The sequence below is a fragment of the Nocardia stercoris genome (genome assembly GCF_003696265.1).
Lineage (GTDB): Bacteria > Actinomycetota > Actinomycetes > Mycobacteriales > Mycobacteriaceae > Nocardia > Nocardia stercoris.
This window is the reverse complement of sequence record NZ_RFFH01000012.1, coordinates 130477-186943: the sequence shown is the minus strand read 5'-3', so window position 1 is coordinate 186943 and position 56467 is coordinate 130477. Positions and strand designations below refer to the sequence as shown.

56 protein-coding genes (2 of these 56 running past the window's edge) are annotated in these 56467 nt (G+C 69.8%); 28 read left to right on the top strand and 28 right to left on the bottom strand.

Annotation, left to right across the window (positions count from 1 at the left end; all coding sequences use genetic code 11):
• A protein-coding gene (locus EBN03_RS24480) for a DUF2339 domain-containing protein (protein ID WP_122190493.1) crosses the window boundary here: on the bottom strand, positions 1-1592 show its 5' portion. It extends 658 nt beyond the left edge of the window; the window shows 1592 of its 2250 coding nt (coding positions 1-1592); it begins with the start codon at positions 1590-1592; the stop codon falls past the left edge of the window.
• Between the two features lie 213 nt (positions 1593-1805).
• Here EBN03_RS24480 and EBN03_RS24475 point away from each other — a divergent pair, with 213 nt between their 5' ends.
• The gene (locus EBN03_RS24475) at positions 1806-2927 is read left to right on the top strand and encodes a glycosyltransferase (protein ID WP_122190461.1); all 1122 of its coding nucleotides are present in this window, start codon (positions 1806-1808) and stop codon (positions 2925-2927) included.
• Positions 2917-4053: a dTDP-4-amino-4,6-dideoxygalactose transaminase gene (gene rffA, locus EBN03_RS24470; protein ID WP_122190460.1), complete on the top strand. Its 1137-nt coding sequence runs from the start codon at positions 2917-2919 to the stop codon at positions 4051-4053. The genes EBN03_RS24475 and rffA overlap by 11 nt, the downstream gene beginning before the upstream one ends.
• A gap of 55 nt (positions 4054-4108) precedes the next feature.
• Here rffA and EBN03_RS24465 read toward each other — a convergent pair whose 3' ends face one another.
• The 3 genes from EBN03_RS24465 to EBN03_RS24455 all read right to left on the bottom strand — a co-directional run bounded on the left by EBN03_RS24465 (position 4109) and on the right by EBN03_RS24455 (position 7126).
• Positions 4109-5683: an MFS transporter gene (locus EBN03_RS24465; RefSeq protein WP_122190459.1), complete on the bottom strand. Its 1575-nt coding sequence runs from the start codon at positions 5681-5683 to the stop codon at positions 4109-4111.
• A 99-nt stretch (positions 5684-5782) separates the two neighbouring features.
• Positions 5783-6484 (bottom strand): TetR/AcrR family transcriptional regulator, encoded by a 702-nt coding sequence (locus EBN03_RS24460; protein WP_122190458.1) that lies wholly within the window; start codon positions 6482-6484, stop codon positions 5783-5785.
• Positions 6485-6520: 36 nt separating this feature from the next.
• Complete coding sequence (locus EBN03_RS24455) at positions 6521-7126, bottom strand: TetR/AcrR family transcriptional regulator (protein WP_122190457.1); 606 nt, start codon at positions 7124-7126, stop codon at positions 6521-6523.
• Positions 7127-7209: 83 nt separating this feature from the next.
• On the opposite strand from EBN03_RS24455, the gene EBN03_RS24450 reads away from it, so the two are divergent.
• A complete protein-coding gene (locus EBN03_RS24450; RefSeq protein WP_233608598.1) occupies positions 7210-8310 on the top strand; it encodes a Gfo/Idh/MocA family protein in 1101 nt (366 codons plus the stop codon).
• 233 nt (positions 8311-8543) lie between these two features.
• Here EBN03_RS24450 and EBN03_RS24445 read toward each other — a convergent pair whose 3' ends face one another.
• Both EBN03_RS24445 and EBN03_RS24440 read right to left on the bottom strand, forming a co-directional pair.
• Positions 8544-11489, bottom strand: a complete 2946-nt coding sequence (locus EBN03_RS24445) for an AMP-binding protein (RefSeq protein ID WP_233608597.1) — start codon at positions 11487-11489, stop codon at positions 8544-8546.
• Between the two features lie 169 nt (positions 11490-11658).
• Entirely contained in the window at positions 11659-12450 is a 792-nt protein-coding gene (locus tag EBN03_RS24440) for a bestrophin-like domain (protein ID WP_122190455.1), read from the bottom strand.
• Between the two features lie 374 nt (positions 12451-12824).
• On the opposite strand from EBN03_RS24440, the gene EBN03_RS24435 reads away from it, so the two are divergent.
• From EBN03_RS24435 to EBN03_RS24410, 6 genes are all read left to right on the top strand, one after another.
• Positions 12825-14231 (top strand): family 2B encapsulin nanocompartment shell protein, encoded by a 1407-nt coding sequence (locus EBN03_RS24435; protein WP_122190491.1) that lies wholly within the window; start codon positions 12825-12827, stop codon positions 14229-14231.
• 14 nt (positions 14232-14245) lie between these two features.
• Entirely contained in the window at positions 14246-15589 is a 1344-nt protein-coding gene (locus EBN03_RS24430) for a family 2 encapsulin nanocompartment cargo protein terpene cyclase (RefSeq protein WP_122190454.1), read from the top strand.
• Between the two features lie 52 nt (positions 15590-15641).
• On the top strand, positions 15642-16505 hold the full coding sequence (locus tag EBN03_RS24425) for a geranyl diphosphate 2-C-methyltransferase (RefSeq protein WP_122190453.1): 864 nt from the start codon (positions 15642-15644) through the stop codon (positions 16503-16505).
• Positions 16502-17062 carry an isopentenyl-diphosphate Delta-isomerase gene (gene idi / locus EBN03_RS24420; protein WP_233608596.1) on the top strand — a complete coding sequence of 187 codons (561 nt, stop codon included), beginning with the start codon at positions 16502-16504 and terminating at the stop codon, positions 17060-17062. Before EBN03_RS24425 ends, idi begins: the two co-directional genes overlap by 4 nt.
• A 73-nt stretch (positions 17063-17135) precedes the next feature.
• The gene (ilvA, locus tag EBN03_RS24415; RefSeq protein ID WP_122190489.1) at positions 17136-18356 is read left to right on the top strand and encodes a threonine ammonia-lyase; all 1221 of its coding nucleotides are present in this window, start codon (positions 17136-17138) and stop codon (positions 18354-18356) included.
• A 240-nt stretch (positions 18357-18596) separates the two neighbouring features.
• Entirely contained in the window at positions 18597-19172 is a 576-nt protein-coding gene (locus tag EBN03_RS24410) for a TetR family transcriptional regulator (RefSeq protein ID WP_122190452.1), read from the top strand.
• Positions 19173-19225: 53 nt separating this feature from the next.
• On the opposite strand, the gene EBN03_RS24405 is transcribed toward EBN03_RS24410, so the two are convergent.
• Positions 19226-19654, bottom strand: a complete 429-nt coding sequence (locus EBN03_RS24405) for a type II toxin-antitoxin system VapC family toxin (RefSeq protein ID WP_122190451.1) — start codon at positions 19652-19654, stop codon at positions 19226-19228.
• Positions 19651-19893: a FitA-like ribbon-helix-helix domain-containing protein gene (locus tag EBN03_RS24400; RefSeq protein WP_122190450.1), complete on the bottom strand. Its 243-nt coding sequence runs from the start codon at positions 19891-19893 to the stop codon at positions 19651-19653. Before EBN03_RS24400 ends, EBN03_RS24405 begins: the two co-directional genes overlap by 4 nt.
• Before the next feature lie 346 nt (positions 19894-20239).
• Between EBN03_RS24400 and EBN03_RS24395 the strand changes: the two genes are divergently transcribed.
• Genes EBN03_RS24395 through EBN03_RS24385 form a run of 3 tightly spaced genes read left to right on the top strand, consistent with a single transcriptional unit; the run spans position 20240 to position 22408 of the window.
• Positions 20240-20833: a dihydrofolate reductase family protein gene (locus EBN03_RS24395; protein WP_122190449.1), complete on the top strand. Its 594-nt coding sequence runs from the start codon at positions 20240-20242 to the stop codon at positions 20831-20833.
• Between the two features lie 2 nt (positions 20834-20835).
• Positions 20836-21174 (top strand): YciI family protein, encoded by a 339-nt coding sequence (locus EBN03_RS24390; RefSeq protein WP_122190448.1) that lies wholly within the window; start codon positions 20836-20838, stop codon positions 21172-21174.
• A gap of 13 nt (positions 21175-21187) precedes the next feature.
• The gene (locus EBN03_RS24385; protein WP_122190447.1) at positions 21188-22408 is read left to right on the top strand and encodes an RNA polymerase sigma factor; all 1221 of its coding nucleotides are present in this window, start codon (positions 21188-21190) and stop codon (positions 22406-22408) included.
• On the opposite strand, the gene EBN03_RS24380 is transcribed toward EBN03_RS24385, so the two are convergent.
• The 4 genes from EBN03_RS24380 to EBN03_RS24365 all read right to left on the bottom strand — a co-directional run bounded on the left by EBN03_RS24380 (position 22405) and on the right by EBN03_RS24365 (position 26586).
• Positions 22405-22728: a DMT family transporter gene (locus EBN03_RS24380; RefSeq protein WP_122190446.1), complete on the bottom strand. Its 324-nt coding sequence runs from the start codon at positions 22726-22728 to the stop codon at positions 22405-22407. The two genes, EBN03_RS24385 and EBN03_RS24380, sit on opposite strands and share 4 nt — an antisense overlap.
• 104 nt (positions 22729-22832) lie before the next feature.
• Positions 22833-24254 (bottom strand): argininosuccinate lyase, encoded by a 1422-nt coding sequence (argH, locus tag EBN03_RS24375; RefSeq protein ID WP_122190445.1) that lies wholly within the window; start codon positions 24252-24254, stop codon positions 22833-22835.
• 37 nt (positions 24255-24291) lie between these two features.
• Positions 24292-25182, bottom strand: coding sequence for a class I SAM-dependent methyltransferase (locus tag EBN03_RS24370; protein ID WP_122190444.1), 891 nt, complete (start codon positions 25180-25182; stop codon positions 24292-24294).
• 201 nt (positions 25183-25383) lie between these two features.
• Complete coding sequence (locus EBN03_RS24365; protein WP_122190443.1) at positions 25384-26586, bottom strand: argininosuccinate synthase; 1203 nt, start codon at positions 26584-26586, stop codon at positions 25384-25386.
• Between the two features lie 490 nt (positions 26587-27076).
• Between EBN03_RS24365 and EBN03_RS34295 the strand changes: the two genes are divergently transcribed.
• Positions 27077-27226, top strand: coding sequence for a hypothetical protein (locus tag EBN03_RS34295; RefSeq protein ID WP_158675730.1), 150 nt, complete (start codon positions 27077-27079; stop codon positions 27224-27226).
• Between the two features lie 69 nt (positions 27227-27295).
• A complete protein-coding gene (locus EBN03_RS24360; RefSeq protein ID WP_122190442.1) occupies positions 27296-28111 on the top strand; it encodes a HEAT repeat domain-containing protein in 816 nt (271 codons plus the stop codon).
• Positions 28112-28172: 61 nt separating this feature from the next.
• On the opposite strand, the gene EBN03_RS24355 is transcribed toward EBN03_RS24360, so the two are convergent.
• On the bottom strand, positions 28173-28967 hold the full coding sequence (locus EBN03_RS24355; protein WP_122190441.1) for a TetR/AcrR family transcriptional regulator: 795 nt from the start codon (positions 28965-28967) through the stop codon (positions 28173-28175).
• Between the two features lie 99 nt (positions 28968-29066).
• On the opposite strand from EBN03_RS24355, the gene EBN03_RS24350 reads away from it, so the two are divergent.
• The 6 genes from EBN03_RS24350 to EBN03_RS24325 all read left to right on the top strand — a co-directional run bounded on the left by EBN03_RS24350 (position 29067) and on the right by EBN03_RS24325 (position 35056).
• Positions 29067-30008, top strand: coding sequence for an alpha/beta fold hydrolase (locus EBN03_RS24350; protein WP_122190440.1), 942 nt, complete (start codon positions 29067-29069; stop codon positions 30006-30008).
• 7 nt (positions 30009-30015) lie between these two features.
• Positions 30016-31779 (top strand): N-acyl-D-amino-acid deacylase family protein, encoded by a 1764-nt coding sequence (locus EBN03_RS24345; protein WP_122190439.1) that lies wholly within the window; start codon positions 30016-30018, stop codon positions 31777-31779.
• Positions 31780-31787: 8 nt separating this feature from the next.
• Positions 31788-32675 carry a metal-dependent hydrolase gene (locus EBN03_RS24340; protein WP_122190438.1) on the top strand — a complete coding sequence of 296 codons (888 nt, stop codon included), beginning with the start codon at positions 31788-31790 and terminating at the stop codon, positions 32673-32675.
• Positions 32672-33772: a PDR/VanB family oxidoreductase gene (locus tag EBN03_RS24335; protein WP_122190488.1), complete on the top strand. Its 1101-nt coding sequence runs from the start codon at positions 32672-32674 to the stop codon at positions 33770-33772. The genes EBN03_RS24340 and EBN03_RS24335 overlap by 4 nt, the downstream gene beginning before the upstream one ends.
• Positions 33773-33947: 175 nt before the next feature.
• Positions 33948-34475 (top strand): helix-turn-helix domain-containing protein, encoded by a 528-nt coding sequence (locus tag EBN03_RS24330; RefSeq protein ID WP_122190437.1) that lies wholly within the window; start codon positions 33948-33950, stop codon positions 34473-34475.
• A gap of 8 nt (positions 34476-34483) precedes the next feature.
• Positions 34484-35056: a PIN domain-containing protein gene (locus EBN03_RS24325; RefSeq protein WP_122190436.1), complete on the top strand. Its 573-nt coding sequence runs from the start codon at positions 34484-34486 to the stop codon at positions 35054-35056.
• Between the two features lie 36 nt (positions 35057-35092).
• On the opposite strand, the gene EBN03_RS24320 is transcribed toward EBN03_RS24325, so the two are convergent.
• The 3 genes from EBN03_RS24320 to EBN03_RS24310 all read right to left on the bottom strand — a co-directional run bounded on the left by EBN03_RS24320 (position 35093) and on the right by EBN03_RS24310 (position 38079).
• Complete coding sequence (locus EBN03_RS24320) at positions 35093-36322, bottom strand: alpha-hydroxy acid oxidase (protein WP_122190435.1); 1230 nt, start codon at positions 36320-36322, stop codon at positions 35093-35095.
• A 122-nt stretch (positions 36323-36444) separates the two neighbouring features.
• Positions 36445-37038 carry a DUF4291 domain-containing protein gene (locus tag EBN03_RS24315; protein ID WP_122190434.1) on the bottom strand — a complete coding sequence of 198 codons (594 nt, stop codon included), beginning with the start codon at positions 37036-37038 and terminating at the stop codon, positions 36445-36447.
• Between the two features lie 114 nt (positions 37039-37152).
• The gene (locus EBN03_RS24310) at positions 37153-38079 is read right to left on the bottom strand and encodes a LysR family transcriptional regulator (protein ID WP_122190433.1); all 927 of its coding nucleotides are present in this window, start codon (positions 38077-38079) and stop codon (positions 37153-37155) included.
• Positions 38080-38148: 69 nt separating this feature from the next.
• Between EBN03_RS24310 and EBN03_RS24305 the strand changes: the two genes are divergently transcribed.
• The 4 genes from EBN03_RS24305 to EBN03_RS24290 are packed head-to-tail and all read left to right on the top strand — an operon-like array spanning position 38149 to position 41409.
• Positions 38149-38715 (top strand): UbiX family flavin prenyltransferase, encoded by a 567-nt coding sequence (locus EBN03_RS24305; RefSeq protein ID WP_122190432.1) that lies wholly within the window; start codon positions 38149-38151, stop codon positions 38713-38715.
• 19 nt (positions 38716-38734) lie between these two features.
• On the top strand, positions 38735-40228 hold the full coding sequence (locus EBN03_RS24300) for a UbiD family decarboxylase (protein ID WP_122190431.1): 1494 nt from the start codon (positions 38735-38737) through the stop codon (positions 40226-40228).
• Positions 40229-40264: 36 nt separating this feature from the next.
• Positions 40265-40675 (top strand): DUF3224 domain-containing protein, encoded by a 411-nt coding sequence (locus tag EBN03_RS24295; RefSeq protein WP_122190430.1) that lies wholly within the window; start codon positions 40265-40267, stop codon positions 40673-40675.
• On the top strand, positions 40672-41409 hold the full coding sequence (locus EBN03_RS24290; protein WP_199742945.1) for an SDR family oxidoreductase: 738 nt from the start codon (positions 40672-40674) through the stop codon (positions 41407-41409). Before EBN03_RS24295 ends, EBN03_RS24290 begins: the two co-directional genes overlap by 4 nt.
• A gap of 100 nt (positions 41410-41509) precedes the next feature.
• Here the strand turns inward: EBN03_RS24290 and EBN03_RS24285 are convergent, their stop codons facing one another.
• The 5 genes from EBN03_RS24285 to EBN03_RS24265 form a co-directional block, all read right to left on the bottom strand.
• Positions 41510-42634, bottom strand: coding sequence for an ABC transporter substrate-binding protein (locus tag EBN03_RS24285; RefSeq protein ID WP_122190428.1), 1125 nt, complete (start codon positions 42632-42634; stop codon positions 41510-41512).
• 33 nt (positions 42635-42667) lie between these two features.
• Positions 42668-43471 (bottom strand): ABC transporter permease, encoded by an 804-nt coding sequence (locus EBN03_RS24280; RefSeq protein WP_199742944.1) that lies wholly within the window; start codon positions 43469-43471, stop codon positions 42668-42670.
• Between the two features lie 50 nt (positions 43472-43521).
• Positions 43522-44370, bottom strand: coding sequence for an ABC transporter ATP-binding protein (locus tag EBN03_RS24275; RefSeq protein ID WP_122190426.1), 849 nt, complete (start codon positions 44368-44370; stop codon positions 43522-43524).
• A 79-nt stretch (positions 44371-44449) separates the two neighbouring features.
• Positions 44450-45655 (bottom strand): amidohydrolase, encoded by a 1206-nt coding sequence (locus EBN03_RS24270; protein ID WP_122190425.1) that lies wholly within the window; start codon positions 45653-45655, stop codon positions 44450-44452.
• A 23-nt stretch (positions 45656-45678) separates the two neighbouring features.
• On the bottom strand, positions 45679-46422 hold the full coding sequence (locus tag EBN03_RS24265) for a sulfite exporter TauE/SafE family protein (RefSeq protein ID WP_158675729.1): 744 nt from the start codon (positions 46420-46422) through the stop codon (positions 45679-45681).
• A gap of 223 nt (positions 46423-46645) precedes the next feature.
• Between EBN03_RS24265 and EBN03_RS24260 the strand changes: the two genes are divergently transcribed.
• From EBN03_RS24260 to EBN03_RS24250, 3 genes are all read left to right on the top strand, one after another.
• The gene (locus EBN03_RS24260; protein ID WP_199742943.1) at positions 46646-47293 is read left to right on the top strand and encodes a GntR family transcriptional regulator; all 648 of its coding nucleotides are present in this window, start codon (positions 46646-46648) and stop codon (positions 47291-47293) included.
• A 97-nt stretch (positions 47294-47390) separates the two neighbouring features.
• The gene (locus EBN03_RS24255; protein ID WP_122190423.1) at positions 47391-48701 is read left to right on the top strand and encodes an amidohydrolase family protein; all 1311 of its coding nucleotides are present in this window, start codon (positions 47391-47393) and stop codon (positions 48699-48701) included.
• 192 nt (positions 48702-48893) lie between these two features.
• On the top strand, positions 48894-49313 hold the full coding sequence (locus EBN03_RS24250) for a hypothetical protein (protein ID WP_147471686.1): 420 nt from the start codon (positions 48894-48896) through the stop codon (positions 49311-49313).
• 46 nt (positions 49314-49359) lie between these two features.
• Here EBN03_RS24250 and EBN03_RS24245 read toward each other — a convergent pair whose 3' ends face one another.
• Positions 49360-50700, bottom strand: coding sequence for an amidase family protein (locus EBN03_RS24245; protein ID WP_122190421.1), 1341 nt, complete (start codon positions 50698-50700; stop codon positions 49360-49362).
• The gene (locus EBN03_RS24240; protein ID WP_233608595.1) at positions 50697-51926 is read right to left on the bottom strand and encodes an acetamidase/formamidase family protein; all 1230 of its coding nucleotides are present in this window, start codon (positions 51924-51926) and stop codon (positions 50697-50699) included. The genes EBN03_RS24245 and EBN03_RS24240 overlap by 4 nt, the downstream gene beginning before the upstream one ends.
• 156 nt (positions 51927-52082) lie before the next feature.
• On the opposite strand from EBN03_RS24240, the gene EBN03_RS24235 reads away from it, so the two are divergent.
• Complete coding sequence (locus tag EBN03_RS24235) at positions 52083-52781, top strand: FadR/GntR family transcriptional regulator (RefSeq protein ID WP_233608594.1); 699 nt, start codon at positions 52083-52085, stop codon at positions 52779-52781.
• A 31-nt stretch (positions 52782-52812) separates the two neighbouring features.
• On the opposite strand, the gene EBN03_RS24230 is transcribed toward EBN03_RS24235, so the two are convergent.
• The 5 genes in view from EBN03_RS24230 to argJ are tightly spaced (at most 2 nt apart) and all read right to left on the bottom strand, a layout consistent with a single transcriptional unit that may run on beyond the window.
• Entirely contained in the window at positions 52813-53316 is a 504-nt protein-coding gene (locus tag EBN03_RS24230; protein WP_122190419.1) for an arginine repressor, read from the bottom strand.
• Complete coding sequence (gene argF / locus EBN03_RS24225) at positions 53313-54233, bottom strand: ornithine carbamoyltransferase (RefSeq protein WP_122190418.1); 921 nt, start codon at positions 54231-54233, stop codon at positions 53313-53315. The genes EBN03_RS24230 and argF overlap by 4 nt, the downstream gene beginning before the upstream one ends.
• Positions 54234-54235: 2 nt before the next feature.
• A complete protein-coding gene (locus EBN03_RS24220) occupies positions 54236-55426 on the bottom strand; it encodes an acetylornithine transaminase (RefSeq protein WP_122190417.1) in 1191 nt (396 codons plus the stop codon).
• Positions 55423-56334: an acetylglutamate kinase gene (gene argB / locus EBN03_RS24215; protein ID WP_122190416.1), complete on the bottom strand. Its 912-nt coding sequence runs from the start codon at positions 56332-56334 to the stop codon at positions 55423-55425. The genes EBN03_RS24220 and argB overlap by 4 nt, the downstream gene beginning before the upstream one ends.
• Positions 56331-56467, bottom strand: partial view of a bifunctional glutamate N-acetyltransferase/amino-acid acetyltransferase ArgJ gene (gene argJ, locus EBN03_RS24210; RefSeq protein WP_233608593.1) — the 3' end only. The gene runs 1054 nt beyond the window's last position; only the last 137 of its 1191 coding nucleotides appear in the window; the start codon falls outside the window, past its right edge; the stop codon is at positions 56331-56333. Before argJ ends, argB begins: the two co-directional genes overlap by 4 nt.

Here is a 56467-nt window from a genome sequence, read left to right as displayed (position 1 = left end):
AAGTGCCCGTTCGGGGTGTAGCCGTTGACGTAGTTGCGGTGCACATCCTTGGCGTAGTTGCCGAACACCAGCGAGCTGTACGCGCCCTCGAGGGTCCGGTCGCCCGGCTGCAGCAGGCCGCGGTTGCCCAGCTGCAGGGTCAGCCCGTCGAAGCCGGGGAACGCCCGCTGAGCCGCGGCCATATCGGCCGGCAGGTTCCACGACATCGGGGTCGGCTGCGCCCGCGCCACCTGCCCGTAGGCGATCGGGAACATGGCCACCACCACCAGGACACAGGCCAGGGCGACCCCACGGGTGCGCCACAACCACACCGCGGCCGCGCCCAACCCGGCGACCAGCAGCGCCGACAGCAGATGCCAATGCCAGTTGTGCGGGTCCGCGGAGAAGCTGCGCACCCACAGCAATCCGATCAGCACCCCCGCCGCGATCGACCGCTGCCGCCAGTCGCGGACCGTGCCGAACCGGCCCATCAGCACACACACCAGGATCAGCAGGCCGACCGCCAGCATCGGCAGCACCCGGGCCGGCCAGCGCAGCGGGCCGATCGTGCCGGGACCCGCGGTCCACATCAGGAACATGATCGCGAACAAGGCGATCGAGGTCAGTTCCTTCCACGCCGCGCGGGCGCGACCCCAATCGACGAACGCCAGCACCGGAATCAGGAACCAGGCGATGTAGGTGACCGGCAGCGGCTGGATGTACCCCCACCACGAGGTGAACGAGGGCAGCGTCGAGGGCAGGCTCGCGTTCAGCGACTCCGACCACGGCACGGTCAGGAACTGGTCGTTGTTGATCTGCGAGGTGCCGCGCCAGCTCACCTTCGCACTCAGCATGCTCGGCAGATAGGTGGCCAGGCCGACCAGACCCGCGCACCCCGCGACCAGGGCCAGCCGCACGACTTCCCGCCACGCCTTCCGGAAGACCAGCTCCCCCACCGCGACCGCGAACAGCATCAGCACGCCCTCGACCGCCGGGAACACGTACTCGACCGAAATCGCCAGGTACAGGTACACGAACACCGGCAGCGGCCCGGACCGGCCACGCAGGTAGCGGATCGAGGCGGCCCACGCGTGCAGCATCCACGCGGTACCGGTCAGCGAGGTCACCCAGCTGGCTTCGTCGAAGAACAGGAACCATCCGGTCAGCGGGAACGCGACACCGGCGACCGCCGCCCACTCCGGCCGGCTGCCGTACTCGCGGCAGATGCGGAACACACCGAGCGCGGCGATGATCGAGAAGATCAGCTTCACCACCGTGACCAGCACCGCCAGGTTCGACACCGACGGCGCGATCAGATCCACCAGCAGCTGCGGCGGATTGAACAGACCCGCCTCTTCCTGCGTGTAGTTACCCGTCATCCACTGGTCGGGGGCCAGGAACGGCAGCTCGAAGTGCCGCAGATGCCGGCCCAGCATCACCCACATCGGGGCGTACTGGGATTCGGTGTCGTCGGTGTAGAAGTGCCGGCTGTTGGCCAGCAGGACCGCGGCGTAGCCGAGCACGACGCCGATCGCCGTCAGGGCGCCCCAGCGCCATACGGTTCGACGGTCCTCTGCTGACGGAAGTTCGGCACCGGCCGACGCACTCTCCACCACGGCACTCTCCACCACGAGTTCCAGACCCTACATGCAGTGCGCAATCTTGGCAGCGACCAGCGGGTCCCCGGGCAGTATCGCCCGCCGGCGCGAACCTCGATATCGTGACCACTCTGTTAGAGTCCTGGGGGTCCCGGGCACTGCGTGGAGCGTCGCCGCAGCGTAAGACGAGGCCCCGCGCGCTCCGTCGTCGAAAGTCGAAATCAGCTGATGTCGATCACTTCCGCACCCCCGGTCCCAGCCACCGACACCCCGGCGGACGACACCCCCGCCACCCAGCGATCCGGCGTTCCCGCGGGCCGGGTACACGCGGTCTCGGTCGTGGTCCCCGTCTACCGGGGTGAACAGACGATCTCCGCGCTGGTCGGCGAACTGGCCGCGCTCGGTGAGCCCACCACGACGCCCGACGGCAACCGGTTCGCGGTCACCGAGATCGTGCTCGTCCACGACAACGGGCCCGACCGCTCCGATGTGGTGCTGCAGGAACTCGAACGCGAGATCGAGCTGGTGCGGGTGGTGTGGCTGAGCCGCAACTACGGCCAGGACGCCGCCACCATCGCCGGCATGGCCGCGGCGGACGGCGAATGGATCGTCACCATGGACGAGGACGGGCAGCACGACCCCGGCTTCCTCGGCACCTTCATCGACACGGCGCTCTCGCAGCGCGCCGACCTGGTGTACTCCAAGCCGACCAACACCCGCCCGCACGGCTTCCTGCGCAACGTCACCTCGCGCGGCGCGAAGGTGGTGCTGGCGACGGTGTTCGCGTTCCCCGACTCGACCCGGTTCGAGAGCTACCGGCTGATCCGCGGCGATATCGGCCGCCAGCTCGCCGAGGTCGCCTCGACCGGTGTGTATCTCGATGTCGCCCTGACCTGGGTGGTCGGCAATACCGCGCAGGCGCCGGTGGTGCTGCGCGCGGAGGGCCGCGACGAATCCGGGTACAACTACCGGCGGCTGTTCTCGCTGTTCTGGAAGATGGTGCTGTGCAGCGGTACTCGCGGCCTGCGCCTGGTCAGCATGCTGGGGCTCACGCTGGCGGTCGGCGGGCTCGGCTATGCGGGTGTGGTCGTCGCGCAGTCGCTGTTCGGGGAGGGCGGCGACCCGCCCGGCTGGGCGTCGACCATCGTGGTGCTGCTGCTGGTGTCGGGCGCGATCCTGTTCTCGCTGGGCCTGATCGCCGAATACCTGGGTGTGGCCTTGCACGTGCTGGTGGGCAAACCCCTGTACCTGACGGTAGATTCGCCGACACCACGACCGGACGCCGAAGCCCGGTCTGTGCGCGCACTGTCCACGAACGGAATCGGGGGGAACTCCGCGGGTGAGCACTGACCGCATCATCTTCAGCCGGCCCTTCCGGGCGCCCGGCGAGCTGGCGAACCTGGAGGCGGTCCTGGCCTCCGACCACAGCCACGGCGACGGGCAGTTCACCGAGGCGGCGTCGGCGAAGCTCCGCGAGATCACCGGTGCGCGACACGCGCTCTTGACGACCTCGTGCACGCACGCGCTGGAGCTGGCCGGACTGCTGCTGCAGCTCGGCCCCGGTGACGAAGTGATCGTGCCCAGTTTCGGTTTCACCTCCACCGCGACCTCGATGGCGGTGCGGGGGGCCACAGTGGTGTTCGCCGACATCGACGAGCTCGGCAACCTGGACCCGGAATCGGTGGCGGCGGCGGTCACGCCGCGCACCAAGGCGATCGTGGTCATCCATTACGGCGGTGTCGGCGCCGACATGGACCGGCTGCTCGAGATCGCCCGGTCCAACGGGCTGGAAATCATCGAGGACACCGCGCACGGTCTCGGCGGCAGCTGGCGCGGGCAGCGGCTGGGCACCATCGGAACCGCCGGCACGCTCAGCTTCCACGACACCAAGAACGTGCACTGCGGTGAGGGCGGCGCACTGCTGCTGTCCGACGACATCTTGCACGCGCGCGCCGAGATCATCCGGGAGAAGGGCACCAACCGCGCGCACTTCCTGCGGGGCATGGTCGACAAGTACTCCTGGCAGGACATCGGCTCCAGCTACCTGCCCAGCGAATTGAACGCCGCGGTCCTCGACGCGCAGCTGGCGGCGTTCGGCGAGATCCAGGCCGCCCGCTTCCGGGTGTGGGACGCCTACGCCGCCGCCCTGCCGGGCTGGGCCGCGGCCAACGACGTGCGGTTGATGCACGTGCCCGGCGACCGCGAGCACACCGCGCACCTGTACTACCTGCGCACCCCGACCGAGCGGCGCCGCGACGATCTCATCGATCACCTACGCGCCCAAGGCATCTCGGCCCCGTTCCACTACGTCCCGCTGGACAGCAGCCCGGCCGGCCAGAAACTGGGCCACACCCCGAACCCGTGCACGCGGACCGCGGAGTTCTCCTCGACCCTCCTCCGCCTTCCGCTGTGGCCGGCGCTCACCGATGCCCAGATCCAGCGCGTGATCGACGCAGTCACCAGCTTCACGGTGTAGGCCCGTCCCGCCGGTGGTCCGGCATCAGCCGAATCGCTGATGCCGGACCGACCGTTCAGTCGTCTCCGGGGCTGTCCTGCGGCGCCGCGGCGATGTCCGTGCCGGGCAGCAGCACCGCGGTCAGGATCGCGCCCACCACCAACACGCCGATCGCGGTCAGGATGGCCGTTGTCATCCCGTGCACGTAGGCGTGATCGGCGGCGTCGGTGACGGCCGCGCCGAGCAGGTGCGGCAGACCGCCGGCGACGGCGTGCGCTCCGGCGATATTGCTCCGGGCCGCTGTGGCTGCGGCGCCGGGCAATCCGGTGCCGCTGCCGTCCAGCCGGGTCCGGTAGGCGGCGGACAGCACGCTGCCCAGGACAGCCGTCCCCAGGACCACGCCGATGCTCTGCAGAGTGCGCGACAGTGCCGTCCCCATACCGGCACGAGTGCCGGGCAGGGTTTTCAGCACGGTGTCCGCGGCGAGTGGCAGGCCCAGGCCCAGTCCGACACCGAATACCGTGAGTCCGAGGGCGACCGGACCGCAGCCGCTGTCGGCCCGCACCCGGGTGAGTATCGACAGCCCACCCGCACCGATCAGCATGCTGAGCGGAATCACGTACCGCACACCGATTCTCGTTCCGAACGTCTCCCCCAGCCCGGCACCGGCCAGCATGGCCAGGATCTGGGGCAGCAGCCGCAGGCCGGTGCCCTGGGCGTCGTTGCCCTGGACCAGCTGCAGATACGGGGTCAGCAGGAAGGCCACGCCGCTCATCGCGAAGCTGATCAGCGCGAAAGCCACTGTGCCCCAAGTGAACAGGCGGTTCCCGAAGAGCCGCAGGTCGATCAGTGGCGATTCGGCGCGCCGCTGCCGGTCGACGAACACCGCGACCAGCACCGAGCCCGCGCCCAGGAGCGCGAGCAGGCGGACATCCCAGCCCTGGTCCGGTCCTTCGATGACGGCGTAGGTCACCGCGACGATGCCGGCCCCCGACAGCAGCGCGCCCAGCCAGTCCAGGCGCGGGTTCGCCGGGTCGCGGCTCTCGGGCACGAACAACCACACCCCGATCACGGTCAGCACCACAACCGGCACGTTGATGAGGAAGATCCAGCCCCACGACCAGTGTTCGAGCAGCCAGCCGGCGAGCAGCGGTCCGGTCGGCAGGGCGACCACCGCGCCGACCGTCGTCACAGTGACGGCCCGCCGCCGGTCGGTATCGGCCGGAAACAGCACCGGGAGCAATGCCATCCCCAGCGGCATGATCACCGCCGCACCGGCCCCCATCAGTGCCCGCATCGCGATCAGCCCACCGGCCGTGTCGACCAGGGCCGCGCCGATCGACCCGGCCCCGAAGACCGCGAGCCCGGTCAGCAGCATCCGGCGCCGCCCGACCTTGTCGCCCAGCGTGCCCATCGGCAGCAGCAGCCCAGCCCACATCAGGTTGTAGGACGTCGAAATCCATTGCAGCGCACTGGTCGATGCCTTCAGCTCGGTGGCCAGGGTGGGCAGCGCGGTGATCAGGATATTGCTGTCCAGGCCGACCACCAGAAAGCTCAGCGTCAGCGCCGCCAGGCCCCACCAGCGGGATCGCTGCGGGCCCACATCCGGCGGCGCGAACGTGGTCACGGCACCGGATCTACACTCGGACATGATTGGCTCCTCTCAGCCAGTCAGCTGTCCCTCGGGGTCGGGCTTTGTCTTGGCGGACTCCCGATCCCGAGGGATTTCACCCCAGCGGTTGGGGCAGATTCAGGGTGTACCGGCGACCTCCGGCCGCAGGGTGGCGGCAAGAGCGCGGAACAGGTCGGCGACCGCGGCGTTCAAGGCGCGGACCGCGGTGGCGGGGGCCGGTTCGTCGGGCTCGACGGTTCGGCGCAGCACGTAGGCGAGCAGTTCGGCACTCCGTTCGACGTCCGGGCCGTCGGCGGACGCGAAGAAGCCCCGGATCACGCTCTCGAGCAGATATCCGGCCTGCTCGACGCCGACGTCGGAACGCAGTAGGCCCTGGGCCCGGACCAGCTCGAAGTAGTTCTCGTTGCCGGCCAGCTCGCGCTGGGCCGCGGCGACCGCCTCGTCCGCGGCCAGCGCGCCCAGCACCTCGGGATCGGCGAGCAGCAGTGCCTTGACCAGCGGCCGGTGCGCCACCTCGAGGAAGATCGCGCTCATCAGCCGGTGCGGCAGCGCCAGCTCGGCATCGTCGGACAGCCGGTCGACCAGCACGCCGAGCAGGCGGGTCGTCTCGCGCTGGAGCACTGCCCACAGCAGGGCCTCCCGGGTCCGCCAGTGCAGGTAGATGGTGCCCTTGCCGATGCCGGCGTGCCGGGCTACATCGTCGACGGTCACCTTCCGGTAGCCGTGTGCCAGTAGCAGTTCGGCGGTGACATCCAGAATCCGCTCGGCGCGGGCCTGCCGTGCGTCCGAGCCGGCGCGCAGTCGTGGGGTGGGCGACATGCGATGACTATATGACCAAATTCCAAATCTGGTCAACTAGTCACTGCGGCCCTGGCCTTCGAGTCCCGCGAGCACGATCCGCAGGTTGCGATTCCACTGATCGCCCTCGGCCCGCAGGCCGATGGTGCCGGTGTCGGTCGAGACGCCGGCGAGTAGGAATGCCACGTCCTGCCAGGTGATGTCGCGCCGCATCCGGCCGGCCGACTGGGCGGCCTCGACGAGTTGCCGCAGCCGCGTGCGTATTTCGGCGAGCAGGCGATCCAGCCCGGGGATGCCGGCGCCGCCCAGCGCTTCGTTGGCGCCGCAGCTCTCGGCGCGCAGCCGTACGTACGCGGCGGCGAAGTCGGTGAATCCGTGCCACGGGTCGGGATCGGCGAGTGCCCGATCGGCGGTGGCGAGGATCTCCCCCAGCACTTCCTCCAGCACCACCTGGAGCAGCGTCTCGCGGGAGGGTATCCGCCGGTAGAAGGTGCCCTTGCCGACTCCGGCGCGCTGGGCGATCTCCTGCGTGGTGACCTCGACTCCGACCTCGGCCAGGGCCGATCGGGCCGCTGCGACCAGGCGTTCGACGTTGCGGCGGGCATCGGCCCGGGGTATCTGGCCCGCGTCCCCGGTCAGTAGGCGGTCTACGGCACTGGTCATATCCGTCAGCTTAGCAACTGGACTCTTCGAGTCCGCTTAGGTATAAACGGACTTGAACGGTCCGTTTATATGAGGAGTAACCAGTGGATCCCATTCGGGTAGGAATCGTGGGCGCGAGCCCCGACCGCGGCTGGGCGATGCGCGCCCACGTCCCCGCGTTGCACGCGCTCGACGATTTCCGGATCACCGCGGTCGGGACCAGCCGCGCCGAGAGCGCCCAGCGCGCCCGGCAACTGTTCGGCGCCGCCCACGCCTTCACCGACCCACGCGATCTGGCCGAGCATCCCGAGGTCGATCTGGTGGCGATCACGGTGAAGGTGCCCGCGCACGCGGAACTGATCCGCACCGCGGTGGCGGCCGGCAAACACGTCTACTGCGAATGGCCACTGGCACTGAACGCCACCGAGGCCGAGTCACTGACCGAGCTCGCCGCGGACGCGGGTGTGCGGCACGTGACCGGACTACAGACCCGATACGCACCGGCGGTCGTGCGCGCCCGCCGACTGCTCGCGGAAGGGTTCGTGGGCGAACCGATTTCGGTGACCGTGTACGGCGCGCGCCGACTGGGCGCGGGCACGGCAGTCCCGGACTGGGCCGCCTACACCCTGGACCGGAGCACCGGTGCGGGCGTCGTCGAAGTCGTCGGCGGGCACACCCTCGACGTGGTGGAGCACCTGGTCGGCGAGTTCACCGATCTGTCGGCCCGGCTCGCCGTCAGCCATCCGCGCGCCACCGTCGCGGAGACCGGTGCGACGGTGGAGGTCACCAGCCCGAACCAGCTCCTGCTCGACGCCGTCACGGCCCGCGGCGTCCTGATCTCGGCCCACATCCACGACTCGAAGGTCTCCGACGGCCGCACCAGGATCGAGATCTCGTGCACCGCAGGCGATCTCGCGATCGTCTCCGGCGCCAACGGCCCCGGCGGAATCTCGCTGAGCGAACTGCGCCTGCTGGTTTCGCGCGGCGACGACTCCTGGCAGCAACTGCCCGGCGACGACCCGCTGGCGGACATCCCGCTCGACACCGAAGCCGGAAACGTCGCCCGCCTGTATGCCGCTGTGGCCCAGGATGTCCGGACCGGCACCACGACGGTCCCGACGTTCCGCGACGGGCTGCGCATGCATCGCGTGCTCGACACCGTCCGCACCTCGGCCGAGGCCGGCACCCGGCTGCCGATCACGTGAGCTGCTCCCCAGAAGGGCGTTCGATCGGCTGCCGCGCAACCGGGTCCGACGCCCGCCGCCCGGAGCAGCTGCGGCACGAACACATCCGGAGCCGCCCGAGGTGTTCAGCGCACTCCGCCCGAAGCACCCACCACGCAGACCGCACCCTGCAGGGGGGTGGGCCGGGCCGCCCGCATCGTGGGCGGCCCGGTCGGGATCTCGGACCGACGCACGAACTCTGGCCCGATATCCGTTCAGGAGAACAGGATCAGCGCGGACTCGGGCGTGAGCGGTTCGTAGGCGCCGCTCACCCGGTTGTAGCGCCACACGTTGTCCGCGGGTTCCGGCACGATCTCCGCTTGGACCGCGCGCACCGACGGGCGGTAGGTGGAGCTACGCGGGATCTCCGGGACCACGTAGACCAGGTCCGGGCGCTGTCCGGGTTCCAGGCCGCGCAGGCCTTCGGTCACGTCCTGCGGGGTCAGCTGGTAGCCGTCGCGCACGGAGACGACGCCGACCGCGAGCACCCGGTCGCCGACCTGCATGCCGAACGCCACCTCCATGTCGACCGCGGTCACCTCGTTGAGGGCGTCGACGATCGGCTGGGTGTAGACCGGGCCGCGGGCGGTGTGCACCACGGTGTCGCGGCGGTCCATCAGCCACAGGTCGCCGTCGGCGTCGCGGCGGAACAGGTTCTCCGTCGGCAGCCAGGCGTCACCGGGCGCGAACACGCCGCGCAGGCCGCCGGCCGAGAGGTCGACGTTCTCCGCCGCCCGGCCGATCAGCAGACCGACCTCGTTGTCCGCCGTGCGGCGCGCGAATCCGCGTGCGTCGGTGCGGATCTCGTCGGTCTCCGGGTCGTAGGAGACCAATTCGACCTTGGCGGTGCCGGGGACCGGACGGCCCTTGCAGCCGATCTTCATGCCGGCGACGTTGGCCAGCACCACGTCACCCTCGATCGAGGCGTAGAACTCCAGTACCCGCGCGGGCGCGAACTGCTCGAGCGTGCGCCGCCACAACCCGGCGGGCATGCCCGAGCCGATGAACAACCGGATCGGGTGCGGCCGCCCGGCCGGGAACACGTCGGCGTCGAGGATGTCGCGCATCATCGTCCAGGTGTAGGTGACGACGGTGACGCCGTAGCGGTACACCTCCTCGGCGAACTCGGCCGGATCCAGCGAGCGGGCCAGCGCGATCCGGCTGCCGCCCGCCACCGCGCCACCGAGACTGACCAGCAGGCCCGACGAATGATGCAGCGGCGCAAGGCAATAGACGGTGTCCTGGTGGTCGAGGTCGGCCGCGGTCGCGGTACCGAACGCCGACAGCGCCCAACGGTGATTGGTGATGTATTTGACGTCGAGCTTGTCGCCGGTGCCGGTGACCAGCACGAACGCGAGCTCACGGGCCAATCCCGGGTCGGGCCGGTACCAGCCGGGCAGCCGGACCGCGTCCGGGTCGATCTGCTCGAGGTCGATCACGTCGCCGTCGAGCGGCAGGTCGAGGCCGCGCGAGTCACCACCGCCGAGCACCAGCACCCGGGCGCCGGTCTGCGCGGCGGCGGGCATGTTCTCCGGGTCGGCGACGATGGTCTTGATCCCGGTCAGCCGGGCCGCCTCGCTGAGCTCGCTGCTCGGCGGCAGCAGGACCGCGACCGCGCCGATCCGCGACAGCGCGGCCACGGTCACCAGCGCACTGGGCCGGGTCTCCATCAGGACCCCGATGCGGGCGGCCGGGCGCACCCCGACCGAGATCAGCCCGCGCACCACATTGTCGATGCGGGTGTTCACCGCCGCGTTGGTGTGCACGCGGTCGTCGAACAGGATGCACTCGCCCAGCGGCGAACGGCGACCGTGCTCGGCCATCAAGCGGCTCAACGAGATCCGGGTGTGCGGGGCGATCATGCCGAGCCGGGTCATGCGGGGCAGCACCCGGCCCGCCTCACCGGCGAGTTCGAGCGTGCCGCGCACGGTGCTGCCGGCCATGCCCGCCAGCGATGCCCCGAGCCCGACCCCGGCCTCGGCGACCGCGGCACCGGTGTGCACCGCGCGGATCGCCAGCGGCAGCTGCCGATCGGACGCGACATGTTCCTGCATGGGCACGATCTGTTCGGGCAGCGGCTGCCCGTCCTCGATCCAGCGCACCCAGTCCCGGACCAGCGGCCAGGTCAGGCGGGTAGCGGTGCTGCCGGCGACCAGGCCGAAGTGGCCGGCCATCAGCGACGCCTCGTGTACCTCGGCGTTGGGTGCGGCGCGCACGATGCCGCGCACCGCGGCGGGCTGGCCGATGTCGTCGAGTTCTCCGACGAAGGCCAGGATCGGGCAGCGGATCTCGGCCAGCGAGACCGGCTGGTCGCGGATCACGAAGCCGCCGGACATCATCCGGTTGTGCGCCACGAACTGTTTGAGCAGTTCGGCGACCGCGGGCCCGGAGTAGCCGACCCAGCCGTCGCTCTGCAGGAAGCGGCGCTGCCGTTCCTTGGGCAGCAGCGCCTCGCGGTCGTGTAGCTGGCGGACGAAGTCGAGCCGCGCCTTGGCGGTCTTGACCGGGTCGAGCAGCTGGAACCCGAGCCGGACCATCGAGCTGGAGATCGGCAGCCGCGGCATGACGTGGTCGGCGAGGAAGTCGGCGGCCTGCCCGGTGATGCCGCCGCCCGGCAGGCCCAGCGGCAGGCCGGCGACCAGGTCGACGGGGCTGCCGAAGGTGGTGATGCTCGCGACGCCCTTGCCGTAGCGGTAGGCGGTGGTCTGGTAGGCGAACATGCCGCCCTGCGAGTAGCCCATCAGGTGCACGTTGCGGCCGGTCATCTCCACGACGGTGTCGATGGCCGAGTCGATGGCCAGGACGTGGTCGGACAGGTTGCGCTGCCAGCCACCCTCCTCGGCGTCCGGTGAGCCGAAATCGACTACCCAGCAATCGATTCCGTCCCGATGCAGGATGCCGACGGCACCGCCCTCGGCGTTCACGTCGTAGATGTCGGCGTTCACCATCAGCGGCGGGACCAGCAGCGCCACCGGCCGTCCCGGCGTCTTGTCGTCGGGGAAGTAGTGCCGCAGCCGGTACATCCGCTTCCGCTCGGCGACCTCGTACGGCATGGACTCCACCTCGTGGACCAGGCCACCGAACCTGATCACCTCGAGCCCGTTCTGTGCCGTCGCGACGAGCCGCTGCAGCGACCCGCTCACCCCTCTCGTGCCCTTCACGGTTGCTCCCAACCCTCACACGCTGCCCGCGCCGAATCGAACCCCCCGGCCTCCACCACCCGCCGGCGGTCCCGATGAGCTTGCCATACGTCGAGCGTACTGCGCGTGCGCTGTGATCAGTCCCATCCGCGCACGCCACCGGCACATTGCCGACGGCGAGTGGTCCGAATCAGGTGCCGCCCATGACGTTTACGTACATCGACTGCACCGGGCCCGGGTCGACCCGCAGGTCCCCGCGGAACGGGAAGTCCATCTCGGCGATGAGGAAGATCATGGTGCCGAGGAAGAACGCGAACAGCCCGCCCAGGATCAGGTGCGCGGCCGGTTCGGACACGCTGAACATGCACAGCAGTGCCAGGTTGACCCCGGCGCCCAGCAGGATGACCCACCACAGCACGTCGGGAATGCCGCCGGAGCCGGCGTCGATGCGGTGCCGGCGCAGCTCGTCGAACTTGGCGAACTGGTCGATGGCGGCGGCGTGCACGATCTCCTGGGACTTGGTCTGCGGTTGGAACGCCAGCAGATGCCCCTGGAAGCGGCCGACGATGGCGGTGCCGCCGGGCGGGTCGATGCCGTCCCGCAGGTCGGGGAAGGCGACGGTGAGCAGGTTGCCGGTGTAGTCGGTGAGGTCCTGGCGCAGAACGCCGCGCTCGGGTTCGGGATAGGCCGAGACCTCGCGGTAGAGAGTGCCGATCGCGGCGGCCTCGTCGGAGACCTGGCCCTGGGCGGCGTCGAAGGCCTGGTAGGTGGCGGCGGCGACCAGTCCGAGCAGCAGCCCGTAGAAGACGCCGCCGACCGTGAGCACCATCGTGACCTGCTCGTTGCGGCCCGGTTCGGGCCCGAAGACCCGGTGCACGAGCCCGCGGGTGGCGAGGATGCCGCCGCAGGACAGGCCGACTCCGACGCCGGTGACGAGGACGAAGCCCAGCCAGGTGGGCAGACCGTAGATCCAGTCGAACATGCGCGACAACCCCCAGCGACGTGTGCGGAAGCGACAGATGCGAAACCGCCGGCCGGACCGTGGATCCGGCGGCGCGGTGCCCAGGGTAGCGACTGTTTCGGGCCCGTCCGCGATTCGCACCGAAACCGACCGGATGGGGGCGGGCGCACCATCGTTGCCGATTCGTTGTCGGCTCAACGAATTTCACCTCATATCGGACATCGGGTTCCCGACCGGAAATATTCCAGCTAAGATCGATGGCGCTGGAACACACTGTCGTGCTTGTCAATTCATCGACCAGCTATCGGCCGGCGGAATTCTCCGTCTGCGCCTTCTCCGAAGTACAGACCGCGATCACCGTTTCGCGGTGTTCATTTCGAGGTGAGGACTGCAAAATGACCATCGAAATGCCCGTTCAGTCCGAGAATCACGTTCGCAAATCACTGTCGACGGCAGCGGCGCACCAACTCGCGCACACCACCAAATCCGAACCGCAGATGCAGGGCATCACCTCTCGATGGCTGACCCGGAATCTCCCGTGGGTGCAGGTCGAGGGCGGTATCTATCGGGTCAACCGGCGCCTGACCCACACCGTCGGCAACGGCGAGGTGGAATTCGCCGTCGACGGCGGCCAGGCGCGCGTCATTCCCCTTGAATTGCAAGAACTTCCACAACTTCGCGATTTCGACGACGAAGACGTGCTGCAGGTCCTGGCGCAGCGTTTCGAACAGTACGACCTCGATCCGGGCACCGTCGTGGCCGAATTCGGTAATCCGATGGACCGCGTATTGTTGATCGTGCACGGAAAGCTGAGCAAACTCGGCACCGGCGAATACGGTGAGACCACCAAACTCGGAATGCTTTCCGGCGGAGACTATTTCGGTGACGATATGCTCACCGACCCGGCGGCGATCTGGCCCGTGACGGTGAAGACCGCCACCCGCACCACGGTGCTCGCGCTGTCCCGCAGCCGGCTCGACCAGACCGTCGCCGAGATCCCCGCGCTCGAAGCACAATTGGCCCGAGTCGCAGCCGCACCGAAACGGCCGCAGAACAACCACGGCGAGGCCAACATCCTCATCTCCTCCGGCCACCACGGGGAGCCGATGCTGGAGGGCACCTTCGTCGACTTCGACGCCTCCCCACGGGAATACGAGCTCAGCCTCGCGCAGAGCGTGCTGCGGGTGCACACCCGGGTCGCCGACCTGTTCAACGAACCGATGAACCAGATCGAACAGCAGCTCCGGCTGACCATCGCCGCGCTCTACGAGCGCCGGGAATACGACCTGGTCAACAATCCCGACTTCGGGTTGCTCAACAACTGCGACCTCAAACAGCGCATCTACAGCGAGTCCGGCCCGCCGACCCCGGACGACATGGACGACCTGCTCACCATGCGGCGCGGCACGAAACTGTTCCTGGCGCACCCGATGGCGATCGCCGCGCTGTTCCGTGAATGCACCAAGCGCGGGATCTATCCGGACCCGATCGAGGTCGACGGTCACCGCGTGCCGTCGTGGCGGGGTGTGCCGATCTTCCCGTGCAGCAAGATCCCGATCAGCGAGACCCAGACCACCTCGATCCTGGCCATGCGCACCGGCGAGAAGGACCAGGGTGTGGTCGGCTTGCACCAGACCGGGATTCCCGACGAGTACGAGCCCAGCCTGAACGTGCGGTTCAAGGGCATCGACGACCAGTCGATCATCTCCTACCTGGTCAGCTGTTACTACTCCGCCGCGGTCCTGGTTCCCGACGCGCTCGGCATCCTGGACAACGTGGTCGTCGCCCGGTCCGCCGACTGACGGGAGCCGTTGCCATGTCGGTGATCTCGCGCGCGACGGCGCCACCGGCCACCCACGATGTGGGTGCGCTGGTGACCGCGCTGCTGTCGAATCTCGAAACCGCCGCGCCGGCGGGACTGTTCGCGGCTCCCGGCACCGGCTCGGCCGGTCCGGTCCCCGCGTCGCCGTTGGCACTGATGACGGCGCCCGGGGTTCCGGCGGGCCTGCTCGGCCCGACCGGGCTGGGGTCGGCCGCATTGCGGGTCGGCCTGCCGGTCCCGGCCGCCCGCCCGCCCCGGATACCCAGTGCCGCAGCACCTTCCGGCCTACCCGGTCCCGCCTTCGGTACCCAGCCGCACCGGATCGGCCGACCGGAGGCGGAATCCGCTGACACACGCCGGATTCCGCCGCTGTACTGTCCCCCGCCGGTGCGCGACGATCCGGTCCTGGCGGAGGCGGTGAACGAGGGCATCCTCGCGTGGTCGGAGTCGATCGGCCTCTACGAGGGCCGGCTCGACGAACTGCGCAAGGCGGACTTCGGCCGGTTGATCATGCTCGCCCATCCCGACTGCGACGACGCCGACAAGCTGCTGGCCGCGGCGAAATGCGCGGTGTCGGAATGGTCGGTGGACGACTACTACTGCGAGGAGGACGCCGACCCGCACGCGCCCGACGGCAGTATGTCCACAGCGGAGGCCGAACTCGGCCCCCGCCTCGAATTGGCCATGGCCGCAATGGATCCGGTGTTCCTGCCGGACCGCTATCAGGTGCAGCTGGAGCGGGCGCTGCAGGCCGATCCGATCCTGCGCGCGTTCCGCACCTCGTTCGCGCACCTGGCGCAGTACGCGACGCCCGCGCAACTGGCCCGGCTGCGCACCGAGATCGCGGGCTGGTTCATCGCGCTGGGTGCCGAGGCCGGCTGGCGTGGAGCCGGCCGGATGCCGCCGGTCTGGGAGTACCTGGCCAACCGCCAGCCGCACAGCTTCCTGCCGTGCATGGCGCCGATCGACGCGGTCGGCGGCTACGAGCTGCCGGCCGCGGAATACACCGATCCCATGGTGCGGCGGGTCACCACCACCGCCGCGCTGGCCGCCCAGATGGTCAACGACCTGTATTCGATGGCACGCGAAGACCTTTCCGGCGGAAGGGAATTCAACCTGCCGACGGTGCTGGCCGCCGAGGAGGGGATCCCGCGGCCCGACGCGGTCCGCCGCACCGCCGAGGTCCACGACGAACTGATGCACCGCTTCGAACGCGACGCGACGGCCCTGGCGGCCGGCGCCTCGCCGGAACTCCTGCGCTTCCTGACCGGGTTGTGGGCGTGGCTGGGCGGCAACCGCGCCTGGCATGCCGGTAGCCGCCGCTACCACGACGACTGACCCGCACCCGAACACGTGATGTGTCGCTCACCGATCGAGAGGATGCTCCGCCATGACCACCATCCAGCCGAACCCGCTGCGCACCGACTACCAGCGGTCCGTCGCGGCCTACTGGAACAACAACCCCAACGACGACCGCGTGAACACCAAGCTCGGTGAGGTGGACGGGATTTACCACCACCACTACGGCATCGGCACGCCGGATCTGTCGGTGCTGGAGGGCCCGGAGGACACCCGGCAGGACCGGCTGGTGCGCGAACTGCACCGGCTGGAGACGGCGCAGGCCGACCTGCTGCTCGATCACCTGGGCGACATCGAGCCCGGCGACCGGCTGCTCGACGGTGGTTCGGGGCGCGGCGGCACCAGCATCATGGCGGCCCAGCGGTTCGGCTGCCGGGTCGACGGCGTCTCGATCTCGGAGTATCAGGTCGAGTTCGCCAACAACTCCGCCGCCGAGCAGGGTGTGGCCGACCGCGTGCGGTTCCACTTCAGGAACATGCTGGACACCGGTTTCGAAGCCGGCAGCGTGCGCGGGATCTGGACCAACGAGACCACGATGTACGTGGACCTGATGGAACTGATGGCCGAGTTCTCCCGGCTGCTGCGGCCCGGCGGGCGCTACGTCTGCATCACCGGCTGCGCCAACGACGTCACCGGCGGGAAGTCGGCGGCGGTGAGCTGGATCGATGCCCACTACGGCTGCATGATCCACCGGCGCAGCGAGTACTTCGCGGCCATGGCGGCCAACAACCTGGTGCCGGTCGCGGTGACCGACCTCACGCCCGACACCATCCCCTACTGGGATCTGCGGACCCACTCCGAGCTGGCGACCGGCGTCGAGACACCGTTCCTCACCTCGTACCGCGACGGCAGCTTCCAGTACCTGCTGATCGCCGCCGATAAGGTAGGACGGTGACCGCTGAGATCGTTCCCCCGGTGACCGACCGTGAGGCCCTGCTCGTCGAGCTCGTCGACGAGCGGGGTGCCCGGGTAGGCGCCCTGCCGGTCGCGCAGGCGCATACCGCGCCGGGACGGCTGCACCGCGCGTTCTCGGTGCTGCTGTTCGACGACGACGGGCGGCTGCTGCTGCAGCAGCGGGCCGGGGTGAAGACGCGGTTCCCGCTGCTGTGGTCGAACACCTGCTGCGGTCATCCGCTGCCCGGGCAGGACGTGACCGAGGCGGCCGCGACCCGGTTGGCCGAGGAGCTCGGTGTCACCGCCGAGCTGCGGGAGGTCGGCATCTATCGCTATCAGGCCGCGGACCCCGGTACCGGCCTGGTCGAGGACGAGTGGGACCACGTGCTGGTCGGCCGGTTCCGGGGTGTGCCGCGGCCCGATCCCGACGAGGTCGCCGACTACACCTGGCGGTGGGCGGCCGAACTGGCCGACGCGATCACCGTCGATCGCGCGCAGTACACGCCGTGGCTGGCCGGCGTGCTGGCGGTCGCCGCGGACGCGGTCTCCCGCCCGTAGCCCGTCGCCTGGTATCCGGTCAGCGCCGTCCGCGATACCGGGCGTGAACGCGCCACTCTGGCACGATCGGGCCATGCAGGCGATCAGCGTGGCGGAGATCGAGGCCGCCGAACAGATACTGGCACCGGTGATCCGGCGCACCCCTATCGTGCCGTCGCGGGTGCTGTCCGAGGCGACCGGGCACGATGTACGACTCAAATGCGAGAACTTGCAGCGCACCGGCTCGTTCAAGCCGCGCGGCGCGTATCTTCGGATCGCGAATCTGCCCGCGGCCGACCGGGCGCGTGGGGTGGTCGCGGCCAGCGCCGGAAACCATGCCCAAGGGGTGGCGTGGGCGGCGAGCGAACTGGGCATCGACGCCACCGTGTTCATGCCGACAGGGGCGTCACTACCGAAACTCACCGCCACTCGCGCCTACGGCGCCACCGTGGTGCAGACCGGGGACACCGTCGACGAGGCCCTGGTCGCGGCCACCGAATTCGCGGAACGGACCGGCGCCACGCTCGTCCACCCGTTCGACCATCCGGATGTGGTGGCGGGCCAGGGCACGATCGGACTCGAACTGGTGCAACAGTTTCCGGACGTCGGCACCGTGCTGGTGCCGACCGGGGGCGGTGGCCTGCTGGCCGGGGTGGCGACCGCGCTGGCCGCCCTCGCCCCGCGCGTCCGGGTGGTCGGGGTGCAGGCCGCGCAGGCCGCCGCCTGGCCCGGTTCGCTGGCCGCGGGGGCGCCGGTCGCGCTGTCGCGGATGTCGACGATGGCCGACGGGATCGCGATCGGCAGACCCGGGGTGGTGCCGTTCGCGCAGGTGCGGGCCGTGGGTGCGCGGATCGTCACGGTCGACGAGGAGGCGTTGTCGCGGGCGCTGGTGTTGCTGCTGGAACGCGCGAAGCTGGTGGTCGAACCGGCGGGCGCGGCGGCGGTGGCGGCACTGTTGAGTTGTCCCGCAGCAGAATTGGAGCTCACCGGCCCGGTGTGCGCGATTCTGTCCGGTGGCAATATCGATCCGCTGTTGCTGACCCGGCTGATCGGCCACGGGCTCGCGGCGGCCGGACGGTATCTGACGTTGCGGGTCACGGTCGCCGATCGCCCGGGCAGTCTCGGCCAGCTGCTGGAGCTCATCGGCCGCACCGGCGCCGACGTCGTGGAGATCACCCATTCCCGGATCGGTGACCGGCTCGCGGTCGACGAGGCCGACGTGTCGATCACGCTGGAGACGCGGGGCGCGGCGCATCGCGACGAGCTGCTGGCGGCGCTGGCGAACGCGAGATACGCGGTCCGCGTTCAGGATTGATCGAGCCGGAGTCGGCCCGCATCGTAGGGCCCTCCCCAGCGCTGGGACGGCCCCGCGGCCGACCGGGTGGTCGGCCGAAAGTATCTGTGAATCCCGTTTTCGCACAACACCATCCGGGCAGCGCGAAGCCATCTACCATTCACCCGAATCGGAAGTTGTACAGGTACGGAGACGGCTTCGTGGGAGCGAATCAAGCCCCCACGACAGCCGCATCCCGACCGGAGGTGAAGGAGGCCGAACATGCCGGATCCGGCGCCGGTGACGCAACGCGCCGCGGCCGCGGCACGGACCCGCGATGCGTTGCTCGAGGCAGGACTCACCCTGGCCGAGCGGATTCCCCTCCCCCGGATCAGCGCCAACGTGGTCGTGGCCGCCGCGGGCGTATCGAAAGGCACCTTCTTCCACCACTTCCCGACCCGCGCCGACTATCTGGTCGCCCTGCACGAGACCTTTCACGACCGCCTCGAACGCGAGATCGCCACTTTGGCCCGCGACTGCCCGCCCGGGCCCGAACGCCTGCACAAGGCCACCGAGCTGTACCTCGACCGCTGTCTACGCGACGCCAGCGTCCGCACCCTGCTGATCGACGCCCGCACCGAACCGGGCGTCGCCCAGGCCGCCCAGCACCGCACCGACGCCACCGCCGAGCACCTGATTCCCGACTTCACCGCGCTCGGCTCGGCCACCCCCCGCGCCAGCGCGCAGCTGTGGATCCGCCTGGTGCGCGAGGCCGCGCTCCTGGAGGCCGACGCCGGGCACCGGCTGGAAGCCCTGCGCGCCGCCCTCGCGGACTTCGTGCGGCCCACGCGCCGCTAGACGGTCGTACCCAGGCGGCGTCGGGGCGCGTCACACATCCGGAGCGAACCGTCTCAATCGGCCTGGAAGTCCCAAGGATTGATGATCTCGACCCCGGTGTCGGCGAAGTCCTTCACGTTCCGGGTGGCGAGCTCGGCACGGCGCGCGATGCAGATTGCCGCGATCTCGGCGTCGGCGGCGCTGACCGTCCGGCCCGATCGCATCGCGTCGCACACGATGTCCGCATAGTGGCCGGCGGCAACCGTGTCGAAGGGTTCGATGCGCCCCTGCAGGTCCCGGTACAGCATGTCATCGATTCCCGCGGCCAGTAACACCTTCCGCCGCCCGGACGGAAGCCGTCGCACACCGAACCACAACTCGGCCGCGGTGATCGATGTCGTGCAGATCTCACGGGCGGGCATCGAATCCAGCCACCGGACAACCGATTCCGCTGGCTCCCGCTTCACCAGTTCCGACAGGACGTTCGTGTCCAGGATGATCATTCGAACTCGGCCGCGCGCGGAGCCTCGACCCGCGCCGGCAGGTCGAGGTCTTCGCCGACGGCGGCGAATCGGGCACGGATCCGACTCCCCAACCCGTTGTCCATATCCGCCGGACCGGCCAGCTGGTCGGCGAGGATGGCACGCACTTCCGCCTCCATGGATCGCCCGTGCCGCGCCGCCTGCACCCGCAGCCGCGCATGCAGATCGTCGTCGAGCCCACGAATCGTCAGCGTTGCCACCGCGCACCTCCTGCTGTCATTGACAGCAATGATAGCGCGATCGCCCATCCGCAGCGATCCGCCACTCATGTCTGTCCCCCGCCCGAATCGGTGCCGTTCCTGGCGTTCCCGGGCCCTCATCGCACCTCCAACCAGCTCGATCGCATCGGAGCGCCCAGCATACGACCCACATTCAATATCGGTCAATCAATATATTGAATCATTATTCAATATTCATATAGAGATCCGGTTCATTGTGGGCAACAGCACGGTCCGAATTCGCCGCCGGCTCGATGTCGTATCCGGGTGTCCTCGTTCGTATAGCCGGTGAGCCCGGTACCGGACCGGGCCGGTCGAAGGAGGATTCATGGGCAGGATCGCGGCAGTCGTCAGTGTCAGCCTGGACGGTGTCATGCAGGGGCCGGGGCGGGCGGACGAGGACACCCGGGGCGGGTTCACGCACGGCGGATGGGCGCAGGGCTATGCCGATCCGGAGCAGGGGCGGGTCATCGGGGAACACATGGCGGCGTTCGGGGGCGGGTTGCTGTTCGGGCGGCGCACCTACGAGGACTTCTACGGGGTCTGGCCGCATCGCACGGACAATCCGTTCACCGAGGTGCTCGACCGGACCGACAAGTACGTCTGCACCCGGACGCAGTCCGGGCCGTTGCCGTGGCAGAACTCGATTCTGCTCGCCGGGGACGCCGTCGCGTCGGTCGGCCGGCTGCGGGCCGAACAGCCGGAACTGGAACTGGTCGTACTCGGCAGCGGGCAACTGCTGCGGGCGCTGATGGGTGCGGGCATGATCGACGAGTACCTGTTGCAGATCCATCCGCTGGTGCTGGGGAGCGGGCAGCGGCTGTTCGACGCAGTCGAGACGAGTGCGCTGCGACTGACCGACAGCGTCACCACGACGACCGGCGTCGTCATGGCCACCTATCGGCCCGCGGAACAGGAGTGACGATGAAGCAGTACCTGCTGAGCATCTACCAGCCCGACGGCGATCCGCCCGACGATCTGGACGAGATCATGCGCGAGCTGGCGGTGCTCAACGACGAGATGCGGGCCGCCGAGGTGTGGGTGTTCGCGGCCGGGCTGTGTCCGCCGAGCACCGCCACGGTCGTGCGGGCCGGCGGCACCGAGGTGCTGCTGACCGACGGGCCGTACGTCGAAAGCAAGGAACACATCGGCGGATTCACGGTGATCCGGGCCCCGGACCTGGACGCGGCACTGGAGTGGGGGCGCCGGCTGGCGCAGGTGGTCACCCTGCCGGTCGAAGTGCGGCCCCTCCAGGACCGCTGACCGTGGCGCGCGCATGAACGCCGGCGACGCCGCGATCGCGGCGGTGTTCGCCGAGCAGTACGGGCGCGCGGTCGCGAGCCTGATCCGCGTCTTCGGCGATGTCGATCTCGCCGAGGACGCGGTCCAGGACGCGTTCACCATCGCGCTGCGCCGCTGGCCGGAAGACGGAACGCCACCCAGCCCCGCCGGGTGGATCATCACCACGGCCCGCCGGCGGGCGGTGGACCGGGTACGGCGCGAAGCCGTGCGCCGGGACAAATACGCCCAGTCCGTGCTGCTGCGCGCGCCGGACGAGCCGGACGACCACGACGACCTGCCCGACGACCGGTTGCGCCTGATCTTCACCTGCTGCCATCCGGCGCTGGCCCGGACCGCACAGGTCGCGCTGACCCTGCGGTTGGTGGGCGGGCTCACCACCACGGAGATCGCGCACGCCTTCCTGGTTCCCGAATCGACTCTGGCCCAGCGGATCACGCGCGCCAAGGGCAAGATCCGGGACGCCGCGATCCCGTACCGGGTGCCGTCGGGGCCCGAGCTGCCCGCCCGGCTGGCTGCCGTCTCGACGGTCGTCTACCTCATCTTCACCGAGGGACACACGGCCACCGCCGGCGACCGATTGGCCCGGGCCGACCTGTGCGCGGAGGCGATTCGCCTGGGCCGGGCCCTCACCGAATTGCTGCCCGGCGAACCCGAAGTGCAGGGGCTCCTGGCACTGATGGTGCTGACCGATTCGCGGCGGGCGGCGCGTACCACGCCCGACGGCGCGCTCGTCCCGCTGGCGCGCCAGGATCGGGGACGCTGGGATCGGGACTCGATCGAGGAGGGGCTGGCGCTGGTCCGGGCCTGTCTGCGCGGTAATCGCCCCGGGCCGTTGCAGATTCAGGCCGCGATCAATGCCGTGCACGCGGTGGCCGCCGACGCGGCCGACACCGACTGGGCGCAGATCCTCGCGCTCTACGATCAGCTCACGGTGTTCGATCCCGGTCCGATCGTGGCGCTCAATCGGGCGGTGGCGTTGGCGGAGGTCCGGGGTCCCGGTGAAGCGCTCGCGGTCGTCGAGGGACTCGACCTCGGCGCGCACCACCTGTTCCACGCGGTGCGCGCCGATCTGCTGCGCCGGCTCGGGCGGACCGCGGCGGCGGCACAGGCCTACGATGCCGCCGCCGTACTCGCCCGCAATCGGGCCGAACGCGGTTTCCTGCTCGAGCAGAGCGCCCGGATACGCAAAGGCTAAGCGGCGCTGCCGAGTTCGAGCGCGAGCACCCCGAGGATGATCAGCGCGATGCCGCCGGCCTGGATCAGGGTGAGGCGCTCGCCGAGCCACAGGGCGCCGATGGTGGCCACGGCGGCGACACCGATGGCGGACCAGATGCCGTACGCGACGCCCACCGCCATGCCGCGTTTCAGGGCTTGCGACAGCGCCCCGAACGCGACGAGGTAACCGACGACCACGAGCACCGACGGCACGAGTTTGGTGAAGCCCGCGGAGATCTTCAGCGACACCGTGGCGGTGACCTCGGAGGCGATCGCGATCATCAGGAACAGCAGCGCCATGACGGCGAGCTTAGCGACCGCACCGAGCGGCGCGCGAGCTCACCGGAGCGAGCCCGGACGCCCCGGCCCTGGTGTGGACGCCCCGGCCGGCTGTGTGGCGCAGGCTATTTCACCCAGGTCCGGGCCTGGGCCGCGGCGGCACGCACCTCGTCGAGCTGCTCGGCGACGCGCACGCCGGCGGTGCCGCCGCGCGAGTTCCGGGAGGCGATCGAGCCCTGGACCGTCAGCACCTCGCGCACCGCGGGGGTGAGAGCCGGGTCGACGGCGGCGAATTCGGCGTCGGTGAGTTCGTCCAGGCCCACACCGCGCGCCTCGGCGGCCCGCACGCACGCGCCCGCCGCTTCGTGCGCGACCCGGAACGGAACACCTTGGCGCACCATCCATTCCGCGATGTCGGTGGCGAGGGTGTAACCGGCGGGCGCCAATTCGGCCATGCGGTCGGTGTGGAAGGTGAGGGTGGCGGTCTGGCCGGCGAACGCGGGGAGCAGCATTTCCAGCTGGGCCACCGAGTCGAACAGTGGTTCCTTGTCCTCCTGCAGGTCCCGGTTGTAGGCCAGCGGCTGTGCCTTGAGCGTGGCCAGTAGACCGGTCAGGTTGCCGATCAGGCGGCCGGCCTTACCGCGGGTCAGCTCGGAGACGTCCGGGTTCTTCTTCTGCGGCATGATCGACGACCCGGTGGACCACGAGTCCGACAGCGTGACGTAACCGAATTCCGGTGTGCTCCACAGGATCACCTCTTCGGCGAACCGGGACAGGTCGACCGCGATCATGGCCAGTACGAACGCGGCCTCGGCGGCGAAGTCACGCGCGGAGGTGGCGTCGATCGAGTTGGCGGCCGACGCGTCGAAGGCGAGTTCGGCGGCGATCGCCTCCGGGTCCAGGCCCAGCGACGAACCGGCCAGCGCACCGGAACCGTACGGTGACACCGCGGCCCGCTTGTCGAAGTCCTGCAGCCGCTGCACATCCCGCAGCAGCGGGTGCGCGTGCGCGAGCAGCTGGTGGGCCAGCAGCACCGGCTGCGCGGCCTGCAGGTGGGTCTTGCCCGGCATCACCGCGTCCGGGTGCGCGGCGGCCTGTGCGACCAGCGCGTCGACCACGTCCAGCACGCCCGCCGCGACTCGGCGCACCCCGTCGCGCAACCACATCCGGAACAGCGTCGCCACCTGGTCGTTGCGGGACCGCCCGGCCCGCAGCCGGCCACCCAGTTCGGTACCGGCGCGCTCGATCAGGCCGCGTTCCAGCGCACCGTGCACGTCCTCGTCGGATTCGGCGGGACCGAACGCGCCGGAGGCGACGTCGACGGCCAGCGCGTCCAGCGCGGTCAGCATGCCGTCCAGGTCACCGTCGGTGAGCAGCCCGGCCTTGTGCAGCACGCGGGCATGGGCTTTCGAGGCGCGGATGTCGTACGGCGCCAGCGCCCAGTCGAAGTGGGTCGACTTGCTCAGCGCGGCCATCGCCGCGGCCGGGCCGGACGCGAAACGTCCACCCCAGAGCGCGCCTTCGTTGGTGCCGCCGGCCTGGGTCATGGGTGCTGTCTCCTCGGATGTGTCGTGTCGGTGGGGATTACGGTCGGGTGGCGGTCATCAGGGTGTGGCGCAGCAGTTCCGTGTCCGCGATGTCGGGGACCTCGCGGCCGTGCGCGGCGAGCAGCGTCCGGCTGTCGGTGGTCTCGACCTGCCACCCGTGGGCGGCGAACCACGCCACGGGCGGGGTGCGGTCGTCCTCGTCGTACCAGAGGTTCTCCACGTCGATCGTCAGCCCGGCCTTCGCGAGCATCTCCTCGCGCGCGGCGCGCAATTCCGAGTTCTCCGCGCGCACACCGCTCCACGTGTTGATCGCCACCCGCGAGCCCGGTGCGCTCAGCGCGTCGATGTCGGCGAGCAGGCGGTCCTGCGCATCGGCGGGCAAGTAGCGCAGCAGTCCTTCGGCCAGCCAGGCAGTCGGGTTCACTGGATCGAAACCCTTGTCCCGCAAAGCTTTCGGCCAGTCCTCGCGCAAGTCGACGGCGATCTCCCGCAGATCCGCGGCGGGCTCGTCGTCGGCCAGCGCGGCGGCCTTGAACGCCAGCACCTTCGGCTGATCCAGCTCGTAGACGACTGTGCCGGAAGGCCATTCGAGCCGGTAGGCACGAGCGTCCAGACCGGCGGCCAGGATCACCACCTGCCGGATCCCGGCCGCCGAGGTCGCCGCGAAGTACTCGTCGAAATACACCGTCCGGGCGGTCATGAAGCTGGCCATCCCGTACATCCGGGCCTGGTCGGCGTCGTCGACGGTGACCTCGCCGCTCATGAGCTTCGCCCACCCGGACCCGACGGCGGCCACCAGCTTCTCCGCGTACGGGTCCTGGAACAGGGCGTCGGGCCGGGCGGTCTCGGCAGCGCGCATGGCCGCCACCCCGACCGCCGTCATCCCGACGCTCTCGGTGACATCCCAGCTGTCGCCGTCCTCACGCATGGCGCGCACTCCCCGCCTCTCCGGGCTTTTGCGGGCGGCACAGTGCCGCCCGCAAGGTGTCGACCCGTGCCGACGGTGGATGCCGAACCAAATGTGGGCGTACCCGACGAGTTACCCGGCCCGCACGAGATCAGTCGTCACCAATCTAACCCCGGCCAGGCCGGCACCTCGGGACGGGCAGCGGCCGACGTCCCCGATCTCTTACTTCTGGTTCAGGTCCCGGCGGGCGGCGACCTTCGACGACAGGCCGTGGATCTGGACGAAGCCCTTGGCCAGCGACTGGTCGAAGCTGTCGCCCTCGTCGTAGGTGGCGAGGTTGAAGTCGTAGAGCGACTCGTTGCTGCGGCGGCCGTTGACCACGACGTTGCCGCCGTGCAGCACCAGGCGGATGTCGCCGGAGACGTGCTCCTGGGTGTCCTGCACGAACGCGTCCAGCGCGCGCTTGAGCGGGGAGAACCACAGGCCGTCGTAGGCCAGCTCGCCCCAGCGCTGCTCGACCTGGCGCTTGTAGCGGCCCAGCTCGCGCTCGAGAGTGACGTTCTCCAGGGCCTGGTGGGCGGCGATCAGGGTGAGCGCGCCCGGCGCCTCGTAGATCTCGCGGCTCTTGATGCCGACGAGCCGGTCCTCGACCATGTCGAGGCGGCCGACGCCCTGGCGGCCCGCCCGGCGGTTCAGTTCGACGATGGCCTCGAGCACGCTGACCGGGCGGCCGTCGATGGCGACCGGGACACCCTTGTCGAAGGTGATGATGAGCTCGTCGGGCGCCTCGAAGTTGACGGTCGGGTCGACGGTGTAGTCGTAGACGTCCTTGGTCGGCGCGTTCCACAGGTCCTCGAGAAACCCGGTCTCGACCGCGCGGCCCCACACGTTCTGGTCGATGGAGAACGGGGACTTCTTGGAGACGTTGATCGGGAGCTTGTTCTCCTCGGCGAAGGCGATGGCCTTCTCGCGGGTCCAGGCGTAGTCGCGGACCGGCGCGATGACGTTCAGGTCGGGGGCGAGGGCGCCGATGCCGACCTCGAAGCGGACCTGGTCGTTGCCCTTACCGGTGCAGCCGTGCGCGACGGTGGTGGCGCCGTGGAACTTGGCGGCCTCGACGAGGTGCTTGACGATCAGGGGGCGGCTGATGGCCGAGACCAGCGGGTACTGGCCCTGGTAGAGGGCGTTGGCCTGCACGGTGGGCAGGCAGTACTCGTCGGCGAACTCGTCCCGGGCGTCGACGACGACGGCCTCGACGGCGCCGCAGTCGAGGGCGCGCTGGCGCACCACGTTCATGTCCTCGCCGCCCTGACCCAGGTCGATCGCGACCGCGACCACCTCGGCGCCGGTCTCCTTGCCGATCCAGCTGATGGCGACGGAGGTGTCCAGCCCGCCGGAGTAGGCGAGTACGACGCGGTCGGCCATGGTGTGCTCCTCGTGGGTTCGTGCGGTTGTGCGTGTCGGTGTCCGGCGCGAGCAGGGCTCGGGCGGAGCGCGGCCTCCGCTCCCCCGGCGGGTCGCGCTTGCAAATGATTATGCACGACCATGCAAGCCCATTCACAACGGGGGGTACCCCACAGTGCCACCTGCCCAGAGAGGTCACCGCGCGCGCGGAAGGCGCCGGGTGCAGGCACAACGCCACCGGGCTCCGCCCGCCCGACGCGGACGGCCGCGCACCGCGGGTTTACGGCAGCCACGCACGGGTATACCGAATCGTCGCCCGATCCGAGGCGCCCGGCAACCCCGGGTACCCGGCGTCCGCGCCACGCGTGGACCGAGGCCGACGCGCAGCACACCTGGCAATTGCCGCAATACCAGCGAATCACCCTGCCGTTCACCATGTTCCACCGAGACCAGCGGTCCGGCTGTGCGACCCTGGGGTATCGGACTCGAAATGCGACGGAAGGAAACGGCAATGGTCGGCACCACCTTCGGCATGATCGGCTCGGACCTGCTCGGCATCGGACAAGCGGTCGTCACCACCGTCACCGACCTGATCGGCTTGGGCATGCACGCGGGCACCCCCGGTACCGGCAACACGCCGAGCCAGTACCCGCTGGGCTGATCGGCGGCCGCGGCCCCCATCGGCCCGGGTGCTCCGGATCTCGACACGCCACCAGATACGGTTCTCGACATGTCGGACAATCACGACGCGCTACACACGGCGCTGCAGGCACCGGACCCGGCCGCACGGATCCGGGCACTGAACGACACGGCGCTGCAACCGGACCCGGCGTGCCTGCCCGAGGTATTGCCCCTGCTCGCCGACTCCGACATCGGCGTGCGGGCGGCGGCGGCACGCACGGCGGCGAAGGTCGGCGCGACCCGACCGGAGACAACGGGTGCGGCTCTGCTGCCGCTGCTCGCCGACTCGGACGAGATGGTCCGCAACGAGGCCGTCGAGGGGTTCGGCCCGCTGCAGTACGCGCCGGCGCTGCCTCGGCTGCTCACCCTCGTCCGCAGCGACGGCTCCTGGATCGTGCGCGCGTCCGCCGCCGAAGCGCTCGGCTTCTATCAAGGCCCCGGCGTGGCCGAGACGCTGGCGGAGGTCGTCAACGACGACCGCGAGATGTACCCCGTCCGCTCCTACGCCGCCTTCTCCCTCGGCCACATCGGCGACCCGGCGATCCTCCCCCAGGTCGACCAGCTGATCGTCGCCCACGGCTCGGAACCCAAGGTCGGGGCCGCGCTCCTCGGCGCCGGCTACCGTCTCGGCGGCCACCAGTACCTCGCCCCACTGCTGAACCTGCTCGACATCAACGCCGACTACGAGATCGGCCGCCTGCTCACCGAAATCGACTACCTCACCCGCAAACCGTTGCCCCCCACCCTGACCCAGGACGCGGCCACCATTCGCGCCGCCCTGGACTCGCTGGCCGACCGCCTGCCGAACCACGCCCCGAAGGCCGGCGCCATCGTCCGCCGCCTCCCGTTGACAGACACGGAGTAGGAACGAGTTTCACGCCGCGGCGCGACGACGGCCGAGCCTGCCCGGGTGCGCGCCGACGAGCTCAGGGCCGGGTCATCTGAGAGATCTCGGCCAGCGTCTCCACGATCGGGCGGTCGGGGTCGGACACGACACCCTTGCGGCGCAGGAAGCCGTCGAGAAGGTCACAGACCGAGTCGGTGGTGCGGTCGACGGCGGCACGGGTGTCGGCGGGGTCGAAGGGGCCGGGGCTGTCGAGCCAGAGGTCGATGACCGAGACGACGAAGCCGACGACGCCGCGGGCGAGGTGATCGATGCCGGAGGTGTCGAGGCCGACCGCGGCGAAGATGGTGCGGCAGTGGTCGGCGAGATCGGCGGACATGCGGCGGCCGATGTCGAGCGGACGGGCGGCGGACTCGCCGGTTGAGACGCTCTGGGTGATCGCGATGAAGCGGAACACATTGGGGTGGGCCAGGATCACCTCCGCGCCGGCGGCGAGGAAGCGGTGGACGGTGTCGCGGCGCGGCCGCATCATCAGCGACAGGTCGGGTGCGACGGCCCGGTAGATCTCGTCGAGCAGCCATTCGGCGACCGCCCGGTCGAGATCGGACTTGTCCTCGAACATGCGGTACAGCCGCGGTTTCGCGATACCCACCTCGGCCGCGATGGCGCTCATGGTGGCGTGCGGCCCGTCGCGGCCGATGACGCGGACCGCGCCGCGCACGACGTCGTCTCGGGAGAGCACCTGCGGATTCGACCGCCCCGCCGCCATCGATTTCGCCCCGCTCTTCCCGCCGTCGCCGACATTCTTCAGCAGCTTACCGGCAGCCCGGACGCCGGCCGGGCGGTGCGTGGGGCGGCGTACCGGAGGGGTTGACATGCCCCCGACGATACCGCGACACTCGTCCTCGGTACCTCGAGTACCGAAAATTGGAACCCCGAGTACTACGCGCGGCGCAGCGCGTCGGAAGGACTCCCGATGCCGGGTCACCCTGACAATCGACTCCCCGCACCCCCGGTGCCGGACCACATCCACAGAGTCCGTAACGGCGAGATCGAACTGGCGGTCTTCGAGTACGGCCGCCCAGACGGTGTACCGGTGGTACTGGTGCACGGCTGGCCCGACACCCACCACCTCTGGGACGGGGTGATCCCGCTGCTGGCCGAACACTTCCGGGTGTTCGCCTACGACACCCGCGGCTACGGCGAGTCCAGCGCGCCGCGCGAGGTGGCCGCCTACCGGCTCGACCGCCTGGCCACCGACTTCTTCGCCGTCGTCGAGCACGTCAGCCCCGAGGAGCCGGTGCACGTGATCGCCCACGACTGGGGTTCGGTGCAGATCTGGGAGGCGGTCTGCGAGCCGGGCGCCGACGAGTACGTACGCTCGTTCACCTCGATCTCCGGCCCGAATCTCGACCACCTGGCTCGGTTCCTGCGTACCCCGCTGCGGCAACCGTCGCCGCGCGCCCTGTGGCACACCCTCGCCCAGGCGCTGTCCTCGGCCTATACCGCGTTCTTCATGCTGCCGTGGCTGCCGGACCTGTTCTTCCGGCTCGCCGGGTCGCCGCGGGTGTGGAAGTTGTTCCTGCGCTTGGTGGAAGGCACCCGTCCCGAGCAGGTCCACGTCGCCGACACGCTGCGCCGGGACATGATCTCCGGGCTGCGGTTCTACCGGGCCAATATCGTGCCGCGCCTGGCCGGCCCCCGCGAGCGCACCACCACGGTCCCGGTGCAGTTGGTCGTCAGTACGCGCGATATCGCGGTCCGCCCCGCCGGTTACGCCGAATATGCCCGGTGGACCAGCGATCTGGTCCGTCACGATCTGCCGCGCGGGCACTGGCTGCCGTTCTCCGACCCGGCCGCGATCGCCGGGCTCGCCGAGACGTTCATCGCCACGCATTCCACGTTCAGCGGAAAGTAGTTCTGCCATGCCCGATTTCGACCTCATCGTCACCGGCGGCCTCTGGTTCGACGGAACCGGCGCGAAGCCCGTGCACCGCAATCTCGGCATCACCGACGGTGTCGTGGTCCGGGTGTCGCCCGATCCGCTGCCGGCCGGGCCCGATACCGAGGTGATCGACGCCGCCGGCAAGTGGGTGCTGCCCGGATTCGTCGACGTGCACACGCATTACGACGCCGAACTGCTGGTGAAGCCGGAACTGTCGGAGTCGCTGCGGCACGGTGTCACCACCGTGGTCGTCGGCAACTGTTCGCTGTCGACGATCCTCGCCTCCAACGACGACTGTGCCGACATCTTCAGCCGGGTCGAGGCCGTGCCGCGGCACGCGGTGCACGACGCGCTGGACCGCGCCCGCACCTGGTCGAGTCCCGCCGAGTACGCGAAGGCGCTCGACGAACTGCCACTGGGCCCGAATATCGCCACGTTCCTGGATCATTCGGATCTACGCACCCATGTGCTGGGGCTGGGCCGCGCGGTCACCCGCGACACCAAGCCCTCCGCTGCCGAGATCGCGCGGATGCGGACGCTGCTCGACGAGGCGATCGACGCCGGGTTCCTCGGACTGTCGTCCATGTCCAACCCGCTCGACAAGATCGACGGCACCGAATACCGTTCGCGCTCACTACCTTCCACGTACGCGCGAGGCAAGGAGGTGCGGGCGCTGAACCGGGTGCTGCGCCGGCGCAAACGCATCCTGCAGAGCGCGCCGACGGTGAACCTGCGCCCGAACATCGCCAAGTTCTTCCTGGCCAGCTCCGGATTCGGCCGGGACAAGCTGCGCACCTCGCTGCTGTCGGCCGCCGACTCCAAGGCCTACCCGCCGCTGGTGTTCTTCATGCTGTGCGTGGCGCCGCTGCTGAACCGCTTCGCCCGCACCGACTTCCGCTGGCAGCACCTGCCGGTGCCGTTCACCGTGTACGCCGACGGCATCGACCTGGTGGTGTTCGAGGAGTTCGGCGCCGGTGCGGCCGCGCTGCACCTGAAAGACCAGGTCGAGCGCAACGAACTGCTCCGCGACGAGACCTACCGGCGCTGGTTCCGCAAGCAGTACGACGACAAGTTCAGCCCGCGCATCTGGCACCGCGACTTCTTCGACGCCGAGATCGTCGCCTGCCCGGACGAATCCGTGGTCGGCCGCTCCATCGGAGGGGTCGGCGCGGACCGCGGCCTGCACCCGGTCGACGCCTACCTGGACCTGGTGGTCGAGCACGGCCCGAAACTGCGCTGGCGCACCACGATCGCCAACGACCGGCCGAAATACCTGGACAAGCTGGCCGCCAGCAGCGGCGTGCAGATGGGCTTCGGCGACGCGGGCGCGCATCTGCGGAACATGGCCTTCTACAACTATCCGGTGCGGCTGCTGGAACGGGTGGTGCGCGCCCAGGAGGCCGGTAAACCGTTCCTCACCCCCGAGCGGGCCGTGCACCGGCTGACCGGTGAGCTCGCCGACTGGTATCGCATCGACGCCGGTCACCTGCGCGAAGGCGACCGCGCCGACCTGCTGGTGCTCGATCCGGCCGGGCTCGACAGCTCGGTGCACGAACTGCACGAGGCGGCGCTGCCGGAGTTCGGTCTGAACCGAATGGTCAACCGCAGTGACGACGCCGTCGTGGCCACGGTCGTCGGCGGCCGCCGGGTTTTCCGCGACGGGACCTTCGCCGACGGACTCGGAACCGCCTGGGGCACCGGTCGTTTCCTGCGCGCCGGCACCGCCGCCACGATTTCCGCCTAGGAGTACCGATGAAGCTTCGCCGATCGACCGAACCGTCCGCCCGCGTCGCCCTGCAGGCACGCGATGTCCGATTCGACTGGGCCGCAACCCCGTTGCGGTGGATGCCCACCGAACCGGTCGCCTCGCACGTGATCAACTCGCTGAATCTGCTGCTGCCCGAGGGGGAACGCATGTTCTGCGCGACCTACCACGAGGCGCTGCCGTACGTGAAAGACGACCGGCTCCGCGAGGACATGCTCGGCTTCATCGGCCAGGAGTCGATGCACGCAGAGACCCATCATCTGGTCCTGGACCAGGTGTTCCAGGCGCAACAGATCGATCCCGCACCGTATGTAGCGCAGATGGAGTACGTGTTCCGCAATACCGCGGGGCGCCGGGAGGGTACCGCGAAGGCCGTGGAGAACCGGCTGGTCGAGCGGCTGGCCTTCATCGCCAGTCTCGAGCACTTCTTCGCCTGGCTGGGCGACTGGATCCTGAACACCGATCTGGAACGGCACGGCGCGGATCCGGCGATGCTGGACCTGTTCCGCTGGCACGGCGCCGAGGAGGTCGAGCACCGGAACGTGGCCCACGACGTGGCCGTCTACTTCGGTGCCGGATATTTCCGCCGGGCCCTGATGATGTTGATGGTGATCCCGATCCTGCTCACCCTGATCCTGCGCGGCACCAAGTTCCTGATCAGCCAGGACCCGGCGCTACCGGCGATGGGATATCCGAAGCTGATCTGGAAGGTGCTGGGCGCCATGTGGCGTGGGGCGCTGCCCGGCATTCCGGCGCTGCTGATCAGCGCACTGTCGACCTTCGATCCGTGGTATTCACCGAACCGGGTCGGCTCGACCGAACAGGCGGTCGCCTACCTGGCCGCCTCGCCCGCGGCGCGGGCGGCGCGGCGATGAGCCGGATCGAGATTCCCGTCGCGGTGCCACCGGACCTGTACGGCAAGCACCGCCACGACCCCACCACGCGAGTGCTGGACGCGGTGGCCACGGCGAAGATGGCGTGGTCGGCGCGGCTGAGCCGCAAGCGACTCGACCTCGCCGCGAACGGTATTCGTTTCCCGGCGGTCGTCACCGCCCGCACGCCGGTCGCGGCCGACGACGACGTGGTGAGCGTGACCTTCGAGTCACCCGACGGTGGCGCGCTGCCGCTGTGGCAGCCGGGGGCGCACATCGATCTCGAGCTGCCGTCGGGTCGGGTCAGCCAATATTCGCTGTGTGGTGATCCGGCCGACCGCTCTCGGTACCGAATCGCGGTGCGCCGCATACCCGACGGCAGCGGCGGTTCAGTGGAGGTGCACGACGCGCTCCCGATCGGCACCCAGGTGGCACTGCGCGGCCCGCGCAACGCCTTCCCGTTCGCGGCCACCGGATCCACCACGCGCCGACTGCATTTCGTCGCCGGCGGGATCGGCATCACCCCGATCCTGACCATGGTGCGCGCCGCCGACCGCCTCGCCGTCCCGTGGACGCTGGTCTACTGCGGCCGCACCCGCGCCGCCCTCCCGTTCCGCGACGAGCTGGCCGCATACGGCGACCGCGTCACGATCCGCACCGACGACGAACACGGCATCCCGGCCGCCGCGGACCTGCTCGCCGGTGTCGAGCGCGGCACCGCGGTCTACTGCTGCGGTCCGACCCCCATGACGGCCGCCGTCCTCGACGCGCTCCGCACGGCCGACGGCATCGAGTTCCACTCCGAACGCTTCTCCCCCGCCCCGGTCGTCGACGGCTCCCCGTTCACCGTCACCCTGGCCGCGACCGGCGAACAGATCGACGTCGCCGCCGACGAGACGATGCTCACCGCCCTCTTGCGCGCCCGCCCGAACCAGCCCTACTCCTGCCGCCAGGGCTTCTGCCGCACCTGCGTGCTGCGCGTCCTCGACGGCCACCCCGACCACCGCGACACCGTCCTCACCCCGGAGGAACACGCCGACGGCCGAACCCTGGCATGCGTATCCCGTTGCCACGGAGACGGTCTCGTCGTGGACCTGTAACCGATCCAGCCGACCGCCGCTGACGCCGCAACCTGCAGGTTCGCGCCCAGGGCTACCGCAGCTTCGCTACGGCACCCCTGGGCGGTTCCACCTGGACATCGCGAGAAAGATGTGACACTATTCGAACGAATCGAAACCTAATTCACTTCGTTCGAATAGTGCGAGGAGGGTGGCAATGGCCGCGCGACCGATCGAGGAGCGGACCTTCCTCCCCGACAACACGGACCAGCTCGCTCCGGTCATGAGCTTTCTGGAGGCCCACGAACGGCAGTGGGGCACCGCCGCCAAGCCCAGCTACGCTCTGGTCGGCATCGACGAACACGATCGCATCGAACTGCCCGAAGAGGTACACCAGGCACTCAAGCAAGTCGTCGCCGCCCTACTGGCCGGCAAGGCCGTCACTGTCGCCCCACACAGCCTGACCCTGACCTCCCAGCAGGCGGCAGACCTCCTGGGTGTCAGCCGCCCGACCGTCAAGCGACTGATCGAGAAGGGCGAGTTACCCGCTGACCGTGTAGGCAACCGCCACCGCCTACGACTGGACGACGTACTCGACTATCGGGAGGCACGCCGGCAGCGTCAATTCGAGGCTCTGGCCGCCACATCTGCGGATATCGACGACGAGGACATCGAGGAGACGCTGCAGAGCCTCCGGGAGGCACGCAAGGCTATCGAGGAACGCCGAAAGGGCCGACCGAACTAGGGGGGAATGTGTTTGCGGCACTGCTGGATACCTGTGTTCTCTGGCAGAGCTTACAACGCGATTTCCTCCTGTCGCTCGCCACTCAAGGGCTGTACCGGCCGCTGTGGTCGAACCGTATTCTGGATGAACTCGAATTCCATGAGGAAGCCAAGCTAACCCGTCGCGGAATGAATCAGACAGCGGCTGCGGCCCGATCACGCCGCCTCGTCAGCGCGATGCGGACAGCATTCGACGATGCCATCGTCCTGGACTGGGAGCCCCTGGAGGGAACATTTCAACTCCCCGATCCGGATGACGAACATGTTGTCGCAGCAGCCTTGATCGGCGGAGCAGACACCGTTGTCACCAGCAATCTGAAAGACTTTCCACACGATTGCCTGCCTGCCCATATGACGGTCAGCACTCCGGGGCACTTCGCGGCGAATACCGTAGCGGTCTCGCCGAGCATTGCCTGCCAAGCGTTCACCACCATGCTGACCCGGTATCACCGTCCGGCTGTGTCGGTCGCCGAGGCCTTCGACATCCTCGCCGAGCGATACTCGATGATCGAAGCTGTCGAGCTGATGCGCTCGGCCCGCTAGACGTGACAACCCGCAAGCGGCGGGCCGCCGCGCGATTCAGTCCTCCCGGAAGCGGTGGAGCAGGCGGACGTGGTCGGGGGTGAGTTCGGCGACGCTGCTGACGCCGAGCAGTTTCATCGTGCGGATCAGTTGGGTGCGCAGGATGTCGATCGCGCGGTCGGCGCCGGCTTCGCCGCCGGCCATCAGGCCGTAGAGGTAGGCGCGGCCGACGAGGGTGAAGCGGGCGCCGAGGGCGAGGGCGGCGACGATGTCGGCGCCGTGCATGATGCCGGTGTCGAGCACGATCTCCAGGTCACGGCCGACCTCGCGGGCCACGGCCGGTAGCAGATGCAGTGGGACCGGGGCCCGATCCAGTTGGCGCCCACCGTGATTGGACAGCACGATGCCGTCGGCGCCGGTGTCGGCGAGGCGGCGGGCGTCGGCCAGGGTCTGTACGCCCTTCACGACCAGCTTGCCGGGCCAGCGGTCGCGGATCCAGGCCAGGTCTTCGTAGGTGACGGTGGGGTCGAACATGCTGTCCAGCAGGGTGGCGACGGTGCCGGGCCAGCGGTCGAGGGTGGCGAAGGCCAGTGGTTCGGTGGTGAGGAAGTCGAACCACCAGCCGGGTTTGCGGGTGGCGTCCAGCGCGCCCTTCCAGGTGAGCGACGGCGGCACCGTCATGCCGTTGCGCAGGTCCCGCAGCCGGGCACCGGACACCGGCACGTCGACCGTGACCAGCAGGGTGTCGAAGCCGGACGCGGCGGCCCGGTCGATCAGCGCGATCGACCGGTCCCGGTCGGTAGTCATGTACAGCTGGAACCAGTTTCGCGCCGCCGGCCCGGTGGCGGCGGCCAGCTCCTCGATCCCGGTGGTGCCCATGGTGGACAGCGCGAACGGAATCCCCGCCCGCGCGGCCGCCCGGGCGCCGCCGACCTCCCCGTCGGTGTGCATCATCCGGGTGAACCCGGTCGGCGCGATCCCCACCGGCAGCCGCGATACTTTCCCGAGCACCGTCGCCGAGGTATCGGTGTCGGCCACATCGCACAGAATCGACGGCCGGAACTCCAAGTCCGCGAACGCTTCCCGCGCCCGCCGCAGACCGATCTCGCCGTCCGCCGCACCGTCGGTGTAGTCGAAAGCCACCGCCGGCGTCCGCTTGCGCGCCAGCTCGCGCAGGTCCCAGATGGTCTGCGCCCGTTCGAGCTTCGCCGACCGGCTCAGCGACGGGCGCCGCAGCCGCACCAGCGGAGCGAGTTCGGCGGGGCGGGGTATCCGTCGCCGGGTCATGACAACCTCCCGTGGATGTGCCTGCTCGCGGTCCCGACCGGGACCTCGGCGACACCATACGTACCCGGCCCCTCGAGTGCCGGAACGGACCGGCACCGAGGTGTGCCACAGGCCGCGAACGGCTAGCGGCAGCCGATCCGGGCGGCAATGTCGTCCGGCAGCGGGTACGGGCGTTCCACCGGCAGCAGCCGAGTCGCGCCCGCGTCGTCACCGGCGGCCACCAGCCCGCGCACCGTGCGCGCCCGTTCAGTCACGTCCTCGATGCCGGTGATCCACTCGTCGCAGTACCGGTCGACAGCCGGGCCGGACAGGCCGACCTGCAGCGAGCGGTGCGGCAGTGGGCGCAAGTGCGTGTCCCGCTCGGGGTCCCATTGCACGCGGACCGGCGCCGAGAGCCCGGACCGCCAGTCCGCGACATCGCGGTGGAGGGACCGATCGAGGTGCGACAGCGCCGAGTTCCGCAGCGCCCATTCGAAACCCGCGCGGGTGACGGTGATCGCCAGCACCCGTTCCTGCCCGGGCTTGCTCGCCCACCCGCAGCGATACATCATCCACAGGAACGACGGCTTGATCCAGGTCATCCGGGCCCGCTTGAATTCGCCCCCGAACCGCCCGGAAGCGGCTGCCGGACCGGCGATCTCGGGCCGGTAGGCCTGGTAGACGACGACCGTCCGGTCGTCGAAGTCGGCGCGGATCTGACGGAACGGGGTACTCACCCGCGGATCGTGACATCCCGGTCCCCGAGGCCGCCAACGATTTTCGAGCCGGTGAGTTCAGGCGACCGGACACCGCCGCGACCACGGCGGACCGCACCGGAACCGGCGGCAGTGTCAGCGGCCGACCGGCATCCGGTCGGCCACCGCACCGGAAGATGCTGCGAGAGCGGCGAATTTGTCGAGCGTCGGGTGGTCGGTGCCCTCGGGCCAGACCAGCACCACGGTCGCGTCCGGAAGGCCTTCGAACGGCACGAAGACCACGCCGGGGTGGTTGAACCGGGTCGGCATGGCGGTGGAGGTGACGAAGACGGCGTCGCTGTGGGCGACGGCACTGAGCATCTCGGGTTCGGTGCGGGCCGCGGTCACGAACCGGATGGGCCGGCCGGCCGGGGTGGTGGCGGGCGGCCAGAAGCTGCGGGCCAGCTCGGCGGGGACACTCGGATGCGGGCCGATCACCGGCGTATCCCCCAGGTCCTCCAGGGTCAGTGCCGGGCGGGTCGCCCACTTGCCGCTGCGGGCGACCGCGACCTGCCGCGGAAAGGTCGCCAGCGTCGGCCCGACCATCACGCCGGGTTGTTCCACCGGCGCCAGGCAGATCTGCGCGTCCACCGCGCCGCGGCGCAGCGGGCCGAACACGTCGGTCCAGTGGATCTGCACCAGCGAGACCGTGCACTGCGGGTGTTCGACGCGCAGCGCGCCGATCCCCCGGTCGAGGGTGCTGACGTAGGGCGCCAGGAACCCGACCCGCAGGCCGTGCGCGGCGGTGCGGGTGTCCTCGAACGCGCGCTGCAGCGCCGCGAACGCGGGCCGCACCCCGGACAGCAACTGTTCACCGAGACGGTTGATCACCACGCGGCGGCTGGTGCGCTCCACCAGCCGCCGGCCCACCCGCCGTTCCAGCTGCCGGATCAGCTGGCTGACTCGCGGTTGCGACACCCCGAGCCGCTGCGCGGTCCGGCCGAAATGCAGCTCCTCGGACAGCACCAGCAGCGCCTGCAGTTCGAGCGGATCGAGCCGTGAACCTTCGTACGCAGGATCCATAACGTCAGTTTATCGACGCCGCCGGAATTTATCCTTGATGAGAAAGCCCTGGCAGGACAGCCTGTTGCGGTGTCCATTACGCAACGACTGGTGGTCGGGATCAGCGGAGCGACCGGTATCGCCTACGGCGTCCGGGTGCTCGAACTCGCCCGCAAGGCAGGGGTCGAGACCCATCTGGTGGTGACGCCCGCCGCCCAGCAGACTCGCGCCTACGAAACCTCCCTCAGCGCACGGGATCTGGCCGCGATGGCCGATGTCACCTACCGCCCGGCCGATATCGGGGCCGCGATCGCCTCGGGCTCGTTCCGCACCGCCGGAATGATCGTGGCACCCTGCTCGATCCGGTCGCTGTCCGCGATCGCCCACGCGGGCAACGACAATCTGCTCACCCGGGCCGCCGACGTGACGCTCAAGGAGCGCCGCCGTCTGGTCCTGCTGGTGCGCGAAACACCGCTCACCCTGGCGCATCTGCGCGCCATGACCGCCGTCACCGAGATGGGCGGTGTGGTGATGCCGACGGTGCCGGCGTTCTACCTCAAACCCCGATCCGTCGACGACATCGTCGACCACACCGCCGGCCGGGCCCTGGACCTGCTCGGTATCGACGTAGCCGACCTGCCCCGCTGGGGCGAATAGCTCGACAAGGAAAGAGACTGTGGCACATCTGAAAAGCCTCCGCGAGTTCATCGAGGCGCTCGACGCCATCGGCGAGATCCAGCACATCGACGCCGAGGTCGACTGGGATCTGGAGATCGGCGCGATCATCCGCCGCTCCTACGACCTGCGCGCCCCCGCACCGCTGTTCGAGAACATCACCGGTTACACCGGCACCGGCTTCCGGGTGCTCGGCGCACCGGGCGCGCTGTCGGCCCCGCGGCACCGGCTGGCACGGATTGCGCTGGCGCTGGGCCTGCCCCACGACGCCACCGGCCAGCAGATCGTGGATGTCCTCGCGGACGCCCGCACGAAACCCGGAATCCCGCCGGTGGTGGTGGACCGCGCCGCCGCGCCGTGCAAGCAGAACGTCATGCTCGGCGACGACATCGACCTGTTCGTGTTCCCGACGCCGAAGCTGCACGGCAACGACGGCGGCCGCTACCTGCAGACCTACGGTATGAACATCGCCAAGACACCGGACGGGTCGTGGACCAACTGGTCGATCAACCGAATGATGATCTCGGACAAGAACACTCTCGCCTGCCTCATCCCCGCGCCCCAGCACCTGGGCATCATCCGGTCGAAGTGGACCGAAGCCGGCGAGCCGATGCCGATCGCCCTCGCGGTCGGGGTGGAGCCGGGCCTGCCCTGGGTGGGCGGCATGCCCATTCCCGAGGGCGAGGACGAAACCCATTACCTCGGTGCGTTGTTCGGCGAGGGCCTGGAACTGGTGCCGGCCGAGACCGTGGACCTGCTGGTGCCCGCCACCGCCGAGATCGTGGTCGAAGGGCACATCGCGCTCGACGAAACCGTCTCGGAGGGTCCGTTCAACGAGTTCCCTGGCTACAACGCCACCGAGGCCAGCCCCAAGGCGGTCTTCCACGTCAGCGCGATCACCTACCGCGACGGCGCGATCCAGCCGACCGTGGCCGCGGGCCCGCCGGTGGAGGAGGACCACACCATCATCGGCACCACCAGCGCCGCGGAGATCCTCTACCTGCTGCGCGAGGCCGGCCTGCCGATCTCCTCGGCCTGGTACAACTTCGAGGCCGCCGTGCACTGGCTGACCGTCGCGGTGAAGCAGGACTGGCACGAGACCACCGGCCTGGGCTCGCACGATCTGATCGACAAGATCGCGTCCGTCATCTTCACCGGCAAGCCCTCGGTGAACGCCCCGAAGATCCTGGTCGTCGAGGATGATATCGACATCACGAACCTCGACGAGGTGGTGTGGGCGTTCGCCACCCGCTCCCACCCCGACGTGAACCGGGGCGAATTCCATTACCCACCCGCGGTTTCCGACCAGCTCGCGGTGTACCTGTCGCCGGAGGAATCCCACACCTTCATGGCCGGCAAGGTGATCTACAACTGCCTGCTCGCCGACCTGTATCCGCAGGGCCGGCGACCGGTCAAGGGCAGTTTCGAGAACGGCTGGCCGGCCGAGATCCAGCGCCGGGTCCTCGACCGCTGGCAGGAATACGGCTACCGCTGAGCCCCACCGATTTCCACCCACCATCCCAGGAGAGACATGCCTACCACCACCAACCGCGCCACCGGCACCATCACCGTGCACAAGTACGAGCCGGAAGCCTACGAACAGCCCGCCGCCGGCCCCGTGCTGTCGAAAATCCATGTCGAGGAAAGCTTTTCCGGCGACATCGCCGGTGACGGCGTCGTCGAGTTCCTGCAGTCGTCCACCGCGGACGGCGGCGCCAGCTTCGTCGGCATCGAACGGGTCACCGGATCCGTAGCCGGCCGGGCCGGGACCTTCCTGTTGCAGGACAACGGCACCGTCGCGAACGGGATAGTCGCCGGCGAATGGTTCGTCATCCCCGGCTCGGGCACCGGCGACCTCACCGGCCTGCGCGGCACCGGCGGCTTCACCGCGAAACTCGGTGCGGGCGCGGACGTCTGGCTCGACTACTGGTTCGAGGCGTGACACTCACCGGCAAGACCGCCCTGGTCACCGGTGCGTCCACCGGGATCGGCAAGGCGATCGCCCGGGCGCTGGCGGTCGCCGGCGCCCGGGTGGTGGTCAACCACCCGCACACACCGGATTCGGCGGCGCGGGCCGTCGACGAGATCCGTGCCGCCGGCGGGGACGCCATCGAGATCGCCGCGGACGTGCGCGACCGCGACGAGTACGCGGCGCTGGTCGCGGAACTGCTGCGGGTCTACGGCCGCTGGGACATCCTGGTCAACAATGCCGCGGTGGCCCTCACCAAACCCTTCCACGAGGTCACCGGCGAGGAATTCGACCTCAGCTACGCCGTCAACGTGAAGGGCGTCTTCCACGGACTACAGCTGGCCTGGGAGCACCTGGCCGACAACGGGCGGATCATCACGATATCCAGTTCGACCACCGCGCTCATGCTGCCCGGCTACGCGCTCTACGACTCCACCAAGGGAGCGGTCGAACAGTTCACCCGCATCCTGTCCAAGGACTTCGGTCCGCGCGGGATCACGATCAACACCGTGAGCCCCGGGGCGACGGAGACCGAAACCTACCGCACCGGCAAGAGCGCGGAATTCCTGGCGAGCCTGGAACAACTGAGCGCCTTCGACCGGCTCGGCAGACCGGACGACATCGCCGCGGTGGTCGCGTTCCTCGCCTCCGACGCGGCCGGATGGGTCACCGCGCAGAACATCCGGGTCAACGGCGGCACCGTCTGATCCACGGCCGGCCGCCGGGCCCATCGACGCGCCCGGATTCCGACGGCGTCGGCCGCGCGACCGTGCCCAGGGGCAGTGATCGCGCGGCCGGTGTCGTCGGTCAGTTCTTCAAACCCCTTGCCGGGTCGATGAATTCGTTGGTCACCAGGTCGCCGGCCGTCAAGCCGTCGGGGATCTGGGCGCCCTTGCTGCGCTGCACCGGGGTCACCTGGGAGATCACCCGGTCGACCCGTGCGGTGTCGAAGTTGCCGAGGGTGTTTCCGGGGCCGTTGGCGATGATCTTCTGTGCCAGTTGCACTTTCACCGAGTCGGCGTTGGCGGCGGCGGTCACCGGTGGACCGCCGGGGATACCCTGCGAGATCCGGACCAGGGCGTCGTTGGTCGGGCCCGGGTCGGTCGCGTAGTCGATCTGGGCCTGCTGGAGCATCGGGACCAGCTTCTGCAGGCACGGCCGGAGTTTGTCGAGCTCGCCGGTACGTACCGACCATTGGTGCGGGTAGATCTCGTAGCCGGCCTGCGCGACCAGCAGAGATCCGACCGGCTTCTGCCAGCCCTGGACGTCGTGTTCCCAGCGGTAGGGCTCGTTGGAGACGTATCCCTGCTGCATGACCCGGCCCTTCTCCGCGACGAACCGGCTGGGGGTGCCGTCGTAGGAGGCGTCGAGTTGGTCGGGCTTCACGTCACCGTTGGCGACCAGGAAGTCCATATACGGCTTACCCTCGGAGTACATGATCTTGGCGCCGCTGGCGGCGATGTCCTGCCACGAATTGATGTGGTACGTCGCGGGATCCCACATCACGATCTGCGGGTTGGTCTGCAGCGAGGCGAACACCCCGGTCACCGGGAACTTCGACTTCGCGCGGATCTGCTCGTCGGTCGGCACCAAGCCCAGCGTGATACTCGTGTCCTGATACATCTGCGCGGTCACCGGCTGTCCGCCGAGGAACGGACCGCCGAGCCGCACTTCGACATTCACGCCGGTGTCGCCCAGGGGCCCCACATAGGCGCCCTTCTTCGCGTCGATGGTTCCGTTCGGGCCGACCAGCTGGTACGCGGCGGCCCGCTCCGGAGTGGCGAACCAGTCGGTCTGGATCACCACGGTGGCCGGGCACACCCCCGCCAGGGCACCGTGCCCGGTCGGCGCCGGCGAGGAGGCGCTGCTGCTACAGGCCGCGAGCAGGAGGCTGCCGGCGAGCGCGGCAGCGGCGAGGAGAGTCTTCTTCACGTGGTTTCCTTCGGGGTCGAACAAGGGGGAGAACTAGGTGCGCTTGCCGTGGGCACGGTCGACGCGCGCGGCGAGAAAGTCGAAGGCCCAGAACAGGATCAGGCCGACCAGCGAGGACAGCAGCAGCGCGGTGATCAGTTGCTCGGTGGCCAGCCGCTGCCGGTAGACGTCGATCATCCGGCCGATCCCGGGATCGCCCTGCCGGAAGAAGAAGTCGGCCACGATCGAGCCGATGACCGCCATCCCGCCGGAGATCTTGAAGCCGGAGATCATCGCCGGAAGCGCGGCGGGCAGCTGCAGTTTCAGCAGGCGTTGCCACCGGGCGGCGCCGTGCAGGGTGAACAGGTCGTGTTCGGCCGCCTGCACCGACTTCAACCCGAACAGCGTGTTGGTGATGACCGGGAACAGCGACACCATCACGCACACGATCACCCGGCTGCCGAACTCGTAGCCGAACCAGAACCCGAACAACGGGACCACAGCGAGCACCGGAATCGTCTGCAGGATCACCGCATACGGATAGATCGAGTACTCGACCCAGCTCGCCTGGCTCATGAGCACCGCGATCCCGACACCCACCGCGATCGCGATCGCCAGACCGGTGAGCGCGATCTGCACGGTGGCACCCAGCGCGGTGAGGATCTCGGTGCGGGCCGTGGCGTCCAGCAGGCCCTTGGCGACGACGGATTCCGGTGGGGGCAGCAGGAATCGGGAGTCGGCGCTGATCACGAAGTGGCTGACCACACTCCAGGTGCCGATCACGAGCAGGAACACCGCTGCGGGTGCGAACACGCGGATCGGGGCGACCGCGAAGGGCCAGCGCGGTTTCCGGGTCATGCGCGGACTCCGTTCGGTGGCGATCAGGGTCGCGGGGGCGGAGGCGGCGGTCATGCGGCGGCCCGCTCGGCCGGGGTGGCTACGTCGGCCTGGCGCAGCGCGGCCGACACGGTCGCCGCGACCGCACCGAACTCGGGGGTGTAGCGGACTTCGGGGGTGCGCGGAAAGTCCAGTGGCACCGCGATATCCGCGGCGACCCGGCCGGGCCGGCCGGTCAGCACGACGATCCGGGTGGACATGAATACCGCCTCGGCCACCGAGTGGGTGACGAACACGCCGGTGAAGCCGGAGCGCCGGTAGAGCGCGCTCACCTCCTCGTTCAGCCGCTGCCGGGTGATCTCGTCGAGCGCGCCGAACGGTTCGTCGAACAGGAACAGTTGGGGCTCGGTCGTGAGCGCCCGGGCGATCGAGGCCCGCATCCGCATTCCACCGGAAAGCTGTGCGGGCTTGTGGTTCTCGAAGCCGGACAGGCCCACCCGCTCGATGGCGTCGAGCGCGGCGGCCCGGCGCGTGGCCTTGCCGATTCCCGCCAGCTCGGCGGGCAGCTCCACGTTCCGCAGCACCGAACGCCAGGCCAGCAGGGTCGCGTCCTGGAACACGTAACCCAGCGTGCCGCCGGCGGTTTCGACGGTCCCGTCGGTGGGGCGGTCGAACCCGGCGGCGACCCGGAGCAGGGTGGACTTGCCGCACCCGGACGGGCCGACCAGGGAGACGAATTCGCCGGGCCGGATGTCGATGTCGATGCCGTCGAGGGCGCGGGTGCCGTTACCGAATACCAGGGAGACGTTGCGGAAAGCCAGTGCCGAGGGCACCGGCGCCGGGTCGGCGTATACAGTGCCGCCGGCGCCGGTGCGGGCCCGGCCCTCTCCCGAGATGCCTTGTGAAGTGGTGCTGCTCATACCTCACAGTTCTATCGGCGGGTCGTTGCCGTTCGCGGTCCGCACGATTACGCCCTTGTTTCGTATACAATCTACGGATTTACTTGTCCCCCACCGCCACCAGCGCGCCGTCGCGGGCCACGACCCGGCCGCGCTTGAGCACCAGAGCGCGCTGCGGCACGGAAACGACTGCCGCAGCGACAGTTTCGGCCTGCACGGTGAACAGATCGGCCGCGTCACCCACCCCGAGCCCGTATCCGGCGAGCCCGAGGATCCCGGCGCCCCCGAAGGTTCCGGCGGCCAGGGCGAGCTCGATGTCGGTGTCGGACACCAGTCGGTCGCGGAAGGCCACAGTCATGGTGCGGCGCAACATGTCCCCGTCCCCGTACGGCGTCCACAGGTCACGGATGCCGTCGTTGCCGAGCCCGAGAGCGGCGCCCGCGCGATGCATGAGCCGCACCGGGACCACCGGCGCGTCACCCACCGCGCAGGTGATCATCGCGACGCCCGCCTCCGCCAGCCCCTCGGCGATCCGCTGCTGGTCGGCCGCGGGCAGCTCCCCCATCGCATACGCGTGCGACACGGTCACCCGGCCGGCCAGCCCAGTCGCCCGGGTGCGGTCGATGATCAGCTCGTACTGCCACATGCCCAGCGCGCCGCGATCGTGCAGGTGGATATCGATCCGCGCGCCGTACTTCTCGGCGAGATCGAACAGCAGATCCAGCTGGCCGGTGGCGTCGCGGTCGTAGCCGGCCGGATCCAGCCCGCCGACCACCTCGACCCCGTCGGCGAGCGCGGCCTCGAGCAGCTCGGCGGTGCCGGGCCGGGCCAGCAACCCGCCCTGCGGGAAGGCGACCAGCTGCACATCCACCCGGTCGGCGTGCCGGGCGGCGGCCTCGCGGACAGCCTCCACCCCGCGCAGCCCGACCTCGGGATCGATGTCCACGTGACTGCGCACGTGGCTGGTGCCGGCGGTGATCATGGCGCCCAGCAGATTCGCCGCGTAGTCGGTGCTGGGCAGGCCCAGTTCGTCGCGGCGCCCCTCGCCGTTGGCGATTCGCCCGGCCAGGGTCAGGCCGCCGGTGTTGGGTACCCAGGGGCCGCCGAACAGGGTCTTGTCCAGGTGGCAGTGCGCGTCGACCAGGCCCGGCAACACCAGCGCGCCGTCGAGATCGACGGTCTGCGTGGCGGTCGCGAGGTCACGGCCGACAGCCGCGATCCGCCCGCCGGCGATCGCGATATCGGTGACCTCCGGGCTCCCGCCGGGAATCCAGGGCCGCCCACCACGTAACAGCAAGTCGTACATCGGAATACCTCTTCTCTACCGGTTCAGGGGATCAGCATCGCGACACCGGCGCCGACGCCGAACACGATGACGAGGGTTCGGAACGCCTTGGGCCGCAACCGGTCAGCGAGTTTCGCACCGGCCACGCCACCGAGCAGGCAGGCCGGCGCGAGGACAGCGACCGCGAGCCAGTGCACCGGACCGAACAGCGCCACCGCGACCGTGGCGGTCGTCGACACGGTCAGGGTGAGCAGGCTCTTCAGGCCGTTGAGCAGGGTAATCGAGGCGTCGATGCCGAGCGCCAACGCCGTCAGCAACACGATTCCCATGCCGCCGTTGAAGTACGCGCCGTACGCACCGCCGACGAACACACCGGCGAACAGCAGCAGTGGCGAGTCGCCGGTCCGTTCCGCCAGCCGCCGCGACAGCATCGGCTGCGCGGTGAACAGCGCGGTCGCCGACAGGATCAGATACGGGACGAGCGCGGCGAACACCTTGGGCGGCGCGACCAACAGGACCACGACCCCCACGGCCGCGCCCAGTGCGCCGGTCAGCACCAGCCGCGGCACCAGTTCGCGATGATCGTCGAGCCGCTTGCGCAGGGCGGTCGCGCCGCCGAGATATCCCGGCCACACCGATACCGCGTTGGTGACGGTCGCGGCGACCGGTGGCAGGCCGGTGGCCAGCAGCGCGGGGAACGACAACAGGCTGCCACCACCGGCGATGGCATTACAGATACCGGCGCCGAAGCCGGCGACGAGCAGGAGCAACAGATGTGCGGGATCCATGGAGCGAGCCTTCCGGGCAGAGTTGCAGCGCATCGTATACAAACTGTCCCGACCCAGCGAGTCGAAGTTGTCTACCGCACAGCACTTCTCATCGGTGCGATCCCGGTCGCGCGATCGCCGCTGCCCACCGCACCGGCAGGTGGAGTAGATTCGATCGGACCGGTCCCGCGGCGCGCGGCCGATCGTATGCAAATCCCGTCCAGCATCCGTTTGTGAGGCCCCCGTGAGCAGCACCGTCCGCCGGATGACGCCGCAGCAACTGTGCCGCGCCGTCCGCGACGACATCATCAGCGGAGTCCACGCCCCCGGCGACCGGCTCACCGAGGAGGCGCTCGCCGAGCGCTACGGCGTCTCGCGCGTACCGGTCCGCGAGGCGCTGCGCACCCTCGAAGCCGAGGGTTTCGCCCAGTCACGGCCCTACGCCGGTGTTTTCGTCGCCGAACTGACCGAACCCGAGGCCGCGGACCTGCTGGAGATCCGCGCCCGGATCGAACCGCTGTGCGCCGCACGGGCCGCGGTGCGCCGCACGCCCGAACAGCTCGGCCGGCTCAAGGAGCTCACCGCGCTCGGTCAGGACGCGGTGCGCGGCGGCCGGCTCGAGGAACTGGCCCGGCTCAACAGCCGCTTCCACGAGGTCCTGGCCGAGGCGTCCGGCAGTACCCTGCTGCGGCAGCTGATCACCCAGCTGAGCTGGAAGATCGCCTGGGTCTACGCCGTCGAGCTGCCGCGGCGGGCCGGCGATTCCTGGGACGAGCACGAACAGATCTGTGCCGCACTGGAAGCCGGGGACCCCGACGACGCCGCCCGAGTGGTGGCCGAGCACATCGCTCACGCCGCGTCCGCCTACCGGCTGCGGCACGCGCAGGGTTAACACCACCGCAGCACTTCTCGCCTCCGCACGAAACATGGTGGTCGTATACAAAATACGGCCGTGCATGCCGCAGGGCCGTGTTCTCAGGAGGAAATCCATGCCGGATCTCGTGCTGCGCCGGGCCCGAATCGCCGACGACATGCTCCCGGTGGACATCGCCGTGACCGGCGGGCGGATCACCGAGATCGGGCCCGAACTGCCCGACGTCGCGCCTGAGGAGATCGACTGTGCCGGACGGGTCGTCATTCCCGGGCTGGTGGAATCCCATGTGCACCTGGACAAGGCGCTGCTGGACCGGGAACGCGCCAACCCGGACGGCACGCTCGCCGGAGCCATCGCGGTCACCGCGGAACTCAAACGCGAGTTCACCGTCGAGTCCGTTCGCGACCGGGCCCGCCGCGTGCTGGATCTGGCGATCGGCAACGGCACCACCGTCATTCGCGCCCACCCCGACGTCGACCCGATCGTCGGCCTGCGCGGCGTCGACGCCCTCCTGGAACTGCGCGAGGAATACCGGGGCCGGATCGATCTGCAGATCGTCGCCTTCCCCCAGGAAGGCATCCTGCGCGCGCCCGGCACGCTGGAGCTGCTCCGGGAGAGTCTGCGCCGCGGCGCGGATGTCGCCGGCGGGTGCGCCTACAACGAGGCCGATGTCGCCGCCTGCCGCCGCCACGTCGACCTGGTCTTCGACGTCGCCGCCGAGTTCGGGGTCCCGGTCGACATTCACGCCGATTTCGCCGACGACGCCACCGACCCCCGCTTCGCCATGGCCGACTACATCGCCGCGGTCACCGAGCGCACCGGCATGTCCGGCCGGGTTGCGTTGGGCCACATGACTTCCCTCGCCGGCCTGGACCCGGTCCGCCGCGCGGACACCCTGGCCCGGCTCGCCGCGGCCGGGGTGGCGGTCGTCTCGCTACCGGCCACCGACATGCACCTGGGCGGTCGCGCCGACACGGTGAACGTGCGCCGTGGCGTCGCACCGGTCCGGGAACTGTGGGCCGCCGGCGTCACGACCGCCTACTCCTCCAACAACATCCGCAACGCCTTCACCCCGTACGGCAACGCCGACCTGCTCGACATCGGCCTGTTCCTCGCCCAGACCGGGCATCTGTCGGGCGCCGCCGACCTGAACCGGGTCCTCGCCATGGCCACCACCGAAGCCGCCCGCATCGTCGGCCTCGCCCCCGACTACGGCATCCGCCCCGGTGTCCCCGCCGACCTGGTCGTCCTGTCGACCCGCCGGGTCGCCGACGTCCTGCTCGACCGCCCCGACCGCGCCTACGTCCTCAAGGCGGGCCGAATCGTGGCGCGCACCACCACCGTTCGACAGTTGCACCACGTCCCCCGGGTGGACGGCCCGCCCACCGTGGAGGCGCGGCGCGCGGTCGCCCACCCCTGCGGTTAGCGCCTGCCGGATAGCGAGCGGGACCGGATCCACACAGGATCTCCACAATCAGCGCGGATCCTCTCCGTATTCACTCCATAGTGTCGATGCCATGGCGGACAGCGCAGGCGCGGCGATGGCGAATGCCACGATCGCCGGTCGCGTCAGTTCCCAAGAACACCATTGTCTATCGAGCACGAACGGAACCACCCGATGCGCCGGAGCCCGCGGAACCCTCCCTACCCGAACGCTCGTCCACGCGCCCGCTGGTCGGCGTGGTGGCTGTGGGCATATGCGGTGTGCGGGGTCGGTGCGGCGTGGCTGACCCTGGTCCGCATGCGGGATTCCTGGGACGGTTGCGAGATCGAACTCGACGCCGGCGGACGGTTCGCCATGACGTTCCTGTTCCTGGTTGCTCTGATCGTCATGCCGCTCATGAGCACTGCCATCGGAGCGTCGTCCATTCTCGCCAATGCCAAGCTGCTCCGCACAGATCCGCTGGCGCGCCGCAGTACTCTCGCCCCGATCGCGATCACAGTCGTCGGCGGCGTCGGATTGTGGCTGGTGGTCGAATTTCTGGTGTCCAAGGGTGCGCCGCCGGTCGGCTACTGCGGGCACCTGCGCGGTGCTTGATCGCTCGCCGATCCGCCACCACCGCTACCCTGAAAGTCCTCGGGGGCTACACGCAGACTCGTTCAGCAGATCGGTCGGCGATCCCGGCCGCTACTCGGATCAGGTCACGGTCGGTGTGCGGCGCGCCGATCACGCAGAGCCCCACCGGGATTCCGTCCACGGGTGCGACCGGGAAGGCGACCGCGGGGAGTCCGGCGAGGGAGGCCAGGCCGGTCAGCTGGAGAGTGCGCATGCGGCCGGCTTCCAGGTCGGCGGGTGCCGCGGTGCGCAGCGGCGGCAGGGTGGCGGTGGCGGGGAGCAGTAGCGCCCGGCCGGACAGGGCGGTGCGCAGGACTTCGGTCGCGGCGGCCAGGACGGCACGTTCCTGGGCGGCCGCTGCGCCGGTAATCGTCGCGGCATAGGCGAAGCGTTGTGCCACTTCGGGTTCCAGGGCATTCCGATGCTCGCCGATCCACGGGCCGTGGGCGGCCCACGCCTCGTGGGCCTGGACCGTGCGGAAGGCCGCGAACCAGGTGTCGAGGTCGGCGCCGATGTGGATTCGACGGGCTCCCGCGGCGGCCGCTACCCGGACGGCGCGGTCTGCGAGTTCGGGGTCGGCCACGTCGCACAGGGCCGGATCGACGACGAGTTCGTCGGCGGGCAGCGGTCCGAGTCCCGACAGGTAGTCCGGTTCGGTGTCGGTGGGCGCCGACAGCGGTCCGAGTTCCGACAGGTAGTCCGGTTCGATCTCGGTAGGCGCGGATTCAGCCGGTGGGCGGCCCCCGGACGCGGGGGAGCTCGGACCGGACCGCCGGAGTTCCCCGTTCGATCCGGGGGCGGTTCCCCGGCGAATTGGCTGCGGCAGTAGGCAATCCGCCACGGCGAACAGGGTCCGGGCGTCACGGGTCAGCCAGCCTACGGCGTCGAAGGAGGGGGCCAGCGGGACCACGCCGTCGGCCGAGAGGCTGCTGTGCGTCGTGCGGATACCCCACAGACCCTGGTAGGCGGCCGGGACCCGGATCGAGCCGGCGGTATCGGTGCCGAGTCCGATCGTCACCGCGCCCGAACTCACCGCCACAGCGGATCCGCTCGACGAGCCGCCGGGAATTCGTTGCGGCGCCGCCGGATTCACCGGCATGCCGTAGCGCCCGTTGACTCCGGTGATGCTGTAGGCGAATTCGTCGGTATGGGCGATGCCGGTGATGTCGGCGCCCGCCGCCAGCAGCGCGGACACCACCGCGGCGTGCCGTTCCTCCGGAGCGCCGAGGAATTCGGGCACTCCGGCACCCAACGCGAACCCGGCGACCGCGTACAGATCCTTGACCGCGACGGTGTGTCCACTCAGCGGCCCGGCCGCCGTCGCCGCGACCAGCGGCGCGCCCGAGACCCGCCAGACACCGGCTGTCACCGGCCGCCGTCGCTCTCGTTCGAGTCACGTTCCACCGCCGCCGGTCCGCCCTCCGGGCTGTTCGTGCGGCGATCGCCGAGCGCAACGCGATCACCCAGCACCCGGCGGGCGAAGTCGCTGCCGGACCGGTGCGCGAAGTCGGCGATCCGGATCTCGCCGTGCACGCCTCGGACCTGGTCGACCGCCTGCGACACGGTGAAATCCGTTGCGGCACTGAGGTACAGATACGCCTGCTGTGGGTCGGCGTCGAACAGCGCGACCAGCATCTCGATCGCGTTGCCGACGCAGTTCTCCAGCGCCCGGTTCAGATCCGGGTCCAGGCCGGTCGGCACCACGAACCCCTGGGCCACCGCGAACGGGCCCACGCTGCGGCCCAGTCCCGCGCGCACGGTCGCCGCGGGGATCAGATCGACGGTGAGGCGGGCACGCAGTGGTGCCTCCAGCGCGGTGAGCGCGACCTCGCCGTTGCCCTGCGCGAAGTGCGGGTCGCCGAGGTAGAACAGCGCGTCCGGGACCTGCACGGGCAGGAAGAGTGTCGCGCCCGCGGTGAGCCGGCGGATGTCGATGTTGCCGCCGTGCGCGCCCGGGGGGATCGACGACACCCGCTCACCGGTCGCGGTCGCGACGCCGATGAGCCCGAAGAACGGGTCGAGCGGAAACCGGGCCGTGTGCGGTTGCCCGGGACGGATCGGCATCTCGCCGTACCACTGCCCGGCTCGGCCTGTGACGCTGCAGAATTGGCCGTAGTCGCCGTCGAATCCGTGCCGTCCGGCGAGGACTCCGCGCTGGTGGCGGGTGGAGACGATCCCGTAGGGGGCGCGCATGGTCAGCTCGTCGATCCGGACCGCGAGCAGATCTCCCGGACGCGCCCCGCGCACCGCGATCGGCCCGGTCACGACATGCGGCCCGGCGCCGGGTTCACGGCGCCGCGCCGCGGCGAGATCGGCTGTGTCGGTGAGGATGTGGTCACGATCGACCCCGTGCCGGCCGAACCAGCCGATCGGATCCGAGCCCTGATCCTCCAGGATGCCCTCGTGGCTGATGGTGTCCACGACCACGCTCTGCCCGGGCTCGAGCTCCGCGACCGGCCGGTCCCCACCGCGAGGCAGCCTGCCCCACAACACCTTCGACGGGTCGGCTGGCAGGTAGGTCTCGGCGGAGCCGATACCCTCCCCCGGCTGCAGCACTGCGAACGCGGGCTCGAACCCGGTCACGATCGACGTCACGGTCACACCTCAACTCCCGGTCCGCGATTGGTCGGACCATCCGATATGCCGACCATAAGTCAGCCGGGCGGCCCGGGCCGGGCCACGAAACCGGAAATAACCAGGGCTTTACCGGCACGAAACAGCTTGTGCGCGTGTGGTTCTACAGTCGTACCGGTGACCGTTTCGATTCCACCGCGTCCTCGCCGGCGCCCCCGCAGCATCAGCTCGGAGGTCGCCGCGCATCTGGAAGGGCTCATGATCGAGGGGCGCCTGCGTCCCGGCGACCGGCTGCCGCCCGAGCGCGAACTGGCCGCCACGATGGGCGTCTCCCGATCGTCGTTGCGGCAGGCGCTGTTCGAGCTGCAATCCAAGAAGCTCGTCGACCGCACCCAGGGGCGCGGCAGTATCGTCGCCGAATCACCCGCCGGGGCACTGGAACTGGCCGACCGCCTGCGGTCGACCGAGACCGACCTCGCCCACGCCGGTGAACTGCGCGACCTGGTGGAACCGCGCATCGCGCACCTGGCCGCGCTGCGCGCGCAGCAATCGAACCTGCTGGCGCTGGAATCGGTCCTGGAACGCAGTCACCCGGCGCTAGCCGCCGCCGAATCCTTGTGCCTGGACATCGAATTCCACACTCTGCTCGCCCACGCGGCCCAGAACCCGCTGCTGGTCACCCTGTGCACGATGACCACCACCTGGACCCGCGACACCCGCACCCTCTCCCACCGAACCAGCGAGGGCCGCCGGATCTCCCTGGACGGCCACCACCGCATCTACGCCGCGGTGTCTCGCCACGACGGCCGGGCCGCCGCGGCCGCGATGGAGCAGCATCTGCGCGAGGTCCACGAGATCAGCATGTCGGCGGACTGAAACCGACGGGGGACGCGACCACCCGCGAACGTCAAGCCAAGCGTTCGATCGTCGCGGCCAACTCCGCGCCCGTCATCGGTTCCCGTGCGATCACGGCGATGGTGTCGTCACCCGCGATCGTGCCGACGATGTACGGCAGGGCCGCCCGGTCCAGGGCGCTGGCCAGGTAGTGCGCGGCGCCGGGCGGGGTGCGCAGCACCGCGAGGTTGCCGCTGTGGTCGGTGGAGACCAGCAGGTCGCTGAGCAGTTTGCCCAGGCGGCTGGTGCCGCCGGTGACGCCGCGGACCGGGCTGCCGTCCTCGGGGACCACGTAGATGCCGGCACCACCGTCGGCGGCGCGCAGTTTCACCGCACCCAGTTCGTCGAGGTCGCGGGACAGGGTGGCCTGGGTGGTCTCGATGCCCTCCTCGGCGAGGTGGGCGGCGAGTTCGGTCTGGCTCTTGACCGCGTGCGCGGTGAGGATCTCCACGATCCGCTGCTGCCGGCCCGCGCGGGTGCGGGCCGTGACCGCGCCGTGGCGTTCCGGGTCGCTCATCGCTGCGCCAACAGCCAAACCAGCAGCGCCTTCTGGGCGTGCAGCCGGTTCTCGGCCTCGTCCCACACCACGCTCTGCGGCCCGTCGAGCACCTCGTCGGTGATCTCCTCGCCGCGGTGCGCGGGCAGGCAGTGCAGGACCACCGCACCGGGCTGGGCGAGTCGCAGCAGTTCGGTGTTCACCTGGTACGGCCGGAACGGGCCGACGCGGTCGCGGCCGTCGCCCTCCTGGCCCATCGAGGTCCAGGTGTCGGTGGCGAGGGCGTCGGCACCGGTGGCGGCGGCGCGCGGGTCGTTGGTGACGGTGATCCGGGCGCCGGTTTCCGCGGCGCGCTTGTGGGCCGCCTCGACCACCCAGTCGGTGGGTTCGAAACCCGGTGGGGCCGCGATGGTGACGTTCATGCCGGCCGTGACGCCACCGAGCAGCAGCGAGTGGGCCATATTGTTGGCGCCGTCGCCGAGGAAGGTGAGGGTGCGGCCGTGCAGGTCGCCGAGGTTCTCGCGCAGGGTGAGCAGGTCGGCCATGACCTGGCACGGGTGGAACTCGTTGGACAGCGCGTTCACCAGCGGAACCGTTGCGGTGGCGGCCATTTCGTCCAGCCGCGACTGTTCGAAGGTCCGCCACACGATCGCGTCGACGTAGCGGGACAGCACGTGGCCGGTGTCGCCGAGGGTCTCCTCGCGACCCAGCTGGGTGTCGCGGCCGTCGACCACGACCGCGTGCCCGCCGAGCTGGGCGACACCCAGTTCGAAGGAGAAGCGGGTGCGGGTCGAGTTCTTCTCGAAGATCACGCCCACCCCGCGCGGGCCCTCCAGCGGCCGCCGGGAGAACGGCGCGGCTTTCAGTTCGGCTGCGAGCGTGAGGATCTCGGCCTGTTCGGCAGGGGTGACATCGTCGTCGCGCAGGAAATGCCGCATGGTCAGTCGTCCTCCTTCGGCGCAGCAGCGTCCAGTATGGCGGGCAGGTCGGACAGGAACTCGTTCGCCTGTTCCTCGCTCAGGATCAGCGGTGGCGCGAGCCGGATCACGTTCGGCTTCGCCGGATTCACCAGATAGCCTGCGGCCCGGGCGTTCTCTTCGACCTGCGCCGACACGTCTGCGGTCAGCACGATGCCGATCAGCAAGCCGGCGCCCCGAACATAGTCCACCAGTGGGTGATTCAGGTCGGCGATACCGTCGACGAGGTGCTTGCCCACCCGTTCGACCTGCGCGAACAGCCCGGTCTCCTCCATGGTGCGCAGCACCGCGAGCGCGGCCGCCGCGCACACCGGGTTCCCGCCGAAGGTGGTGCCGTGCTTGCCGGGGGTGAGCAGCTCGGCGGCCCGGCCCTGCGCCAGCACGGCGCCGATCGGCAGGCCGCCGCCCAGGCCCTTGGCCAGGGTGATGACGTCGGGCACGATGCCGGCGGCCTGATGTGCGTAGAAGTGACCGGTGCGGCCGATCCCGGTCTGCACCTCGTCGAGGATGAGCAGCGCGCCGTGCCGGGAAGTGATCGCGCGCGCCTGGGCCAGGTAGTCAGCCGGCGGCACCACGACGCCGCTCTCCCCCATGATCGGTTCCAGGAACACCGCGGCGGTCTCGTCGTCCACGGCCGCCGCGAGCGCGGCCGCGTCGCCGTAGGGCACGTGCACGACGCCGGGGGGCATGGGTTCGAAGGGTTCCCGCTTGTCGGCCTGGCCGGTGAGGGCGAGCGCGCCCATGGTCCGGCCGTGGAACGCGGCCTCGGCGGCCACGATCTTGGTGCGCCCGGTCAGTCGCGCGATCTTGAACGCGGCCTCGTTGGCCTCGGCGCCCGAGTTGCAGAAGAACGCCCGGCCGTGGCCGTCGCCGAAATGGGCCAGCAGCCGCTCGGCCAGCTCCAGAACCGGTTCGCTCGCATAGAGATTGGAGACGTGGCCGAGCGTCGAGAGCTGGGTGGTGACCGCTTCGATGATCGCGGGGTGGGCGTGGCCCAGGGAGTTCACCGCGATGCCGCCGAGCAGGTCCAGGTAGCGCTTGCCGTCGGCGTCGAACACCTCGGCGCCCGCGCCGCGCACCAGCGCGACCTTCGGGGTGCCGTAGTTGTTCATCAGCGCGGCGTTCCACCGCTGCTGCAGGTCTGCCGTACTCATGACAGTTCCGCCTCGGTCTCGGGTGGGGTGACCATCGTGCCGATGCCCTCCCCGGTGAACAGTTCCAGCAGTACCGCGTGCGGTACCCGGCCGTCGATGACGTGCGCGGTCGGGACTCCGCCCTGCACGGCCCGCAGGCACGCCTCCATCTTCGGCACCATCCCGGCGTCCAGGCGCGGCAGCAGCTTCGCCAGGTCGTCGGTGTCGATGCGGGTGGTCAGCGAGGACCGGTCCGGCCAATTCGTGTACAGGCCTTCGACATCGGTGAGCACGACCAGCTTCTCCGCGCCGATGCCCTCGGCGAGCGCGGCGGCGGCGGTGTCGGCGTTGATGTTGTGCACGACGCCGTCGGCGTCGGGGGCGATGGTGGACACGACCGGGATCCGGCCCGCCGCCACGAGATCCAGCACCGCGTCCGGGTTCACCGAGGTGACGTCGCCGACCAGGCCGATGTCGACGGGCTCGCCGTCGACGACCACGGTGCGGCGGGTCGCGGTGAACAGGCCCGCGTCCTCACCGGAGATGCCGACCGCGTAGGGGCCGTGCGCGTTGATCAGGCCGACGAGCTCGCGGCCGACCTGCCCGAACAGCACCATGCGCACCACGTCCATGACCTCGGGTGTGGTGACCCGGAAGCCGCCGCGGAACTCGCCGGTCAGACCCAGTTTCTTCAGCATGGCCGAGATCTGCGGGCCGCCACCGTGCACCACCACCGGGTGCACGCCGACCGTGCGCAGGAACGCCATGTCGGCCGCGAAGGCGCGCTTGAGTTCGTCGTCGATCATGGCGTTGCCGCCGTACTTCACGACCACGATCTTGTCGCGGAACTTCTGCAGCCAGGGCAGCGCGCCGGCCAGGACGTGCGCCTTGTCCAGCGCGGAAAGGTTCTGTGCCACCGAGTCGTTCATGAGCTGTAGGCCGAGTTCTCTTCGACGTAGGCGTAGGACAGGTCGGTGGTGCGCACCGAGGCGGTGCCGTCGCCGAGACCCAGGTCGGCGACCACGTGGATCTCCGGCCCGGACAGGTCGACCTCGCGGGCGC

Excerpts from the sequence above, each read along its gene's own strand:
- EBN03_RS24475 (WP_122190461.1), top strand. The coding sequence starts at position 1,806 with ATGTCGATCACTTCCGCACCCCCGGTCCCAGCCACCGACACCCCGGCG.
- EBN03_RS24465 (WP_122190459.1), bottom strand. The coding sequence starts at position 5,683 with ATGTCCGAGTGTAGATCCGGTGCCGTGACCACGTTCGCGCCGCCGGAT.
- EBN03_RS24460 (WP_122190458.1), bottom strand. The coding sequence starts at position 6,484 with ATGTCGCCCACCCCACGACTGCGCGCCGGCTCGGACGCACGGCAGGCC.
- EBN03_RS24455 (WP_122190457.1), bottom strand. The coding sequence starts at position 7,126 with ATGACCAGTGCCGTAGACCGCCTACTGACCGGGGACGCGGGCCAGATA.
- EBN03_RS24440 (WP_122190455.1), bottom strand. The coding sequence starts at position 12,450 with ATGTTCGACTGGATCTACGGTCTGCCCACCTGGCTGGGCTTCGTCCTC.
- EBN03_RS24435 (WP_122190491.1), top strand. The coding sequence starts at position 12,825 with ATGACCATCGAAATGCCCGTTCAGTCCGAGAATCACGTTCGCAAATCA.
- EBN03_RS24430 (WP_122190454.1), top strand. The coding sequence starts at position 14,246 with ATGTCGGTGATCTCGCGCGCGACGGCGCCACCGGCCACCCACGATGTG.
- EBN03_RS24425 (WP_122190453.1), top strand. The coding sequence starts at position 15,642 with ATGACCACCATCCAGCCGAACCCGCTGCGCACCGACTACCAGCGGTCC.
- ilvA (WP_122190489.1), top strand. The coding sequence starts at position 17,136 with ATGCAGGCGATCAGCGTGGCGGAGATCGAGGCCGCCGAACAGATACTG.
- EBN03_RS24410 (WP_122190452.1), top strand. The coding sequence starts at position 18,597 with ATGCCGGATCCGGCGCCGGTGACGCAACGCGCCGCGGCCGCGGCACGG.
- EBN03_RS24405 (WP_122190451.1), bottom strand. The coding sequence starts at position 19,654 with ATGATCATCCTGGACACGAACGTCCTGTCGGAACTGGTGAAGCGGGAG.
- EBN03_RS24395 (WP_122190449.1), top strand. The coding sequence starts at position 20,240 with ATGGGCAGGATCGCGGCAGTCGTCAGTGTCAGCCTGGACGGTGTCATG.
- EBN03_RS24390 (WP_122190448.1), top strand. The coding sequence starts at position 20,836 with ATGAAGCAGTACCTGCTGAGCATCTACCAGCCCGACGGCGATCCGCCC.
- EBN03_RS24385 (WP_122190447.1), top strand. The coding sequence starts at position 21,188 with ATGAACGCCGGCGACGCCGCGATCGCGGCGGTGTTCGCCGAGCAGTAC.
- EBN03_RS24380 (WP_122190446.1), bottom strand. The coding sequence starts at position 22,728 with ATGGCGCTGCTGTTCCTGATGATCGCGATCGCCTCCGAGGTCACCGCC.
- argH (WP_122190445.1), bottom strand. The coding sequence starts at position 24,254 with ATGACCCAGGCCGGCGGCACCAACGAAGGCGCGCTCTGGGGTGGACGT.
- EBN03_RS24370 (WP_122190444.1), bottom strand. The coding sequence starts at position 25,182 with ATGCGTGAGGACGGCGACAGCTGGGATGTCACCGAGAGCGTCGGGATG.
- EBN03_RS24365 (WP_122190443.1), bottom strand. The coding sequence starts at position 26,586 with ATGGCCGACCGCGTCGTACTCGCCTACTCCGGCGGGCTGGACACCTCC.
- EBN03_RS34295 (WP_158675730.1), top strand. The coding sequence starts at position 27,077 with ATGGTCGGCACCACCTTCGGCATGATCGGCTCGGACCTGCTCGGCATC.
- EBN03_RS24360 (WP_122190442.1), top strand. The coding sequence starts at position 27,296 with ATGTCGGACAATCACGACGCGCTACACACGGCGCTGCAGGCACCGGAC.
- EBN03_RS24355 (WP_122190441.1), bottom strand. The coding sequence starts at position 28,967 with ATGTCAACCCCTCCGGTACGCCGCCCCACGCACCGCCCGGCCGGCGTC.
- EBN03_RS24350 (WP_122190440.1), top strand. The coding sequence starts at position 29,067 with ATGCCGGGTCACCCTGACAATCGACTCCCCGCACCCCCGGTGCCGGAC.
- EBN03_RS24345 (WP_122190439.1), top strand. The coding sequence starts at position 30,016 with ATGCCCGATTTCGACCTCATCGTCACCGGCGGCCTCTGGTTCGACGGA.
- EBN03_RS24340 (WP_122190438.1), top strand. The coding sequence starts at position 31,788 with ATGAAGCTTCGCCGATCGACCGAACCGTCCGCCCGCGTCGCCCTGCAG.
- EBN03_RS24335 (WP_122190488.1), top strand. The coding sequence starts at position 32,672 with ATGAGCCGGATCGAGATTCCCGTCGCGGTGCCACCGGACCTGTACGGC.
- EBN03_RS24330 (WP_122190437.1), top strand. The coding sequence starts at position 33,948 with ATGGCCGCGCGACCGATCGAGGAGCGGACCTTCCTCCCCGACAACACG.
- EBN03_RS24320 (WP_122190435.1), bottom strand. The coding sequence starts at position 36,322 with ATGACCCGGCGACGGATACCCCGCCCCGCCGAACTCGCTCCGCTGGTG.
- EBN03_RS24310 (WP_122190433.1), bottom strand. The coding sequence starts at position 38,079 with ATGGATCCTGCGTACGAAGGTTCACGGCTCGATCCGCTCGAACTGCAG.
- EBN03_RS24295 (WP_122190430.1), top strand. The coding sequence starts at position 40,265 with ATGCCTACCACCACCAACCGCGCCACCGGCACCATCACCGTGCACAAG.
- EBN03_RS24280 (WP_199742944.1), bottom strand. The coding sequence starts at position 43,471 with ATGACCCGGAAACCGCGCTGGCCCTTCGCGGTCGCCCCGATCCGCGTG.
- EBN03_RS24275 (WP_122190426.1), bottom strand. The coding sequence starts at position 44,370 with ATGAGCAGCACCACTTCACAAGGCATCTCGGGAGAGGGCCGGGCCCGC.
- EBN03_RS24270 (WP_122190425.1), bottom strand. The coding sequence starts at position 45,655 with ATGTACGACTTGCTGTTACGTGGTGGGCGGCCCTGGATTCCCGGCGGG.
- EBN03_RS24265 (WP_158675729.1), bottom strand. The coding sequence starts at position 46,422 with ATGGATCCCGCACATCTGTTGCTCCTGCTCGTCGCCGGCTTCGGCGCC.
- EBN03_RS24255 (WP_122190423.1), top strand. The coding sequence starts at position 47,391 with ATGCCGGATCTCGTGCTGCGCCGGGCCCGAATCGCCGACGACATGCTC.
- EBN03_RS24250 (WP_147471686.1), top strand. The coding sequence starts at position 48,894 with ATGCGCCGGAGCCCGCGGAACCCTCCCTACCCGAACGCTCGTCCACGC.
- EBN03_RS24230 (WP_122190419.1), bottom strand. The coding sequence starts at position 53,316 with ATGAGCGACCCGGAACGCCACGGCGCGGTCACGGCCCGCACCCGCGCG.
- argF (WP_122190418.1), bottom strand. The coding sequence starts at position 54,233 with ATGCGGCATTTCCTGCGCGACGACGATGTCACCCCTGCCGAACAGGCC.
- EBN03_RS24220 (WP_122190417.1), bottom strand. The coding sequence starts at position 55,426 with ATGAGTACGGCAGACCTGCAGCAGCGGTGGAACGCCGCGCTGATGAAC.
- argB (WP_122190416.1), bottom strand. The coding sequence starts at position 56,334 with ATGAACGACTCGGTGGCACAGAACCTTTCCGCGCTGGACAAGGCGCAC.